This is a genomic window from Aquamicrobium sp. LC103 (assembly GCF_001014615.2).
Lineage (GTDB): Bacteria > Pseudomonadota > Alphaproteobacteria > Rhizobiales > Rhizobiaceae > LBCQ02.
Genome location: NZ_LBCQ02000001.1, coordinates 112,656 through 169,111 on the forward strand (window position 1 = coordinate 112,656; position 56,456 = coordinate 169,111).

General features: G+C 64.7%; 54 protein-coding genes and 1 tRNA gene (2 of these 55 cut by a window edge). 37 read left to right on the forward strand and 18 right to left on the reverse strand.

Features of this window, described 5'->3' with window-relative positions; translation table 11 throughout:
• A protein-coding gene (locus XW59_RS00555; RefSeq protein WP_047147115.1) for an ABC transporter ATP-binding protein crosses the window boundary here: on the forward strand, positions 1–644 show its 3' portion. The gene continues 427 nt to the left of window position 1, outside the view; only the last 644 of its 1,071 coding nucleotides appear in the window; its start codon lies off the left edge, out of view; its stop codon occupies positions 642–644.
• 80 nt (positions 645–724) lie between these two features.
• On the opposite strand, the gene XW59_RS00560 is transcribed toward XW59_RS00555, so the two are convergent.
• Both XW59_RS00560 and XW59_RS00565 read right to left on the reverse strand, forming a co-directional pair.
• The gene (locus tag XW59_RS00560; RefSeq protein ID WP_246665966.1) at positions 725–1,645 is read right to left on the reverse strand and encodes a dihydrodipicolinate synthase family protein; all 921 of its coding nucleotides are present in this window, start codon (positions 1,643–1,645) and stop codon (positions 725–727) included.
• On the reverse strand, positions 1,645–2,334 hold the full coding sequence (locus XW59_RS00565) for a GntR family transcriptional regulator (protein WP_052958286.1): 690 nt from the start codon (positions 2,332–2,334) through the stop codon (positions 1,645–1,647). The genes XW59_RS00560 and XW59_RS00565 overlap by 1 nt, the downstream gene beginning before the upstream one ends.
• A gap of 119 nt (positions 2,335–2,453) precedes the next feature.
• On the opposite strand from XW59_RS00565, the gene XW59_RS00570 reads away from it, so the two are divergent.
• From XW59_RS00570 to XW59_RS00610, 9 genes are all read left to right on the forward strand, one after another.
• Positions 2,454–4,049, forward strand: a complete 1,596-nt coding sequence (locus XW59_RS00570; RefSeq protein WP_137326951.1) for an ABC transporter substrate-binding protein — start codon at positions 2,454–2,456, stop codon at positions 4,047–4,049.
• 105 nt (positions 4,050–4,154) lie between these two features.
• The gene (locus XW59_RS00575; RefSeq protein WP_082137699.1) at positions 4,155–5,135 is read left to right on the forward strand and encodes an ABC transporter permease; all 981 of its coding nucleotides are present in this window, start codon (positions 4,155–4,157) and stop codon (positions 5,133–5,135) included.
• A 1-nt stretch (position 5,136) separates the two neighbouring features.
• Positions 5,137–6,051, forward strand: a complete 915-nt coding sequence (locus XW59_RS00580) for an ABC transporter permease (RefSeq protein ID WP_047147112.1) — start codon at positions 5,137–5,139, stop codon at positions 6,049–6,051.
• A complete protein-coding gene (locus tag XW59_RS00585; RefSeq protein WP_047147111.1) occupies positions 6,044–6,892 on the forward strand; it encodes an ABC transporter ATP-binding protein in 849 nt (282 codons plus the stop codon). The genes XW59_RS00580 and XW59_RS00585 overlap by 8 nt, the downstream gene beginning before the upstream one ends.
• Before the next feature lie 17 nt (positions 6,893–6,909).
• Entirely contained in the window at positions 6,910–7,680 is a 771-nt protein-coding gene (locus XW59_RS00590) for an ABC transporter ATP-binding protein (RefSeq protein WP_206077687.1), read from the forward strand.
• Positions 7,681–7,748: 68 nt separating this feature from the next.
• On the forward strand, positions 7,749–8,936 hold the full coding sequence (locus XW59_RS00595; protein ID WP_047147109.1) for a galactarate dehydratase: 1,188 nt from the start codon (positions 7,749–7,751) through the stop codon (positions 8,934–8,936).
• Between the two features lie 195 nt (positions 8,937–9,131).
• On the forward strand, positions 9,132–9,620 hold the full coding sequence (locus XW59_RS00600) for a MarR family transcriptional regulator (protein WP_052958266.1): 489 nt from the start codon (positions 9,132–9,134) through the stop codon (positions 9,618–9,620).
• 68 nt (positions 9,621–9,688) lie between these two features.
• Positions 9,689–10,858 (forward strand): efflux RND transporter periplasmic adaptor subunit, encoded by a 1,170-nt coding sequence (locus XW59_RS00605; protein ID WP_047147108.1) that lies wholly within the window; start codon positions 9,689–9,691, stop codon positions 10,856–10,858.
• A gap of 1 nt (position 10,859) precedes the next feature.
• Positions 10,860–14,063, forward strand: coding sequence for an efflux RND transporter permease subunit (locus XW59_RS00610; RefSeq protein WP_047147107.1), 3,204 nt, complete (start codon positions 10,860–10,862; stop codon positions 14,061–14,063).
• A 53-nt stretch (positions 14,064–14,116) separates the two neighbouring features.
• Here the strand turns inward: XW59_RS00610 and XW59_RS00615 are convergent, their stop codons facing one another.
• The 8 genes from XW59_RS00615 to ureC all read right to left on the reverse strand — a co-directional run bounded on the left by XW59_RS00615 (position 14,117) and on the right by ureC (position 24,422).
• Positions 14,117–17,176: a hypothetical protein gene (locus tag XW59_RS00615; protein WP_047147106.1), complete on the reverse strand. Its 3,060-nt coding sequence runs from the start codon at positions 17,174–17,176 to the stop codon at positions 14,117–14,119.
• A 5-nt stretch (positions 17,177–17,181) separates the two neighbouring features.
• On the reverse strand, positions 17,182–17,562 hold the full coding sequence (locus tag XW59_RS00620; protein ID WP_047147105.1) for a GtrA family protein: 381 nt from the start codon (positions 17,560–17,562) through the stop codon (positions 17,182–17,184).
• A complete protein-coding gene (locus XW59_RS00625; protein WP_047147104.1) occupies positions 17,552–18,700 on the reverse strand; it encodes an FAD-binding oxidoreductase in 1,149 nt (382 codons plus the stop codon). Before XW59_RS00625 ends, XW59_RS00620 begins: the two co-directional genes overlap by 11 nt.
• Positions 18,697–19,518, reverse strand: a complete 822-nt coding sequence (locus tag XW59_RS00630; protein ID WP_246665967.1) for a glycosyltransferase family 2 protein — start codon at positions 19,516–19,518, stop codon at positions 18,697–18,699. Before XW59_RS00630 ends, XW59_RS00625 begins: the two co-directional genes overlap by 4 nt.
• Positions 19,505–20,542 (reverse strand): hypothetical protein, encoded by a 1,038-nt coding sequence (locus XW59_RS00635; RefSeq protein ID WP_047147102.1) that lies wholly within the window; start codon positions 20,540–20,542, stop codon positions 19,505–19,507. The genes XW59_RS00630 and XW59_RS00635 overlap by 14 nt, the downstream gene beginning before the upstream one ends.
• A gap of 2 nt (positions 20,543–20,544) precedes the next feature.
• Positions 20,545–21,375 carry a sugar phosphate isomerase/epimerase family protein gene (locus tag XW59_RS00640; RefSeq protein WP_047147101.1) on the reverse strand — a complete coding sequence of 277 codons (831 nt, stop codon included), beginning with the start codon at positions 21,373–21,375 and terminating at the stop codon, positions 20,545–20,547.
• Entirely contained in the window at positions 21,372–22,121 is a 750-nt protein-coding gene (locus tag XW59_RS00645; RefSeq protein ID WP_206077685.1) for an NAD(P)-dependent oxidoreductase, read from the reverse strand. Before XW59_RS00645 ends, XW59_RS00640 begins: the two co-directional genes overlap by 4 nt.
• A 588-nt stretch (positions 22,122–22,709) precedes the next feature.
• Positions 22,710–24,422, reverse strand: a complete 1,713-nt coding sequence (ureC, locus tag XW59_RS00650; protein ID WP_047147100.1) for an urease subunit alpha — start codon at positions 24,420–24,422, stop codon at positions 22,710–22,712.
• A 230-nt stretch (positions 24,423–24,652) separates the two neighbouring features.
• Between ureC and XW59_RS00655 the strand changes: the two genes are divergently transcribed.
• The 3 genes from XW59_RS00655 to XW59_RS00665 all read left to right on the forward strand — a co-directional run bounded on the left by XW59_RS00655 (position 24,653) and on the right by XW59_RS00665 (position 26,533).
• A complete protein-coding gene (locus XW59_RS00655) occupies positions 24,653–25,141 on the forward strand; it encodes a hypothetical protein (RefSeq protein ID WP_047147099.1) in 489 nt (162 codons plus the stop codon).
• 156 nt (positions 25,142–25,297) lie between these two features.
• Positions 25,298–25,801: a hypothetical protein gene (locus XW59_RS00660; RefSeq protein WP_246665968.1), complete on the forward strand. Its 504-nt coding sequence runs from the start codon at positions 25,298–25,300 to the stop codon at positions 25,799–25,801.
• Between the two features lie 312 nt (positions 25,802–26,113).
• Positions 26,114–26,533, forward strand: a complete 420-nt coding sequence (locus XW59_RS00665; RefSeq protein WP_047147097.1) for a hypothetical protein — start codon at positions 26,114–26,116, stop codon at positions 26,531–26,533.
• A 104-nt stretch (positions 26,534–26,637) separates the two neighbouring features.
• Here XW59_RS00665 and XW59_RS00670 read toward each other — a convergent pair whose 3' ends face one another.
• Genes XW59_RS00670 through XW59_RS00690 form a run of 5 tightly spaced genes read right to left on the reverse strand, consistent with a single transcriptional unit; the run spans position 26,638 to position 28,994 of the window.
• Positions 26,638–26,943 carry an urease subunit beta gene (locus XW59_RS00670; protein ID WP_047147096.1) on the reverse strand — a complete coding sequence of 102 codons (306 nt, stop codon included), beginning with the start codon at positions 26,941–26,943 and terminating at the stop codon, positions 26,638–26,640.
• A gap of 10 nt (positions 26,944–26,953) precedes the next feature.
• Positions 26,954–27,547 carry a HupE/UreJ family protein gene (locus XW59_RS00675; protein WP_137326952.1) on the reverse strand — a complete coding sequence of 198 codons (594 nt, stop codon included), beginning with the start codon at positions 27,545–27,547 and terminating at the stop codon, positions 26,954–26,956.
• Positions 27,548–27,576: 29 nt separating this feature from the next.
• A complete protein-coding gene (locus XW59_RS00680; RefSeq protein ID WP_047147095.1) occupies positions 27,577–27,828 on the reverse strand; it encodes a DUF1272 domain-containing protein in 252 nt (83 codons plus the stop codon).
• A 10-nt stretch (positions 27,829–27,838) separates the two neighbouring features.
• On the reverse strand, positions 27,839–28,141 hold the full coding sequence (locus XW59_RS00685; protein ID WP_047147094.1) for an urease subunit gamma: 303 nt from the start codon (positions 28,139–28,141) through the stop codon (positions 27,839–27,841).
• A 13-nt stretch (positions 28,142–28,154) separates the two neighbouring features.
• On the reverse strand, positions 28,155–28,994 hold the full coding sequence (locus tag XW59_RS00690) for an urease accessory protein UreD (RefSeq protein ID WP_137326953.1): 840 nt from the start codon (positions 28,992–28,994) through the stop codon (positions 28,155–28,157).
• 191 nt (positions 28,995–29,185) lie between these two features.
• Here XW59_RS00690 and XW59_RS00695 point away from each other — a divergent pair, with 191 nt between their 5' ends.
• From XW59_RS00695 to XW59_RS00770, 16 genes are all read left to right on the forward strand, one after another.
• A complete protein-coding gene (locus XW59_RS00695; protein WP_047147093.1) occupies positions 29,186–29,440 on the forward strand; it encodes an acyl carrier protein in 255 nt (84 codons plus the stop codon).
• Positions 29,441–29,452: 12 nt separating this feature from the next.
• Complete coding sequence (locus tag XW59_RS00700; RefSeq protein ID WP_047147092.1) at positions 29,453–30,670, forward strand: beta-ketoacyl-[acyl-carrier-protein] synthase family protein; 1,218 nt, start codon at positions 29,453–29,455, stop codon at positions 30,668–30,670.
• 132 nt (positions 30,671–30,802) lie between these two features.
• Positions 30,803–31,507, forward strand: coding sequence for a glutathione binding-like protein (locus XW59_RS00705; protein ID WP_047147091.1), 705 nt, complete (start codon positions 30,803–30,805; stop codon positions 31,505–31,507).
• Between the two features lie 225 nt (positions 31,508–31,732).
• Complete coding sequence (locus XW59_RS00710; RefSeq protein ID WP_047147220.1) at positions 31,733–32,704, forward strand: TRAP transporter substrate-binding protein; 972 nt, start codon at positions 31,733–31,735, stop codon at positions 32,702–32,704.
• Positions 32,705–32,767: 63 nt separating this feature from the next.
• Complete coding sequence (locus XW59_RS00715; RefSeq protein WP_047147090.1) at positions 32,768–33,301, forward strand: TRAP transporter small permease; 534 nt, start codon at positions 32,768–32,770, stop codon at positions 33,299–33,301.
• On the forward strand, positions 33,302–34,609 hold the full coding sequence (locus XW59_RS00720; RefSeq protein WP_047147089.1) for a TRAP transporter large permease subunit: 1,308 nt from the start codon (positions 33,302–33,304) through the stop codon (positions 34,607–34,609).
• 17 nt (positions 34,610–34,626) lie between these two features.
• Positions 34,627–35,559 carry a hypothetical protein gene (locus XW59_RS00725; RefSeq protein ID WP_047147088.1) on the forward strand — a complete coding sequence of 311 codons (933 nt, stop codon included), beginning with the start codon at positions 34,627–34,629 and terminating at the stop codon, positions 35,557–35,559.
• 377 nt (positions 35,560–35,936) lie between these two features.
• Positions 35,937–38,237: a hydrogen gas-evolving membrane-bound hydrogenase subunit E gene (gene mbhE / locus XW59_RS00730; protein ID WP_137326973.1), complete on the forward strand. Its 2,301-nt coding sequence runs from the start codon at positions 35,937–35,939 to the stop codon at positions 38,235–38,237.
• Positions 38,234–38,632 carry an MnhB domain-containing protein gene (locus XW59_RS00735; protein ID WP_047147086.1) on the forward strand — a complete coding sequence of 133 codons (399 nt, stop codon included), beginning with the start codon at positions 38,234–38,236 and terminating at the stop codon, positions 38,630–38,632. Before mbhE ends, XW59_RS00735 begins: the two co-directional genes overlap by 4 nt.
• A 1-nt stretch (position 38,633) precedes the next feature.
• Positions 38,634–39,035: an NADH-quinone oxidoreductase subunit K gene (locus XW59_RS00740; RefSeq protein ID WP_047147085.1), complete on the forward strand. Its 402-nt coding sequence runs from the start codon at positions 38,634–38,636 to the stop codon at positions 39,033–39,035.
• Positions 39,035–40,567: a Na+/H+ antiporter subunit D gene (locus XW59_RS00745; RefSeq protein ID WP_047147084.1), complete on the forward strand. Its 1,533-nt coding sequence runs from the start codon at positions 39,035–39,037 to the stop codon at positions 40,565–40,567. Before XW59_RS00740 ends, XW59_RS00745 begins: the two co-directional genes overlap by 1 nt.
• Positions 40,564–40,896 carry a Na+/H+ antiporter subunit E gene (locus tag XW59_RS00750; RefSeq protein ID WP_082137696.1) on the forward strand — a complete coding sequence of 111 codons (333 nt, stop codon included), beginning with the start codon at positions 40,564–40,566 and terminating at the stop codon, positions 40,894–40,896. The genes XW59_RS00745 and XW59_RS00750 overlap by 4 nt, the downstream gene beginning before the upstream one ends.
• The gene (locus XW59_RS00755; RefSeq protein WP_047147083.1) at positions 40,893–41,192 is read left to right on the forward strand and encodes a monovalent cation/H+ antiporter complex subunit F; all 300 of its coding nucleotides are present in this window, start codon (positions 40,893–40,895) and stop codon (positions 41,190–41,192) included. Before XW59_RS00750 ends, XW59_RS00755 begins: the two co-directional genes overlap by 4 nt.
• Positions 41,189–42,382: a monovalent cation/H(+) antiporter subunit G gene (mnhG, locus tag XW59_RS00760; protein ID WP_052958265.1), complete on the forward strand. Its 1,194-nt coding sequence runs from the start codon at positions 41,189–41,191 to the stop codon at positions 42,380–42,382. The genes XW59_RS00755 and mnhG overlap by 4 nt, the downstream gene beginning before the upstream one ends.
• Before the next feature lie 55 nt (positions 42,383–42,437).
• Positions 42,438–43,853 (forward strand): HAMP domain-containing sensor histidine kinase, encoded by a 1,416-nt coding sequence (locus XW59_RS00765; RefSeq protein WP_052958264.1) that lies wholly within the window; start codon positions 42,438–42,440, stop codon positions 43,851–43,853.
• On the forward strand, positions 43,850–45,163 hold the full coding sequence (locus tag XW59_RS00770; RefSeq protein ID WP_047147082.1) for a sigma-54 dependent transcriptional regulator: 1,314 nt from the start codon (positions 43,850–43,852) through the stop codon (positions 45,161–45,163). The genes XW59_RS00765 and XW59_RS00770 overlap by 4 nt, the downstream gene beginning before the upstream one ends.
• Before the next feature lie 7 nt (positions 45,164–45,170).
• Here the strand turns inward: XW59_RS00770 and XW59_RS00775 are convergent.
• Both XW59_RS00775 and XW59_RS00780 read right to left on the reverse strand, forming a co-directional pair.
• Positions 45,171–45,246 (reverse strand) — tRNA-Ala (locus tag XW59_RS00775).
• A gap of 170 nt (positions 45,247–45,416) precedes the next feature.
• Positions 45,417–45,800: a TIGR02300 family protein gene (locus tag XW59_RS00780; protein WP_047147081.1), complete on the reverse strand. Its 384-nt coding sequence runs from the start codon at positions 45,798–45,800 to the stop codon at positions 45,417–45,419.
• Positions 45,801–46,110: 310 nt separating this feature from the next.
• Here XW59_RS00780 and aroA point away from each other — a divergent pair, with 310 nt between their 5' ends.
• From aroA to rpsA, 5 genes are all read left to right on the forward strand, one after another.
• Positions 46,111–47,454: a 3-phosphoshikimate 1-carboxyvinyltransferase gene (gene aroA, locus XW59_RS00785; RefSeq protein ID WP_047147080.1), complete on the forward strand. Its 1,344-nt coding sequence runs from the start codon at positions 46,111–46,113 to the stop codon at positions 47,452–47,454.
• A gap of 112 nt (positions 47,455–47,566) precedes the next feature.
• A complete protein-coding gene (locus XW59_RS00790; protein WP_136068347.1) occupies positions 47,567–47,863 on the forward strand; it encodes a hypothetical protein in 297 nt (98 codons plus the stop codon).
• Between the two features lie 813 nt (positions 47,864–48,676).
• Positions 48,677–49,381 (forward strand): SDR family oxidoreductase, encoded by a 705-nt coding sequence (locus XW59_RS00795; RefSeq protein ID WP_047147079.1) that lies wholly within the window; start codon positions 48,677–48,679, stop codon positions 49,379–49,381.
• Positions 49,381–50,031 (forward strand): (d)CMP kinase, encoded by a 651-nt coding sequence (gene cmk / locus XW59_RS00800; protein ID WP_047147078.1) that lies wholly within the window; start codon positions 49,381–49,383, stop codon positions 50,029–50,031. The genes XW59_RS00795 and cmk overlap by 1 nt, the downstream gene beginning before the upstream one ends.
• 214 nt (positions 50,032–50,245) lie before the next feature.
• The gene (gene rpsA, locus XW59_RS00805; protein WP_047147077.1) at positions 50,246–51,949 is read left to right on the forward strand and encodes a 30S ribosomal protein S1; all 1,704 of its coding nucleotides are present in this window, start codon (positions 50,246–50,248) and stop codon (positions 51,947–51,949) included.
• Positions 51,950–52,056: 107 nt separating this feature from the next.
• Here rpsA and XW59_RS00810 read toward each other — a convergent pair whose 3' ends face one another.
• A complete protein-coding gene (locus XW59_RS00810; RefSeq protein ID WP_137326954.1) occupies positions 52,057–52,968 on the reverse strand; it encodes a LysR family transcriptional regulator in 912 nt (303 codons plus the stop codon).
• 212 nt (positions 52,969–53,180) lie between these two features.
• Between XW59_RS00810 and XW59_RS00815 the strand changes: the two genes are divergently transcribed.
• The 3 genes in view from XW59_RS00815 to XW59_RS00825 are tightly spaced (at most 4 nt apart) and all read left to right on the forward strand, a layout consistent with a single transcriptional unit that may run on beyond the window.
• Entirely contained in the window at positions 53,181–53,984 is an 804-nt protein-coding gene (locus XW59_RS00815) for an ABC transporter ATP-binding protein (protein ID WP_246665969.1), read from the forward strand.
• On the forward strand, positions 53,974–55,941 hold the full coding sequence (locus XW59_RS00820) for an AMP-binding protein (RefSeq protein WP_047147075.1): 1,968 nt from the start codon (positions 53,974–53,976) through the stop codon (positions 55,939–55,941). Before XW59_RS00815 ends, XW59_RS00820 begins: the two co-directional genes overlap by 11 nt.
• 4 nt (positions 55,942–55,945) lie before the next feature.
• Positions 55,946–56,456 carry the 5' portion of a branched-chain amino acid ABC transporter permease gene (locus tag XW59_RS00825; RefSeq protein WP_047147074.1) on the forward strand. 368 nt of this gene lie beyond the right edge of the window, so only the first 511 of its 879 coding nucleotides appear in the window; its start codon is at positions 55,946–55,948; its stop codon lies beyond the right edge, outside the window.

Consider the following 56,456-nt stretch of genomic DNA (forward strand, 5'->3'; position numbering starts at 1 on the left):
AGCAGCGCATCGCGCTGGCGCGAGCGATCGTTGTTCGACCGGCACTTCTGTTGCTCGACGAACCCCTTTCCAACCTGGATGCCAATCTTCGCGAAGAGATGCGTTTCGAGATCAAGCGCATGCATGACGAGTTCAAAATTACCTCGGTCTACGTGACGCATGACCAGTCGGAGGCCATGGTGACCTCGGATCGTATCGCGGTGATGAACAAGGGACTGCTTGAGCAAATCGATACTCCGTACGCGCTATACACACGCCCCCGGACACGTTTCGTCGCCAGTTTCATCGGCCGTACGAACTTCATAGCTGGTCATCGGAGCGGTGATCTGATCGACTTCACCGGGTTCAGCGTGCCAATGGCGGCGATTAACGGCCCCGTCGCATCGAGCGGAGAACTCACGGCATCGATTCGCCCGGAGGCCATGCGCCTGACGACGGAGCCATCGTCCGATGAAAATGCGATCAAGCTCGAGGGCACGATCACGCGGTCGGCTTTCCTGGGAGAGGCTTGGGACTATGTGTTCCGTTCACGCAACTCCGACGTCGAATTCAAGGTAGCGGCTCCGCCGTCCGAAAAATTCGAGGTCGGCGGCTCGGCGTGGCTGCAAATCGATCCTCGTCAAGTGGTTCCGATAACCGATTGACACCCGGTCGTTTGACGAACGGTGAGACGCGGCACGGTTCGGCCGACTGGTTCTTGACCGGCGGCCAAGCCGCTACCCGCTCATGCAACCTGAGCGGCGATGATCGACCGCAAGACGGTGCGCTCGCCTTCGGAGAGATGCGGCACGCCGGGCAAGCGCACGGCGCCGACCTCGGTGCCCATGATCGTCAAGGCCTCCTTCACGACGGTCACGTTCGAGCCGTTGCGATAATGGGTTCGTAGTTCCTCGAACCGGGAGAAGCCGTTGATGAGCTTGCGCGCGGCGGCGAAATCGCCCGCGGCAAGCGCGGCATGCACCTTGAGCGATATCTCGGGGAAGACATTGACGAACCCGGAAGTGAACCCCTCCGCCCCGACGGCGTAGAACGCCGGCGCCCACGCCTCGGCGAGACCGCAAACCCAGATGGCGGGCAGGTCCTCGGTGGAGCGGATCACCTCGGCCAGCAACATCAGATTGGTCGAGGCGAACTTGATCCCGGCGATGTTCCCATGGGACGCCAGCCGTCGGAAATCATCCACCGAAAACGTGTCGGTCCTGACATAGGCGATCACCGGCACGGTCGACGCGTCGGCCAGGGCGAGGAAGTAGTCGGCCTGCGCGGCCGGCCCCGCAAAGGGATCCATCGGATGATGCCCCATGATGGCTCCCGCCCCGGCGGCGATCGCATCGCGGGCCAGCGCTTTCGCTTCGATGAGCGAACGGCCCACTGCCGCGCTGACGAGGCATTTTCCGTTCGCGGCCTCCGCCGTCACCGCGTGAACCCTGCGGATTTCCTCGATGGAGAGGGAGAAGAACTCGCCGGTATTGCCCGCCGCCATGAGGTTGTGGATACCCGCATCGGCCAGCCGGACGATCACGCCGGCCAACAGGGTTTCGTCGATCTGCCCGTTCGCGTCGTAGGGCGTTACCGGAACCCCCGAGATTCCCTTGAGAGCCGTGCGTACAAAAACCATCCGGTCAGTCACTTCGGTAGTCCTCATCATTTCCTGAAAACGAGATTGAGATAGCTTTCGCCGGCGCGCAGGACGTGCTCGCGCATTTCGGTTTCGGCGGAAACCGCGTCGCGGGCGATGATCGCCTCGCCGATCGCGACGTGCTCGGCAAGCGCACGCTGACGCTCTTCGGGGTTCATGTGAATCACGCGGCGGGCGCCCGAATCGTAGACCTGCTGCCGATCCGTCAACTGGCCCAGATACCGGGTGCGGGCAAGAACATGGATGCGGTCGTGAAAGGCCTCGTTGAGCACGATGAGCTCCTCGGGCCCTCCCGCCTCGGTCGCGCGGCGCATATCGTCCAGAATGGCGCGCAGACCGGCCCGTTCCTCATCGGCGATCCGCTGCGCCGCGAGCCGGGCGATGGTCGATTCCAGGGACGCACGGGCGAGAATCATCTCCTCGGCCCACGCATAGTCGAACCTGACGATCACGCCGCTGCGCGGCTTGGTCTCCACAAGGCCGTCGGCCTCCAGCTGGCGAAGCGCCTCCTTTACCGGGGTGGTGCTCACGCCGAGTTGCTCCGCCAGCCTGCGCTCGTTGATGCGGGATCCGGCCTGGAATTTGCCTGACAGGATCGCCTGCCGCAGTGCGCGATGCACATGCTCCCGCAGGCTGGCGACGGCAAGAGGACCAAGAGGCTCGACCTCGGCGGCCTGGTCAACGGCCGTTTCCATCATTCGCGATTCTCCGGTTGACGGGTCATTCATCCTGTGAGATTTGATATACCAGATCTGAAACGGTGTCGACTAAAAAAGGGGGCGCCGCGAAGGACGAGATCGGGAGGAAAGTGAAAATGGACAGACGTCAGTTCTTGGGCGGCGTTGCGCTGGGCGCGTTCGCGGCCGCGATGCCAGGTTCAGCCGCGCTCGCGGCCACCCCGCAGGACCAGCTCGTGATCGCGGTCAACATGGGATCGATGCGCGGGCTCGACCCCCATGAAGCCAACCAGATCGAATCCGCGGAAATTCTGGCCAATCTCTACGACCGCCTCGTCTATTTCGAGCCCGACGCTCTCGACGCTCCAAAACCGCAACTGGCCGAATCCTGGACCGTTTCCGAAGATGGACGCACCTTCACGTTCACGATCCGCGAGGGCGTAACCTTCCATTCCGGCAATCCGCTGACCGCGGAAGACGCCGCATGGTCTCTCGCCCGGCTGGTCAAGCTCGGCCTCGCCCCGGCCATCGATCTTCGGCAGTGGGGATATGAGGAAAGCAATGTCGAAACGCTGATCCGGGCCACCGACGAGCGCACGCTGGTTCTGGAAACTCCGGAAGCCTGGAGCCCGGGATTGATCCTGGCCTCATTGGCCAGTTCCGCCTGCTCGATCGTCGATCGCGCGTTCCTTGCCGACAAGGAGCAGAACGGCGACCTGGGCCGCGCCCATCTCCAGGCCGCGGACGCGGGCAGCGGCCCGTTCTCGCTGCGGACATGGCGCGCCAACGACGTCATGATGGCCGATGCCTATGCGGATTACTGGAACGGCGCGCCCGCCATGCGTCGGGTCATCATGCGCCACATGCCCGAATCCTCGGTGCAGCGCCTGCAACTGGAAACCGGCGATCTGGACGTGGCGACACGCCTGTCGTCCACCGATCTGGACGTGTTCGAGAAGGCAGGGACCATCGATATCCAGAAGGTGCAGGGCTTCGGCTTCTACTATGTGGCGCTCAACCAGAAGGACGAAATCCTCTCGAGCCCGCAGGTGCGCGAGGCGTTCCGCTATCTGATCGACTATGACGGGCTGGCAAGCACCGTGATGCGATATTACGGGATCAAGAGCCAGACCGTCATTCCCAACGGATTGCCGGGCTTCCTCGACGAGATGCCGTATTCGCTCGACATCGAGAAGGCCAAGGCGCTCCTCGCCGAGGCGGGATATCCCGACGGCTTCTCGAAAACGCTCTATATCGGGCCGGGCACGCCCTATTTCGAGTTCGCGCAGTCGCTGCAGGCCAACGCCGCACGGGCCGGAATCAAGCTCGACCTTCAAATGGGCGACTATCTCAGCCGGTTCCGCGAGCGCAAGTTCGACATATTCATGGGCCGCAGCGGCGAGCGGCTGCCCGATCCGCATTCAATTCTCCAGTCCTATGCCACCAACGCCGACAACAGCGACGATGCTCCGCTGAGCGGGCTGATGGCCTGGCGTTCGGCCTGGGATGTGCCGCGCGAGCTGCAGGACCTGGTGATGGCGGGCGCGCGCGAAACCGACCCCTCGCGCCGCGCCGAAATCTACACCAAGGTGAACGCGCTCTATCTGGAAGCCTCTCCAGCCCTCATTACCTCGTTCGAGCGTTTCGACGTCAAGGCCGTGAGCAAGCGGGTCAGCGGCTATGTCGGCCATCCGACCTGGCTGACCCGCTGGGACGGGGTCGCCAAAAGCTGAACCCGGCTGCAGGAGAACGACGTGAGCAGTCCTGAACTGACCACAACGGAAGGACGGGCCGGAGACGGACGGCTTGCCGAAGCCCTCCGCAAGGTTGCTTCCTCGATGGTCGCGATCCTGACGACCCTCTTCGGTCTCCTGCTGCTGACCTTCATCATCGGCAGGATGATTCCCGCCGATCCGGTGATTTCCATTCTGGGCGACAATTTCGACCAGGCCGCCTATGACCGGGTCTACCGGGAGCTCGGTCTCGACAGGCCGGTGCCCGAGCAATTCCTCACCTATGTCCAGAACATCCTGCATCTGGATTTCGGCCAGTCCAACGTGACCCGCAATCCGGTGGCGGCGGATCTGGCGCGGGTGTTTCCCGCCACCCTGGAGCTGGCCGTCCTCGCCATATTCATCGGCACCCTGCTGGGCGTGCCGCTCGGCATCGCATCGGCGGTGCGCCGCGGAACCTGGGTCGATCATCTGGGCAGGGTCGTCGGGCTCCTTGGCTATTCCACGCCGATCTTCTGGCTCGGGACCATGGTGATACTCATCTTCTATGCCCGGCTGGGATGGATTCCCGGAGGAGGCCGCATCGACCTCTACAATGACGGCCTCGTCGAAGGTCCCACGGGGATGCTGATCCTCGATGCGCTGATGGCCCGCGAATGGGAAGTCCTGCGAAGCGCGCTGCATCACATCGCCGCTCCGGCCCTGCTGCTGGGCTACGCCGCCATGGCCTATCTCAGCCGGATGAGCCGCAGCTTCATGCTCGAACAGTTGAATCAGGAATACATCCTCACCGCTCGCGCCAAGGGGCTCGGACAAAGACCGATCGTCTGGAAGCATGCGTTCCGCAACATAAGGGTCCAACTTCTCACCGTCGTCACATTGGCCTTTTGCGGACTTCTGGACGGCGCGGTGCTGATCGAGACCGTGTTCGGCTGGCCCGGCCTCGGCCAGTATCTGACCGCCGCCCTGTTCTATGCCGACATGAACGCCGTGCTCGGCTCGGTGCTGCTGATCGGGCTGATCTCCATCCTCATCAACCTGCTCACCGACGTCGTCTACCGTTTCGTGGACCCGAGGACCCGCTGACATGAGCGTGCCGCCTAAATCCGAAGGCCTTCGGGCATGGCTCCTCAACGAGGACTTTTCGTCGCCCGCGCAGGCGAGAGCCCATCAGGCCTATGTGACCTGGCTGCGCTTCAGCGCAAATCCGCTGGCGCTCGGCGGCTTGATCGTGGTGGTGCTCCTGGTGCTGGCGGCGTGGTTCGCTCCGTGGATCGCCACCCATGATCCGCTGGAGCAGGATCTTGCCCGCGCCCTGCTGCCGCTCTCGTCCGCCCATTGGTTCGGCACCGACGAACTCGGCCGCGACGTCTATTCGCGGCTGGTCTACGGCGCTCGCACGACCCTCTATATCGCCATCCTCGTCACCGTCATCGTCGGGCCCATCGGCTTCGTCGTCGGCGCGGCGGCCGGCTATGTCGGAGGATGGGTCGATACGGTGCTGATGCGCATCACCGACATATTCCTTGCCTTTCCGAGCCTCGTTCTCGCGCTCGCCTTCTCGGCGGCGCTCGGACCGGGCATCGAGAACGCCGTCATCGCGATCGCGCTGACCGTCTGGCCGCCGGTCGCAAGGCTGGTGCGGGCCGAGACGCTGACCTTCCGCAAGGCCGATTTCGTCGTCGCCGCCGAACTGCAGGGCGCGGGCGTCGCCCGCATCATGTTCCTCTACATCGTGCCGCTCTGCGCTCCCTCGGTCGTCATTCGCCTGACGCTGAACATGGCCTCGATCATCCTCACGGCCGCCGGCCTGGGCTTCCTCGGGCTGGGCGCGCAGCCGCCAGCGCCGGAATGGGGTGCTATGGCGGCGCAAGGCCGGCAATATCTGCTCGATGCCTGGTGGCTGACCGCCATACCGGGAATGGCCATCCTGCTCGTCAGCCTTGCCTTCAACCTGCTCGGCGACGGCCTGCGCGATATTCTGGACCCGAAAAATGCCTGAACAGCCGCAGCCCCTGCTTTCGGTGCGCAACCTCACCGTCGCCTTCCCTTCGCTCCATGCCGTGCCGCCGGCCGTCAGAGGCGTCAGTTTCGATGTGGGACGGGAAAAGGTCGGCATCATCGGCGAGTCCGGCTCGGGCAAGAGCACGACCGGGCGCGCGGTGATGCGGCTGCATCCGTCGGCCACCCGCATCACCGCCGACCGCATGGAGTTTCAGGGAGAGAACCTTCTCGCCGTGTCGGAGCGACGCATGCAGGCGATACGCGGGCACAGCATGGCGATGATCCTGCAAGACCCGAAATATTCGCTCAATCCGGTGATGACGGTGGGCGAGCAGATCGCCGAGACGGCGATCCTGCATGAGAAGCTTTCCCGGCGCGCGGCAAGGCGGCGGACCCTCGACATGCTCGAGAAGGTGCACATCCGCGACCCCGAACGGGTCATGGGGCTCTACCCGCACGAGGTTTCGGGAGGAATGGGGCAGCGCATCATGATCTCGATGATGCTGATCGCCCGTCCCGCGCTCATCATTGCCGACGAGCCGACGTCGGCGCTCGATGTTTCGGTACGCCAGCAAGTGCTCACGATCCTCGACGAGCTGGTCGGGGCCAACAGCATGGGGCTGCTCTTCATCTCCCACGACCTCAATCTGGTCCGCAGTTTCTGCGACAGGGTACTCATCATGTATTCGGGCCGCATCGTCGAGGAGCTGCCGGCCAACGCGCTCGACAAGGCGACCCACCCCTATACGCGCGGTTTGCTCGAGGCCCTGCCGAGCCTGCTCCATCCGAAGGATCGCCTCGCCGTCCTGCGCCGCGACCCCGCCTGGGCGAAAACGTGACCATGCCCGAGCGCAAAATGATCGAAGTCGAGAACCTCACCGTTGCCTTCGGCCACGGACCAAGGGCCAACCGTGTCGTGCGCGGCATCGACATGACCGTCGGCGCGGGTGAGTGCTTCGGCCTCGTCGGGGAATCCGGCTGCGGGAAATCCACCCTGCTCGGCGCCATCGCGGGCCGGGTCAAGCACTGGCAGGGCGCCATAACCATCGCGGGCGAAAAGGTAGGGCCCGTGAAGCGCCCCCTGGCGCAATTGCGACGCCAGCAGATGGTTTTTCAGGATCCCTTCGGTTCACTTCATCCGCGCCACACCATCGACCGAACGCTGATGGAGCCGCTTCGCATACACGGGATCGCGGATCGGGAAGCGCGGGTGGAAAAGGCACTGGAGCAAGTCGGCCTGCCAGGCCGGTTCCGTTTTCGCTACCCTCACCAGCTTTCCGGCGGTCAGCGCCAGCGCGTCGCGATCGCGCGGGCACTGATCCTGGAACCCTCGATCCTGCTGCTCGACGAACCGACCTCCGCGCTCGACGTCTCGATCCAGGCCGAGATCCTCAACCTGCTCAAGGACCTGCGCGAGCGTTCCGGCCTGACCTATGTTCTGGTCAGCCACGACATGGCGGTCGTCGCCCATCTGTGCGACCGGATCGCGGTCATGCAGGACGGGGTGTTCGTGGAGATTTCGAGCCGCGACGCCATGATCCGCGACGAGGTGCATCATCCCTACACCCGCATGCTGCGCGAGGGCAGCCTGGGCTATCGCCCCGCCGCCGCTGTTCCTCCCGGCTGACGCCGTTCCTTGCATCCAGTTTTCGCCCGGCCCCAGGCCGGCTTCCTTGACCAGAAGAGAGAAGTTCCATGAAAATCGACCGCATGCGGGTGTTCATGACCCGCGACAAGGACCGTCCCCGCGTGATCGTCGCGCTCGACACCGACGACGGGCTGACCGGCTGGGGCGAGTGCTACAATCATGGCCCCGATCTCGCTCTGCCGCCCCTGCTCGACTATCTCTACAACTTCATTGCGGGGGAGGATCCGACACGGGTCGACTATCTCGTCAACCTGATGATCCAGCAGTGCCGCTTTCCCCCGGGAGCGCTGGGACTGGCCGCGATCTCCGGACTGGACCATTGCCTGTGGGATCTGGCGGCCAAGGCGCGGGGCGTGCCGGTCTACAAGATGCTCGGCGGCGAGGTGCGCGACAGGATCAAGGTCTATGCCGGCGTCTATACCGCTCCGGACGTTCCGCACGCCAAGGAGGAACTCGATCGGCTGAACCGGGAATGGGGCTTCACCGCCTTCAAGCTCAGCCCCTGGCGGCTGGAGCCCAACAGCCACCGCTGGGGCGAGGTGGTGCGCAGCTCGGCCGAGTATTTCCGCCAGTTGCGCGAAGCGGTGGACCCGTCCTACGAAATCGCCTTCGACGCCCATGCCAAGATTTTCGAGGCCAACGCGGCACGCCAGCTCGGCAACGCGCTCGCGCCCTACGATCCTCTTTTCTACGAGGAGCCGCTGCGCCCGGAAAACATCGAGATCTACGGTGATCTGAAGCAAGGGCTGAACTGTACGCTCGCCACGGGTGAATCCCTCTACAACCGCAACGAATTCCTGCGGCTGCTGCAGGTGAAAGGCGCCGACCTCATCCAGCCCGACATCTGCGTGGTGGGCGGGATTTCGGAAATGCGTCGCATCGCGACGCTGGCGGAAGCGCATTTCGTCGGCGTCGCACCGCACAATCCGATGGGCCCCCTCGCCACGGCCGTGAACGTCCATTTCGCCGCGGCCCAGCAGAACTTCAAGATCCTCGAATACCGCCTGCCGGTCGGCCAGTGCTATGTCTATGGCGGCACGGAGGTCGAGAACCGAGAGGACGAAACGCGTTATGTGGCGGACCCTTATCTGCCTCGCGACGGTTATCTCGAACTGCGCCCCGACCGCCCCGGCTGGGGGGTCGAAATGGATGAAAAGGCGATGGCGGAGGACGGCTACGTCCACTGGCAACGCAGGGTGCCGAAGCGGCCCGACGGGTCCTACGCCTTCGCGTGAGGCCCGGGCTGCGGCGCTGACCGCGTTTGCGCGAAGCCGTCGGTCAGACCGCCGAACTCCCGCCGCCGCGAGGTAACCGCCGCGCGGTGGCAAGCTGGCGACGCCAGGTGGAGCGACGGCGCGCGAGCTTTCACTCGCCCGCAATCTGTTTGTTCAGTATTGACAAAACAAACAGACAGATCCATATGTGCTTCCATGAGCGACGATAGCGACGATCCGGTTACGGATTTCATCGAGATGATGGGCGTGCGGTTCCAGGAGCAGAACATGCCCCGGATCGCCGGGCGCCTGTTCGGGCTCATCCTGATAGAGCCCGGGCCGCTGAGTTTTGCGGAGCTGGCCGAGCGGCTTCAGGTCAGCCGCGGCAGTGTCAGCACGAATGCGCGCATGCTCGTCGATCTGGGATATATCGAGCGGATCGGCAAGCCTGGCGATCGCCACGACCACTACCATCTGGCGCCAGGGGGGCTGGCGAGCGTATTCAGGAAGCAGGTGAAAAGGTTGCGCTGGGCGGACGGTTTCTATCGTTCGATCGAGGCGCGCCTGCCCGCGCATCGGCACCAGTCTAAGCAGAGGCTCATGGAGATCGCAACCTTCACCTTGAAGGCGGCCGAGGCATTGGAACGCAGCCTTGCCGAAGCCGAGGAACTTCTGACGCAAGCGGAAAAGTCGGACGCGTCATAGGACTGACAGCGAATTGCCATTTTTGTGTCAAAATGTTCAATTCATACTGAATAAACAGGAATAATCATATGACCTCGAGATGGATGAAGCGGCTTGCGGTGGCCGCAGTGGCGGTCGGTTGTGCCTATGCCGGCGCGGTGTATTTCGGCGTAGTCTCCTCGACGTCCGACGCGAGAACGCGGCAGGGGCCCGCCGAGGTGGCTACCGTGGTGCCGTCCCAGCTCGCTCAACTGCCTCTTCCGCTGGAGCTCGCTCCGGTGGAGATAACCCGGGTCGAACCATCGTCCATGGTCGAGCATCTGCGGGTGAGCGGCGAACTGCGCCCGGTAAACCGGGTCGTGCTCAAAGCCAAGGTTGGCGGCACCGTGAACGAGGTGAACGTGCGTGCCGGCCAGGCCGTGAAGGCGGGCGACGTGCTCGTTCGCTTCGAGACGAACGATCTCCAATCGGCGCTGGTGCAGCGTGAAGCCAACCTCGAGGCTTCGCGCGCGCAATCGCAACTGGCCCGCCAGACGCTGGAAAAGACACAGGAGCTGTCGCGGCGCGGCTTTGCGACGCGGGCGGCGCTCGAAAAGGCGCAGAGCGACCTCGCCGCCGCCGAGGCCAATGCGCAGGCGCTTGCCGCGCAGAGCGACACCGCGCGCACCGCCTTGCGCGACGCCGAGATCATCGCGCCGTTCGACGGGATGGTCGCCAACCGGGCAATAGAGCCCGGCGCGCCGGCGGCGGCCAATGCCGAGCTGCTCACCATCGTCGATACCTCCATCCTCGAGGCGGAAGTTCTCGTCTCGACTCGCGACATCATGAAGCTGGAAGTCGGCCTGCGTGCCGAACTCAAGATCGACGGCCTGGACGGCCAGACCGTGACGGGCATCGTCGACCGGATCAACCCCGTCGCCAACGAAGGGTCGCGCTTCGTGCCTGTCCACATCCGCCTCGAGAACCCCGACGGCCGGCTTTGGGGCGGCATGTTCGCCACCGGAACGATCGTCGTGCGCGAGAGCAAGGATGCCGTCGTCCTTCCCGCCACCTCGCTGCGCGAGGACGGGGAAGGAACCTTCGTGTTCAAGCTGGCGGACGGACGTCTCAAGCGCCAGCCGGTCACGACCGGGGCCAAGTGGAACGGCGGCAACAGCGTCGAGATCACCGATGGCGTGAGGGACGGCGACACCATCGTCGTCGCGCCGCTTTCCGAACTGCGGCCGGAGATGGCCGCCACCGTATCCGAGGCTGGCTGACATGTTCCTCACGCGCATATCCGTCAACCATCCCGTCTTCGCCACCATGATGATGGTGGCGCTGGTGGTGTTCGGGCTGTTCTCGTTCCAGAAGCTGGGGCTGGATCAGTATCCCAACGTCGATGTACCGGTGGTCGTGGTGATGACCACCTATCCGGGCGCAACCCCGGAGACGGTCGAAACCGAGATCACGCGCCCCGTCGAGGAGGCGCTCAATACCATCAGCGGTCTCGACAAGGTCACCTCCACATCCTACGAGGGCCGCTCGGTCGTGGTGGCCAGCTTCAAGCTGGAGGTCGAGGGAACCGCGGCCGCGCAGGACGTCCGCGACAAGGTGGCACCGCTCGAGGCCGAGTTTCCCAGCGCCGTCGACAAGCCGATGGTCTCGCGCTTCAACCCGTCGGACCAGCCGATCCTGTCGGTGGCCGTAAGTTCGCCCTCGCTTGGCGTGCCCGAGCTCACCACGATCGCGGACCAGCGGGTGGTGCGGCAACTCACGACCGTTTCCGGCGTCGGACAGGCCACGCTCGTCGGCGGGCAGAAGCGGCAGATCGACATCGGCATCGACGAGACGCGCATGCGCGCGCTCGGGGTGGGTGTCGACGAGGTGCTGAGCGCTTTGCGCACGGGCAATCAGAACCGGCCGGCGGGCAGCGTCCTGAGCAATTTCAGCGAGCGCACCATCCAGGTCCAGGGCCGCGTCGAAAAGCCCGAGGATTTCCTCGACATGATCGTCGCGCGGCGCGGCGGCGGCCCGGTCTATCTCAGCGACGTGGCCACGGTGGCGGATGGCGCCGCGGATGCCGAAAGCCTCGCCGTCTACAATGGCGAGCCGGCGCTCGCGATCGACATCGTCAAGGTGCAGGACGCGAACACCGTGCAGGTGGTCGCCGACGTGAAGCAGCGGCTCGAGCAGCTCAACACCGAACTGGCGTCCCAGGGCATCCAGCTTCGCGTCGTCACCGACGCGTCGACCGCGATCCAGGAATCGGTCGAACAGGTACAGGCGACGCTGATCGAGGGCGCGATCCTCGCCGTCGCCATCGTCTTCCTGTTCCTCAACTCCTGGCGCAGTACCGTCATCACCGGCCTGACATTGCCGATCGCCATGATCGGCACGATCGCCGTCATCGGCTTCCTCGGCTTCACGCTGAACACGCTGAGCCTGCTGGCGCTGACGCTTTCGATCGGCATTCTCGTCGACGACGCCATCGTGGTGCGCGAGAACATCACGCGCCATCTCCACATGGGCAAGTCGCACCTGCGGGCCGCGCTCGACGGCACCAACGAGATCGGCCTCGCCGTCATGGCAACGACGGCGACCATCGTCGCCGTGTTCCTGCCGGTGGCCTTCATGGACGGCATCATCGGCCGGTTCTTCTACGAGTTCGGCGTCACCGTGGCCGCCGCCGTCCTGATCTCGCTGTTCGTCGCCTTCACGCTCGATCCGATGCTGTCGAGCGTGTGGTACGATCCGGACTCGCAGCCCGAAGCCAAGCGAGGACCCATCGGTCGGCTGATCGCCCGTTTCGAGCACGGTTTCGAATGGCTGGCGGGCCAGTACCGCCACCTGATCGGCTGGACGCTGCGGCATCGGTTCATCACGCTCGCGGCGACGATCGGCATCTTCATCGGCAGCATCTTCATGATTCCGCTGGTCGGCGTCGAGTTCGTGCCGAACGCGGACGAGGGCCGGTTCCAGATCAACGTGACGGCGCCGGTCGGCTCCTCGCTGGACTATACCGCGGCCAAGGTGCGACAGGTCGAGGGCGCCCTGCGCGAATTCCCCGAGGTGTCGGCCGTCTATTCGACGATCAACACGGGCGGCGCCGCGGGCAAGCACAAGGCCGCGGTGCTGGTCAGGCTCGTGCCGCACGAGGAGCGTACCCGGACGCCCGCCACGCTGGCCGATCCGATCCGCGAGCGGCTTTCGGCGATACCGGGGATCGAGATCGCGATCGTCCAGGAGGGGCTCGGCGGTGGGCAGAGCCCGATCCAGTTGAGCGTGCTCGGCGACGACCGCAGCGTGCTCGAACAGATCTCAAACGATCTCGCCGGGAAGATGCGTGCCATTTCCGGCATGGTGGACGTCTCGTCGAGCGCGGAAGAAACGAGCGCGATCGTCTCCGTGCGCCTCAAGCGCGAGGCGGCGAGCGATCTGGGCATCGGCGTCCAGCAATTGGGCGACATGCTGTCGCCTCTGGTCGGCGGCGAGGAAGTCACCAACTGGACGGATTCGCTTGGCGAAACATACGAGGTCGTGGTGCGCCTGCCGCAGGATCAGCGCGCCGACACGACGGCCATCGGAGAGCTGATGATGACGACCGGCGGCACCGATGCCGAGGGCGCGCCAGTCATGGTCCGGCTCGACCAGGTAGCCGACATCGGAACCGTCCGCACCGCATCCGAAATCCGTCGCATGGACATGTCGCGCGAAGTGCTGGTCTCGGCGGACGTCTCGGGCCGCACCATCGGCGAGGCGACGGCCGATCTCCAGGCGGTCATCGCCGGGATGGAGCTGCCGTCCGGCTATCGCATCCAGTTCGGCGGGCAGTCGGAGAGCATGGAGGAGACGATGGGCAACATGCTCACCGCCCTCGCCATGGCGGTGATCTTCATCTACATCGTGCTCGCCTCGCAGTTCGGCAGCTTCACCCAGCCGATCGCGATCATGGCGGCACTGCCCTTGTCGCTGGTCGGCGTGCTGCTCGGCCTGATGGCGAGCGGCAGCACGATCAACATGTTCTCGCTGATCGGCTTCATCATGCTGATGGGCCTCGTCACCAAGAACGGCATCCTGCTGGTCGACTTCGCCAACCAGGAGCGCCGGCGCGGGCTGTCCTTGAACGACGCGCTGATCAGCGCCGGCGCGATCCGCTTCCGGCCGATCATCATGACGACGCTGGCGATGATCTTCGGCATGATCCCGCTCGCCCTGGCGGTCGGCGGCGGCGGGGCGCAGCGGGCGCCGATGGCGCACGCGGTCATCGGCGGGCTCATCAGCTCGACCATCCTGACGCTCGTCGTGGTGCCGGTGATCCTGTCCTACATCGAGGGCATCACGCGCCGGCTCTCCCGCTTCCTGCCGAAGGCGCCCGACGATCATGGTGCCACGGATGCATCCGCTGCCGAGGACCTTCAATCTCCGCCCGAGCCCAGCGCTTCGGCGCTGACCCTTCCCGGCGTTCCTCACAGACCGGCGTGAGGTCCAAAAGGAACGCGCAGGGGATTTTTCAGGCGCGACGCGGCCTCGCCTTGTCAGCGTCGGGCGGTATCGGCGACATCGCCGATCGGGCTTCTGCGCAAGAGCCGCACGTCGTCGAGCACGACCGCGCCGCATTGATCCGGATTGGCAATATCGATCCGGATTTCGGCGATGTCCCTGGCCTGGCTCCACAGTGGAGAGCTATCCAGCGGAACGATGTTGAACGGAAACGAAGCTTCGAACACGAGGCTGACGTGTTCCGAAAAACCCTGGTCCGACGGACGCCAGAAAACCTGCACCTTGGGCAGTGCTTCGGGATCGAGGCAGGCGACCGAAAAGGCCAGCAACCCGGCCTGCTCGGGGTCCAGCGGCGCCTGCGGACGATAGATCCACCGCGGATCGACGCCGGTGATTTCGTAGAGACCCTTCCGCCCGTCAAGCGATCCCGCATCCGCCATCCGCACCAATTCGAGGCCGGCGGATGAAGGCTGCAATGCATCGGCCAAGCGCGACGAGGAGCGTCCCCAAGCGGACGGTATCCGGTGCAGGTTGCGTTTATGGAAAACCCGAGCCCAGAGGTCCGTTTCCGAAAGCGGATCAAGTGTCCGGTTGACGATGGTGAAGGAAAGTCTCGCGGCGTCATCGTTCCGCGGAGGCGGGATCGGGAGATTGGAGGCGACATTGATGCCCTTGGCCTCCATCACATGCCGCTCCACGCCATCAGAGAACAGCAAGCGATCGCCGGCTCGCAGGCGATCAGCCATTCCCGGTTCCACCGCGAACGACCAGCGTTTGGCGTTCGCGCCGATGGCGACGCCGTTTCTCCAATTGGCATCCGAAGCGCGATGAAGGAGATGCGGCTCCTCCGGCAGCCGCTCGATACGCGCGGCAAGGTCGCGCCTCATGGCGAAGACATATCCCTCGCGCTGGAACGGCACGTAGCGACCGAGCACATAGTCGTAGATCGCGTGCGAGCGCAACGGAAGGCTGATGCCGTCATGTTCCATATTGCCGACGCCGACGAGCGCGAGTGGAGGCGGGCTGTCGCCAAGCGCTGCGATGAACGCTTTCTGGAATTCCTCCGGAGCCGCATTGTAGGTGCTGGAGATCGGCACGGGGCTGGCTCGGTTCAGATAGAAATGGAGCGCGTTGCGGTTGGTGAGATTGAGAAAGGTCTCGCCCGGCTCCAAGAGCGCGTCGACGATCCCCGCGACCGTCTCGACACGCTGGACGTGAGCCGGATCGTGCCGGCCGGCACCGAGCCTGGGGAGCGAAGCGGAAATCGCGGCCGGTTGCGGCATAGGCGAAGGCGGCATGAGGGCTCTCCCCTGCAGAAGGGGGGATCCGACGGGAGCGATCGCAACAAGCAGCATGGCGCAGACAACAGCGTCCGCGGGTGCGTCTAAGAGTCCGCTCTTCTGGAAACCGCTCAGCCAAACGGGCAGAAAGACAAGCAGAACGCACGATGTCATAAGCGCCCTGAGCGCCGTATCGTCGATACGCCCCATGGCATAGATGTTGAAAAGGAGGGTGAACGAGGCGACAGGCACAAGCGCGCCCGCCCATAGAGGAAGTCGCCGCATCCGCGAGGCATCGCTGCTCCTCGCCAGGACAAAGGCGAGCAGCGGCGCTCCGGCAAAAAGAAAAGACAGGAAATAGATCGGCTTCAGGCGCGGAATGTCGCCGTTGCCGTAGATAGCCAGATTCGCCCTGGCCGATATGCGCAGGAAGTCGAACTGGCCTTTCGCCTGAGGCCAGACCAGAGCCAGGACCACCGCGCTCGTCGCCGCGGTGGCGCCAAGAAAGTGGAGCGCGGCACGTCTGCCGCGCATCGCCTGCAAGACGAATCCGGCCATTCCGCCCGTGAGCGACGCAGCCACACCTGTGCCGGCGTTGAAGAATATGCCGGCGACACCCAGCAACGTGCCGAGAACTCCGGCAAGCACGGGGCGACGCAACGATGCCGCTTCCAGGACCAGGATCAGATTCAAGGCGACGAGCGGTATACTTTGGATGAGCAGAATATCCTGGCTGTAGGGCAGCGCCAGGGCCAGGCAGAGGCCTCCGATCACGCCGAGCCTCGCGATCAACCGCCACGAAACGAGAAAAAAGACGATCTGCAAGCCGATCCCGGATCCTATTTGGATGCCCACCGCGCTGTCATCGCCTGCCAGGCGCGCCAAGATACCACTCACCGCATCGGAAAAGCCGTGCGGGGAGAGGAAGGTAGTGAACCAGCCCTGCCCGGCGGACAACGCCTGATAGGCAAGGAGGCGCTCGCCAAAATGATAGTCGTCGGCGGAAAGACTGGCAAAATTGGCGGCGGGAAGCGATAGCAGGGCGGCCGCGAGTGCCAGACTGAAGGCGCCGGGAGCCGCAAGCGCATCTGTTTCCTCGGCCTTGAAAACGATCCGAAGGCTCATAAATCCCTGCCCTACCACGACCAGGGCTGCGGCAGCGAACACGCCGTCGATCGGCGTCACCCCTACGGAGACCCTGGGCCACCAGAAAAGGGGCGCGCAAGAGAGCGCCGCGACGGCGAGCATCGCCGTACCCAGTGCCGCGGCCACGACGAGCGTGCGCCTGCCGAAGCGATGCGAAACGAGGGCCAGAAGCGGAGCCAGACACGCAAAGATCCACAGCGGGTTCAGGCCGACGAGATGGTGGACGAGCAGCGTCACGGCGCTGACGACAAGGAAGAGATATCCCGACGCCTGCTGCCAATCCGCCTTCCAGAAAAATCGTTGAAGCCAGAACGTCGTCGCTAGGGAGGCGATGGCGGCGAGGAAATGGCCGCGATCGAACCAGACGAGTATCGCGACGTAGATGCCGGCCAAGACCCATACCCACCACCTGCCTCCTTCCTTTTGTCCAGCCTGCGGCAGAAGCACATAACCGGCGATCAGGATCAGTTGCAGGAGGATGGCAAGGGGAACCAAGGCCACGTCGCGCAGCTTGTCCGTGTCGCGCAGAATGCCGCCGGAAACGGTAAGCTGGTTGACGTAGCCGATATGCGGAAAGCTCCGCACGAAGAGGCAGATCAGCGCCAAGACCGTGATGGCGGCGACGGTGACGAAGGTGCCCTGCGTCCAGTGCGGCGTTGCGAGTCGCATGTGACCTACCGAAAGACAGCGAGGCGCAGCAGCGCGTAGTTGACGAGGAAGGAGAAGCCGGCTGCAGCGATCAGCATGGCGTATTGCGCATATTCGGTCATGACTAGAGAACCGAGCGCGGCGAGAAAGCCGACTCTGAGTGCGAGGGCCAACAGTGCGGCGCCGAGCGATTGCACGAACCGCAGGAGCGAAAGCCCGCTGTGGTCGCGTCGAAACGTCCAGAATTCGTGAAGAACGTAGTTCAGGAGGAAGGCGAGGAGGAAACCCGTTGCCGAGGCTGCAGGAAGCGAGAATGACAGGTTGCGGATGGCGAAGATCGACATGAGAAGGTCGATCCCGTAGCCGATCACGACGACTGTCGCGTATCTGAGCTTCTCACCCTGCATTCTTCCCCTCGAGGATGCCCTCCAGGCGGGCGGAGGCGAAACGCGCATCGATCGCGGGAAGAATGGAGAACAGGTCGTATATATTGTCGATCTTGCCGCCCAGCACCGACAGAAGTCGCGGAGCGTCCGCATGCCGATGCAGCAGGATCGGCCGGCCGTCGTTCAGCTCGTTCCGGATGGGAACGGTCTTGATGTCGAAAAGGCTTTCGCGCCAGGCCAGGCCATCGAGACAAGGCACGTATCGCCGCGCATCCTGCTTCATGTGACGCCAACGCGACTGGTGTGGCATATCGCCGAGGAACATGGACGCACCGCCTTCCGCGTCGCTCCAGCTCCAGTGCGGCGTGTAGCGGACATGAGTCAGCGAATAAGCACCGCCCGCCGCCGGATAGGGCATGAACGAGAAAAACGGACCGTCCATGACGGTGACTGCGAGCCCCTTCATCTCCTCGGGCGGCTCGACGAGGGCCAATTCCACGAACTCGTGTTTGAGCGGCAGCGGTGCAAGCCCGCTCGACAGGAGCAGGGCGTTGATGCCGGCATAAGTGACGTTGAACGCCATGCCTGCCTTGACATGGGTGCCGTCCGAAAGCTCAAGCCCGACACCCTCGGTCAGGGATTCGATGCGCTCCACCTTCGTTCCCAGGCGCAAGGGAATGCGCGCCGCATCCAGCCGCGCAAGCAATCCACGCCTGAGCGCCCGATAATCGAAGGCCCATTCACGAACACGGAAGACGCCCTCGATCAGGGTTTCGTCGAACAGCTTTGACAGATGACGCGGCGCGGGCTGAATCGGCGCCTCCAGATGCTCGTACATGCGCCGGAAGCGTCCGGCCGACACCTTGGATCGGCGGCTCGCGACAGCATAGAGCATGTCGAAATCATCGACGATGGCATCGGGAAAGTCTCTGGCGAAACGCTGGTGGAGGCTCAGCGAACGCATGGCTGTGACGAAGTTGCGCGGATAGTGAAAACCGGTGTGCACCCGCGCCTGATTGACCCGCGACGCACGGGAGAAAGCTTCTTCCTCCGCCTCGAAGACGACGACGCGATCGCTGATGCCGCGCAGGAACAATGCCAGGAATAGTCCGTAAAACCCGCCGCCGATGACTGCGAAATCGTAATCGTGGTCGCTCATGTCCCGCTCGCATGCGGGTGAAACTCGCCCTTGAGCGTCTTCCAAAGAACCGACACCAGATCGAGATGCGCCTTGAAACCGCCGATCTTGGTCGGTGCCGGCTCGTGGGCGGGATAGCTGCGCGTCGTGGGAATTTCGCGGACCCGATATCCGAGCTGACCGGCCCTTGCCGTCAGATAGGCGAGAAGTTCGTAGCGCATGAAGACGTCGCGGAAAGGCTGCACCCTTGCGTCGAGCAGGTAGCGCGCGGAATACGCCCGAAATCCTTGTGTGGTGTCCGTAAGCCAGCGCCTTCCGGCAAGGCTGAGCACGGGCGCGTGAAGAAGGCGGATGGCAAGGAGGCGCGACAACGGGGTGTTGATGCCTCGTCCGCCCCTGATGAAGCGCGAGGCTTGCGCATAGTCGATACCCTCGTCGAGAGCGGCGACGAATGCCGGGATGCTCTCCACGGAATCCTTGCCGTTGCCGTCGATGGTGATGATGCCTTGATAACCCTCTTCGAGGGCATAGGCGTAGGCGCAACGCAATTGGGCCGAAAGCTTCCCCGGACCCGTCTTGGTCAACAACGCGCGCACATTCACTGATTCAAGGAACTCGGAATCGAGCGAGCCGTCCGTGCTGCCGCCGTCGGCGACGAGCACGTCGCAGAGATCGGCATGGCCCTGCTTGAAGGTTTCGGCGAGCTGCCGGCGGATTCGATCGCCCTCGTTGATGACTGGGACGACGAGGGCATAACGGGATCTCCTGGGCGCGAGCGCCGATACCGACATGACGGGCACGTCCCAGCCACGCTTGGAATAAGGGCTATCCTGGATCAACTTCTTCCCTTCTCGCCGGCAAGGGCGCGGGATCGCCCGCGACGAAGTCCACGTTCATCGTTTTGATGCTTCCGATCAGATCGACCGAGATGACTTCATCGACGATCGCGTATCGCCCCTCATTGGAGAGGAGGTCGAACATCCTCACCAGCCCCACGGAGATGGCGGAGATCGAGATGCCCAGGAACAAGACCGTCAGCGACTGGAGCAGGGAAGTCGTCAGCCAGCCCGGAGCCACGTCCGCTTTCAACAGCCAGACCAGCGCCGCATAAAACGCGTAGAAAACGGCAATGCCGGCGACGGAAAGGGAGACGAACGCCACGATGCGCAGAATGCGCGGGCTGGCGCTGACCATCATGTCGCCCACGAGGCCGATCCGGTGCCGCCAGTCGTTCCAGCGGCGGCGCGGCGGCTCCTTGCCGCCGACCAGGGGAACACGATTGAACGTGAAAATTCCGGACAGCGGTTCGAAACGCAGCAGGATTTCAGCGTCGGGTCGCGCCAGAATGTTTTCCAGAGCGGAACGCGGAAAGCCGATGGTGAGCGCATCGCGATGATCGACACGGTACCCGCTGAGCGTTCCCAGAGCGGCGGCGAACGGTGCCAGCACGCGGGTTCCGCCTTGCTGTCTCGTCAGCGCGAATATCCCGTTGGACAGATAGACGTCCCGCGCCAGCCGAGCGACATCGATGGTGTCGATCTCGTCGAATGTGGAAAGGAGAACGACCTCGCCGATCGCCTCCGTAGCGCCGGCAAGGCGACGCCGATAGAAGCTGCCGGCCGCGCTGACACGCAATATGCGCAGGTTGGCGATGCCCTTGAGCGATGCCACCAGGGTCGAGGTCTCCTCCGCGCCGGCTTCCGGAACGGCGAGCAGGATCTCCCAGAACTGAAATGCCCGCCCCAGGCGTCGTGCAAGTTCCTGCAGAATTTCACGATAATGCGCGCCGTCGACGTCACCGGCCAGAACCACGGAGACGAGAAAATCGGGTGCGGCTTCCGAAGGAGGAGCGACAAACTGCATGCTCAGGCTCCGATCGCATCAAGGCAGGATCGGAGCGCCTGGCGCGCATGCGCCAGCCGATCGGTCGGCGCGGCGCGCATCTCGATCGAGACCCACCCCTGCCATCCCGCGTTCCTTACAGCAGCCAGGGTTTTGAGAAGCATCGACTGATCACCGGGCACCGGCGCGAGATGCGCCTCGCTGACATGAACGTGGGAGATGTGCGGGCGCGCCTGCGCGAAAAGCGCGCCGGCATTGTCGATCTCTCCGTTGAGATGCAGCGCGCCGGTGTCGAAGTTGAGCATCACCGCCGGATGGTCCACTTCGCGGACGAAGGCGACGGCCTCGGAAAGGCTCGTGAGGAAATTGGTGCCGTAGACGGCCGGATTGGGTTCCATCGCGAGACGGCAACCATTCGCTTTCGCATGGTCCGCTAGCAGCCTGAAGACGCTCATTGCCACCGACAGGGCTTCCCCGTCCTCCATGTGCGTCGGGATCACGCGATTGGCCGGAGAGCCGACGACGAGATTCGGAATCTCCAGCCGAGCGGCCAGATCGATGGCGCGAACGAGCCCGGCAACGAAACGCTCACATTGCTCCCCGCTTCCGAAGAGCGCGGCATCCTCGACGCCGAACAGCAGCGACTGCATGGAGACGAGTTCGAGACCTGCCCGCCTTATTCTCTCCAGTCGGTCGGCCACCGCCGCCTCAGACGGCCGGAACGGATCGCTTTCCCCCGCGAAAAAAAGTCCCGGCGCGATTTCAAGCCCGCCCACGCCCATTTCCTCGAGCAGCGCATAGGCGTCCTCCGCCTCCTCCGGCTTCCAGGCGATGTTGGAAATGGCGAGCTTCATGCGTCTTTCCTCGGTGCATGCGACTCGGATTGCGCATAGGCCCGGATCGCCAGGAGGCTTTCGCGGCGGCTGTACTGATAGTCTCCCGTTCCTCCGAAGAGAGCTGCGTGGCGGGTGCGCATGTCGTAGTTGAGGGGAGAGACATCGAGCCTGTTGGAAAAGGCTCGGCCAAAACCGCCGAGCGCCGCCTCCGCCACACCGAGGGGCTCGGCCGTCAGGTGAACGAGAGACAACCCCGCCTCCAGGGCCGTCTCGATGTCCCGCCACAGATTGACCATGGGGTAGAATTGAAAGACATGGCGGCTATCGATAGCCGCGACATTGTTGTCGTTGTGGAAGTCATACAGGATGTTCTTGCGCAGTCCGGGACCCACCAGACCAGGCAGCCGCACGATCATATGGCGCGGAAAATGCTCGGCGACGAATGTTTCGAGCTGCAGGCGATGAAGCCCGTATGGGTGCAGCCCGACCTCGTCTATTCTCGTATTCTCGTCCACACCTTCCGGAGATTTGAAGACGTCGACCGTGCTCACGAGCACGAAGGTTCGACACGAAATGGTACGCAGGCGGGAGACGAGCCGCCCGATCGCCTCCCTGTCTGCCTCAGGATCACGATTGGCGAGCCATTTCTGTGCCGGCGCACCGGCGCAGACCACCGTATCGAACGTCCGGCCATCGATTTCTCCGATGTTCGTGGAACGATAGAGGGCGTCGAACGAAGCCTGACGCAACAGCGTCGTCCCCACGAAGCCGGAATATCCGATCAGGGCCGTCGTGGACATGCTGGCGTTGCTCATTGGCAGGGTTCCATCGAGTTATTCGTGAGGCCGAACGAGTTTCGACGCGACATGACTGTTCAGCAGAGTGGGAGGACGTTGCCGCCGGCCGAGCGGCGGCGCCGCGCGCAACCGGCCACAGCTCCGTGATTCAGCGTCCGGACACGCGGTGGGCTATGCGCCCGCCCCTTCGCTCACGGTGCCAGAATCCGTTCCGCGCGCCACAAGCGCAGCACTCGCCGCGTGCAGACGATAAAAGAAATCGGCATGTGAAAATTACCCCGCCACCTATATAAGCCCCAATGCGCGATTATATAAACGAGCCGGCGCGAGCATCATACGTCAAATCGAGACTTGGCTCGGAATTTATTCAGCGAGAGTGCGTTTGTTGCATCATTGCGGTTTAATTCACGATATCAATAGATTTATCCATATAATAATTAAAATTTATCAATTAATTACTTGCGTATTATATAATAACTATATTTATATATAATATTTCTTAAGTTAATTTCGTAAGAAATACTCCTCTCATGCTTTTAAGTCTCAACGCTCCTTTCAAAACAGGAAATAGCGCTGTGCCATGGGAAGCACCGTCGCGGGCTCGCAGGTGATGAGTTCGCCGTCGGCGCGGACCTCATAGGTTTCCGGGTCGACCTCGATATGCGGCATGGCATCGTTCAGCACCATCGAACGCTTGCCGATGCCGCCGCGCGTGTTCTCCACGGCGACCATCGCCTTGTCGACGCCGAGCTTCGTCTTGAGCCCCGCATCGAGCGCCGCCTTCGAGACGAAGGTGACGGAGGAATTGGTGACCGCCTTGCCGTAGGCGCCGAACATCGGCCGGTAGTGCATGGGCTGCGGCGTGGGGATCGACGCGCCCGGATCGCCCATGGGGGCCGCCGCTATCATGCCGCCGAGCAACACCATGTCCGGCTTGACGCCGAAGAAGGCGGGATTCCACAGCACCAGGTCGGCGCGCTTGCCGACCTCGATCGAGCCGATCTCCTTCGATATCCCCTGGGCGATCGCCGGATTGATCGTGTATTTCGCAATATAGCGGCGGACCCGGAAATTATCGTTGTCGCCGGTCTCTTCGGCCAAGCGTCCGCGCTGACGCTTCATCTTGTCGGCGGTCTGCCAGGTGCGGATCAGCACCTCGCCGACCCGGCCCATCGCCTGACTGTCGGAGGAGATGATCGAGAAGGCGCCGAGATCGTGAAGAATGTCCTCGGCCGCGATCGTCTCCTTGCGGATGCGGCTCTCGGCGAAGGCCACGTCCTCCGGGATCGACGGCGACAGATGGTGGCACACCATCAGCATGTCGAGATGCTCGGCGATCGTGTTGACGGTGTAGGGCCGCGTCGGATTGGTCGAGGACGGGATGACGTTGGGCAGGCCGCAGACCTTGATGATGTCGGGCGCGTGGCCGCCGCCGGCGCCCTCGGTGTGGAAGGCATGGATCGTACGGTCCTTGAAGGCGGCGACGGTGTCCTCCACGAAGCCGCTCTCGTTGAGCGTGTCGGTGTGGATCATCACCTGCACGTCATGGTCGTCGGCGACCGACAGGCAGCAGTCGATCGCCGCCGGCGTCGTGCCCCAGTCCTCGTGCAGCTTCATGGCGCAGGCGCCGCCGAGCACCATCTCCTCGAGCGCGCCGGGCAGCGACGCGTTGCCCTTCGCGGAAAGGCCGATATTCATCGGGAAGGCGTCGAAGGACTGGATCATGCGGCCCAGATGCCACGGCCCCGGCGTGCAGGTGGTGGCGAGCGTGCCGTGCGCGGGACCGGTGCCGCCGCCGAGCATGGTGGTGACGCCGGACATCAGCGCCTCCTCGATCTGCTGCGGGCAGATGAAGTGGATATGCGCGTCGAAACCACCGGCGGTGAGGATCTTGCCCTCGCCCGCGATCGCTTCCGTGCCCGGCCCGACGATTATGGTGACGCCCGGCTGGGTGTCGGGGTTGCCGGCCTTGCCGATCGAATGGATGCGTCCGTCCTTCAGGCCGATGTCCGCCTTGTAGATGCCGGTCGAATCCACCACCAGCGCATTGGTGATGACCGTGTCGACCGCGCCGCCGGCGCGCGAGACCTGGCTCTGGCCCATGCCGTCGCGGATGACCTTGCCGCCGCCGAACTTCACCTCCTCGCCATAGACGGTGAAATCCTTTTCGACCTCGATGAAGAGCTCGGTATCGGCGAGCCGCACCTTGTCCCCGACGGTCGGGCCGAACATGCGGGCATAGGCGGGGCGGGAAATCCTGGCGGGCATCAGATGCTTCCTTCATTTGTCGGAGGTGTCGGCGACACGGCGCGGTAGCTCGGTTCGAACGTGTGAAAACGGGCCAGCCGGGGCGTCACATTGCGGCCTCTCAATGAGCACGAAATCGTCACTGCTTTTGATGCAACCGGCACGGCCTCCACGCATTCCCCTTTCGGCCGCCGCGATGCGGCCTTTGCGAAAGAAGGGACAACCCCAGACGCAAGCAAGAGGAAAAGATCATGAAACGCGTACTTGCTCTCACCACCGCCGCCTTGATGTCGGGATCGCTGCTGGCGGCCCCTGTCCTGGCTCAGGATTCCGACGCCACGCCGGGAACGATGGAGATGGAAAACGGTGCCACGTCTCCGGCCAACCCGGCCCCTGACGCGCCTGCGGCCGTCGATCCCGGTACCACCCAGGCCGTGGAAGCTCCGAGCTTCGACGGCGTCATGAGAGCGATCGAGGGCAACTCCGCCAGCGCCACGGCAATCGGCTCCATGTCCGAGATCAACGATGTGAACGTGGTGAGCGTCAGCGAGCTGTCGAATTTCGACACCTCCGAAGCCAATCAGGTCGTCTCGGCCAACAGCGCCGGCATCGAGGAGCTGAAGTCCTCGATCGAGGGCAATTCGGCGCTCTCGCAGGAGCTGCAGTCCCAGGGCGTAGACCTCTCGAAGGTCGTGGCGGCCGAAGTGACCGGCACCGGAGTGGTGCTCTACGTCATGTAGAATGCCCGCATTGCGAAGAACGGGCGGCGCGGATCCATCTCCGCGCCGTCTTCCTTTCGCGCTTGCGGGTGGAAAAAAACCGCCGATTGCACTATCTGCCCCCTCAGGCCGCGCAGCGGCATCGGGAGGCGAACTCAAGGACAAGGAGAGTCTAGGTTGACAGGTGCGATTGCGAGAGAAAATCCGATGTGGGTGCATGCATTGGCCGGAGCGGTGTTCCTCCTGGCCTCGACGCCCAACATGGCCCTTCTCGCGCAGGGGCTGAACAGCGGTGAAGCGATCGATACGATCATCGGCTCCGACGTGAAGACCGGCGAAGAGCAGGCGGCCGGCGACGAAAGCCGGATCATCTCCGCCATCGAGAACACGCCCGCCAATATTTCCGAGGTGCGCAAGAAGTTCTCGCTCGATTCGGTCGTCATCATCTTCCTGCCCGACATCGGCGGAGAGGAGTCCGAGGTCGACAGGAAAATCGCCGAGCGCCAGACCGAGATCGTCGAGTTGCGCGAAGCGATCGAAGGCAGCGCCATGTTCTACCACGCGGTCGATTCCAGATCGGTCCTCCTGCGCGACATCATCGCGCTCGAGTTCGACGACAAGAACGGCGTCACCATATTCGTCGCGGGCAACGAGCCGTCCGGCACCGGCTCGGTCAACTAGCGGACCGAGCCCGACCGCGCCGTTGCCGTCGATAGGGGAACCATCCGCGGGAGAGGATCCGGTGTCCGGCAGGAATTCCTCCGGACGTTTCGGCGCTGCGTCTCCCGGTGATCGCCCCATGGTAGAGGAATGCGTTCCTACACCCTTCATGGGCGCATCAAAAATAGTGACCCCCTGCAACAATGAGGTTCCTATTTTTTTATAAGATGCTGTTTTTACTGCATTAAATTTTCTGGCAAAAGTGGATTTGCGTTCCCACCTTAATGTCACCGCCGTAGTGCGGTGTTTGAAAAGACATAAAGGTAAATAGCCATGAAAAGCGCAATCGCTCTCAGCACATCCGCAGCTCTCGTCGCCCTGTCGCTCCTTTCCGTCCCCGCTTCGGCGGACGAGCGTGACGTGACGCCGGGAACCATCGAGGCAACGTCCGCTGCGTCGGTTCGTGGGATTGATACGCGTACCACGTCCTCCCTGGGCTACGCCGGCCGTCAGGCTTCCTTCGAGTCTGCAACCGGCGTAAAGGTGGTCAGCATCGGTGCGCTGACCAACTATGACTCGCGCCAGTCCCAACAGATTCTTTCCGTAAGCAGCGCCGCGCTGCCCGCGTTCAAGGCTTCCGCACAGAGCAACCCCGCTCTCGCCCGGGAACTTCAGGCGCAGGGCGTCAACCTCTCCCAGGTTGTCGGCGTCGAGACTGCCGGAAACGGCGTGATCACGCTCTACGTGATGTAATTTGCTTCCACTGGTACGAACTAATGGCGTGGCCGCGAGACCACGCCATTTTTTTTGGCCGCGAGCGCCACGTGCAACGGTAAAGTCGCGCAGTGCCGCAGCCACTAGAGCTCTCCCATCACCTTCCGCTGGAACCCGAACGCCTTTCGCGCCCCGCCGAGCGCCACGAGCGTGACGTCGCGCTCCTGTCCCGGCTCGAAACGGACGGCGGTACCGGCGGCGATGTCCAGTCTCATGCCGCGCGCCTTCTCGCGGTCGAAGCGCAGCGCCTCGTTGGTCTCGAAGAAATGGTAATGGCTGCCGACCTGGATCGGCCGGTCGCCGGTGTTGGCGACACGCAGGACGACCGTCTCGCTGCCCGCATTGAGTTCGATTTCGCCTTCGGCGGCGATGATCTCGCCCGGAATCATCACGTTCCCCCTAGCCCGCGATCGCCAGCCACAAACCTCCCGCGGCCGTCAGCGCGCCGGCGATCCTGGTGACCAGCCGCCCGGTTTCACCGCCGGCAGCGCGGCCGAGGGCGAGACCCGCCCCGACGCCGACCGCGTGGAGAAGGGCCGTGGCGATCGCAAAGCCGATGCCGAACGACAACGCGCCCGCCGAACCGAGCTCCTCGCCATGGGCATGGCCATGGAAGAGCGCGAAGAAGCCGACGAGGACCATTCCGGCCCAGGTGGGCACCCTGAGAGCGACGGCGGTGAGGAGGCCTATCACCACGACGGAAGAAAGGATCATCGGCTCGACCAGCGGCAGTTCCCAGCCCGAAAGAGCGGCGGCGAAGCCGATCGTCATGGTGCCTACGAAGGCCGCCGGCACCAGCCAGAGCGCCCGCCCGCCGAGCAGCGAGGCCCAAAGGCCGACCGCGACCATCGCAAGAATATGGTCGGTTCCGAACAGCGGATGCAGGAAGCCGGTCATGAACGATCCATGCCCGTGCACGTGGTCGGGATGCGCGAGGGCGGGCACGGCGCCCGCGCCGAAAAACAGGGCGGCGGCGAGAAGTTTCTTCAGCATCGGAATCGTTCCTTCATTCGAAATCATTGTCAGTCGGCCCTTGCCGGGCAGCCTTCGGCCTTGAAGACGCGGTGTGTGGACGCCGGATATTTCCGCAGCATTTCGGGAGATCTCGTCGGGCGGAGGAAGAGGTCGCCGCCGCAGTTCGGGCATCGGCCGCCGAGGACATCCGAGGCGCAATCGGCGCAGAAGGTGCATTCGAAACTGCATATCATCGCCCCGGCCGCGTCCGGCGGCAGGTCCCGGTCGCAGCACTCGCATCCCGGTCGCATCTCAAGCATGGCTTTCCTCCTACCTGATCGGTTCGTGCACGGTGACGAGCTTCACCCCGTCCGGGAAGGTGGCCTCCACCTGGACGTCGTGGATCATCTCGGCCACCCCTTCCATGACCTGCGCGCGGGAGACGACATGGGCGCCAGCTTCCATCAGATCGGCGACGGATCGCCCGTCGCGCGCGCCCTCCACCACGAAATCGGTGATCAGCGCGATCGCCTCGGGATGGTTGAGCCTGACCCCGCGCTCCAGGCGGCGCCGGGCGACCATCGCCGCCATGGCGATCAGCAGCTTGTCTTTCTCGCGCGGCGTCAGATTCATCGCGAATGCACTCCTAGATTGACCATGTTTTAGGCAGGCCTGCCCGTCCGTTGAGCAGATCGACGAGCGGTACGAGCCGCTTGCGCAGCCCATAGCCGTCGGGCGCGACCAGCCTCGCAAGAAGCTTGCCAGTCCGCCCCACCCGCCAAGCGGAAGCGCCGTCTGCGTCGCCGATCACGGCGCGCACCTCGTCGAGCCGGTCGGCCGCCCGCGGCGAGACCAGCAGCAGCGTCGCCATCGCGACGGCGCCGCCGGTCGCCGCCCTGCCGGCGAGCATCGCGGAAAGGTCGGGGCCGGCGGCGAAATCCTCGCCATGGATCAGCCTGCCCTCCTGGCGCACCCGCCAGCAATCGCGGAATTCCGCGCGTCCGACGCACTCGCCCATGGCGAGCCGGCCGAAGATCGTCGCCTCCAGGATCAGCGCTTCGGCACCCTCGGCGAGGTCGACGAAGAGGCGACGGCGGAAGGCGGAACGGTCGAAGACGATGCTCTCCTGCGGCAACCAGGCAACCCGCGCGCCGCTCGCCACGGAGAGGCGCACGCTCGCCTCGGCGCGGCCCGAAGCGGCGCGGTAGATCTTCTCGCAGGCCTGGGTGGTCAGCACGAGCGAGGTGCCCTCGCCCGCCTCGATCCGCCAATCGACGACGTCGCCGCCGGTCAGCCCGCCGGCCGTGTTGATGAGAACCGCCTCAGGCGTTCCGGTCTCGGTCAGCGGCATCCTGATCTTGGCGGCGCCTTCCTGATAGAGCGTCTCGACGGCGGTTCGCCCGTCCTTGCGGACGACCGCCAGCCGCCCGCTCGCGCAGACACGCTGAAGACCCGCTGGAGCAAGATCGGCAGGGCGAAAAGTCATGGGCAAATTTCCTTCGCCGCCGGACAAGCAACGGATGTGCCACAAGCCTAGTGACGAAATTCTTTTATGGATGCGGGCTTGTTGCGGCGGTTGGTTTAGGTTCTTATAGGCCAGTCCAGCGAAGCCAAGCCGCGACGCCGGTCACCAAGAAAGCGGGGCGGGACGCGCTTTGAACTTTTTGGGGAGGATACATGAACGACAAGATTGCGGCTGGCATCATAGACAAGATCAAGGCGCATGCCCGGCCGGGCATAGGTGAAATCACCACCAGCACCGAACTTACCGATCTCGGAATCCATTCTCTCGAACTCACCGAGATCATCTTCGACATCGAGGACGAATACGGCATCGAGATCGAGATGAACACGGTCGACGCCTGGTCTAATCTCTCCAATGTCGGAGACATCGTCGAAGCCGTGCGCGGCCTCGTTCAGCAAAGAGCCTAGAGCCGTTTGGGAATGAGCCGCACGCGCATCGTAATAACCGGGCTTGGCGGCATCTGCGCGCTCGGCACCGACGTTCCCGCCATCTGGGACGCCATGCGGAACGGCCGTTCCGGCATCGGGCCCATCACCACCGTTCCGCTGCACGACCTCAAGGTGACGGTGGGCGCGCAGATCAAGGAACTGCCCGACCACGGCATCGAGCACCGCCAGCTGATCACCATGGACCGGTTCAGCATTCTGGCCGTCATCGCCGCCCGGGAAGCGCTGAAGCAGGCGGGGCTTAAGGTCGACGAAAGCAACTCGCACCGCGTCGGCGCGGTGGTGGGCGCCGGCATATGCGGCTGGGAGCCCGTCGAGGAGAACTATCGCGGCATATTGCTCGAAGGAAAGTCACGCGCCGGAGTGTTCTCCGTCCCGCGCTCGATGACCGGCGCGCCGGCCGGGCAGATCAGCATGACCAACGGCCTGCGCGGGCCGGTCTTCGGTGTTTCCTCCGCCTGCTCGTCGGCAAATCACGCCTTTTCGTCGGCTGTCGACCAGCTTCTGCTGGGACGGGCCGACGTCATGCTTGCCGGCGGCACGGAAGCGCCGCTGATCTGGGGCATCCTCAAGGCATGGGAAGCGCTGCGCGTGCTGGCGCGTGAGACCTGCCGCCCGTTCTCGGCCGACCGCGAGGGCCTCGCCATCGGCGAAGGCGCCGGCATCGTCGTCCTGGAGACGCTGGAGCACGCGCAGGCACGCGGCGCGACCATACTCGCCGAATATGCCGGCAACGGAATGTCGGCCGACGCCTCCGACATCGTGGCGCCGACCGTCGAGGGACCAACCTCCTCGATGTCGGCCTGCCTCGCCGATGCCGGCCTGCGGCCCGAGGACATCGACTACGTCAACGCGCACGGCACCGGCACGAAGGCCAATGACGAGATCGAGACGCGGGCGATCCGCCGCGTCTTCGGCAGCCATGCCGACAGGCTTTCGGTCTCCTCCACCAAGTCGATGCATGCCCACTGCCTCGGCGCCTCGGCCGCACTGGAGATGATCGCCTGCGTCAAGGCGGTGAGCAACGGCATCGTGCCGCCGACCGCCAACTACCGCGAGAGCGACCCCGGCTGCGATCTCGACGTGACGCCCAATGTCGCGCGCAAGCGCGAGGTGCGTGCCGCGATCAGCAACGCCTTCGCGTTCGGCGGCACCAACTCCACAATCGCGGTGAAAGCCTTCCACGGATAGGCAGCGCCAATCCGACATGGCCGTTCGTCCGGCAATTTCGTTTTGCGGCTTGCGCTCGCGCCATTCATCTCTATCTGACTTCGGTCAAACCTCAATCCAGAGCCAGACGTCACGGCTCACAAGGGAATTTCCATGACCGAACTTTCCAGTTTTCCGATCACCCGGCGCTGGCCGGCCGCCGACCCGGGCAAGCTCCAGCTCTATTCCTTCCCGACGCCCAACGGCGTGAAGATATCGATAGCGCTCGAGGAACTGGGGCTTCCCTACGAGGCTCACGCGGTGGACATCGGCAAGGACGAGAGCTGGACGGAAGATTTCCTCTCGCTCAATCCGAACGGAAAGATACCCGCCATTCTCGACCCGAACGGTCCCGGCGGAAAGCCGCTGCCGCTCTTCGAGTCCGGCGCGATCCTGCTCTATCTCGCCGAGAAAGCCGGCAAGCTCCTGCCGTCCGATCCCGCGCTGCGCTACGAGACGATCCAGTGGGTGTTCTTCCAGATGGGCGGCATCGGGCCGATGTTCGGCCAGCTCGGCTTCTTCCACAAATTCGCCGGCAGCGAGTTCGAGGACAAGCGTCCGCGCGACCGCTACGCGAAGGAATCGAAGCGCCTGCTGGGCGTGCTGGAGAAGCGGCTCGAAAGCCGGCAATGGATCATGGGCGACGAATACACCATCGCCGACATCGCGATCTTCCCCTGGGTGCGCACGTTGAAGGTGTTCTACAATGCCGGCGAACTGCTGGGGATGGACGATTTCAAGAGCACCATGGCCTGGCTCGACCGCTGCCTGGAACGGCCGGCCGCGCAACGGGGCCTGAGCATCCCGCCCCGCGAGTAGCGGGCGGGCGGCGGCCCGGCTCTCGACACCGGGACGCCGCATACGGCTCCTCCACCGCCCGCGGTCTCTCCCGGTGATCGGATAAATTTGCCACCTCCAATGGCCTGGCACGGCGCCGGGCCATCTGGCGTTCCACAGCCGCCGAACTTAAGCCTTGCGCCGCATGCTCCTTCCCGCTTTCATGAGCGTGGGAACCTAACCGGCTATGACAATGGGAGCATGGAAATGAAGCAACTCGCAGCCCTCATGGCGGCGACGGCCTTATGCGCCGTCGCGGCAACCGCCGCCTCCGCGGAAAAATGGGACATGCCGATGGCCTATCCGGCCACCAATTTCCATTCGGAGAACGCGACCGCTTTCGCGCAATGCGTCAACGAAGGCACGGGCGGCAATCTCGAGATCGTCATCCACGCCGGCGGATCTCTGTTCGGTGGAAACGACATCAAGCGCGCTGTACAGACCGGACAGGCGCCGATCGGCGAACGCCTGCTCTCGGCGCATGCCAACGAGAACCCGCTCTTCGGCGTCGATTCCATTCCGTTCCTCGCGACCTCCTTCGACGCGTCCGAAAAGCTCTGGACGGCCGCGAAGGACGAGCTCACCAAGGTGCTGGACGAGCAGAACCTCGTCTATCTCTATGCCGTCGCCTGGCCCGCACAGGGCCTCTACATGAAGAAGGACGTGAACTCCGTCGCCGATCTTCAGGGCGTGAAGTTCAGGGCCTACAACACCGCGACGGCGCGCATCGCCGAGCTCGCCGGCATGGCTCCGGTGCAGATCGAGGCGGCCGAGCTCAGCCAGGCGCTGGCGACCGGCGTGGTGGAAAGCTTCATCTCCTCGGGCGCGACGGGCGTCGATTCCAAGGTCTGGGAACAACTCACCCATTTCTACAACGTGCAGGCCTGGCTGCCGCGCAACGTCGTGTTCGCCAACAAGGACGCCTGGGAGGCGCTCGACGAGGCCACCCGTGCGGCCGTGACCGACTGCGCCGACAAGGCCGCCGCCAGCGGCCTGGCCACGGCGCAGGACCTCTCCGGCACCTATCTGAAGACGCTGGAGGAGAATGGCATGAAGGTCGCGCCTCCGGGAGAGACGCTCGCCAAGGAACTCGAAGGCTTCGGCGAGACGATGACCAACGAATGGATCGAGAGTGCCGGCGATGCCGGCAAGAAGATCATCGAAGCCTACCGCCAGTAGTTTCGTGCATCCATGGCCCGGCCCCGCGCCGGGCCTTCTTTTTCGAGACGAAAGGAGCGCGGCATGGCCGATGCTGGGCGAATCGTTCGCCGTTTCCTCGACGCAATCTATGATTTGGCGGGTGCGCTCGCCGCATTCTGCCTCGTTGCGATACTCGTGGTGATAACGCTGCAGGTCGCCGCGCGCTGGCTCGGCATCCCCTTCCACGGCTCGTCGGAATATGCCGGCTACTTCATGGCGGCCGCCTCGTTCCTGGCGTTCGCCCACACGCTCAATCGCGGCGGCCACATAAGGGTCGGTCTCCTCCTCAACGCGCTCGGCGTGCGACGTTTCTGGGGCGAGCTGTGGTGCCTCGTCATCGCCTCCCTCGCGACCTCCTATCTCGCCTGGTACGCGGTGCGTACCGTCTACTGGTCGTGGCGGCTGAACGACGTCAGCCAGGGGCAGGACGCGACACCGCTGTGGATGGCGCAGGCGCCGATGGCGGCGGGCGCGGTCATCCTCGCCGTCTGTTTCGTGGACAATCTCGTGACCCTCGCGCTCACGCGCCGGGACAACATCCACGCCGAGCTCTCAGCCGAAACAAGGACGGAATAGATGGAATCCTTCTACGCGATCGGCATCTTCCTGTTCGTCCTGTTCCTGCTTCTCGGCTCCGGCGTATGGATCGGCCTTGCGCTGCTCGGCGTCGCCTATGTCGGCATGGAACTATTCACCAGCCGGCCGGCCGGCGACGCGATGATGACGGTGATCTGGCGTTCCGCCTCGTCCTGGACGCTGACGGCGCTGCCGATGTTCATCTGGATGGGGGAAATCCTCTATCGGACCCGGCTCTCCGAAGACATGTTCAAGGGGCTTGCTCCTTGGATGGCGCGGCTGCCCGGCGGGCTGATGCACACCAATATCGCCGGCTGCACCGTCTTTGCCGCCGTGTCCGGCTCGTCGGCCGCGACGCTCACCACCGTCGGCAAGATGACCATTCCGGAATTGCGCAAGCGCAAATACCCCGAACGGCAGGTGATCGGCACGCTCGCCGGCGCCGCGACGCTCGGGCTGATGATCCCGCCGTCGCTGACGCTCATCGTCTACGGCGTGGCGATCAACGAATCGATCACCAAGCTCTTCATCGCCGGCATTTTTCCGGGCCTGGTGCTCGCCGGCCTCTTCATGCTCTACGTGGTCCTCGTCTCGAAGCTCTCGAAGGATTTCAATCCGGTCGCCGAGCCGCCGATGTCGTTTGCCGAGAAGCTCAGGCGCTCGAGATTCCTCATACCGGTCTTCCTGCTCATCGCGCTCGTCATCGGCTCGATGTATCTCGGCATCGCCACCGCGACGGAAGCAGCCGCGATCGGCGTGATCGGCTCGCTGGTTCTCGCCGCCGCGCAAGGGTCGCTCACCCGCCAGACCTTCTTCGAGAGCCTGATGGGGGCGACGCGCACCTCCGCCATGATTGCGCTCATTCTCGCCGGCGCCGCCTTCCTGTCGCTGTCGATGGGCTTCACCGGCCTGCCGCGGGCGCTGGCGCAATGGATCGCGGCGATCGAGCTGACGCGGTTCGAGCTGATCATGGTGCTGATGATTTTCTACATCGTGCTCGGCTGCTTCCTCGACGGCATCTCCGTCGTCGTGCTGACCATCGCAATCGTCGAGCCGATGATCCGGCAAGCCGGCATCGACATCATCTGGTTCGGGATTTTCGTCGTCGTGGTCGTCGAGATGGCCCAGATCACGCCGCCGGTGGGCTTCAATTTGTTCGTGCTGCAGGGAATGACCGGCCATTCGATGGGCTTCATCGCGCGCGCCGCGTTTCCGATGTTCTGCATCATGGTTCTCATGGTCTTCATCCTCGTCGCATTCCCCGAATTGGCGACGTGGTTGCCGGAGAACATGCGCCAGGTGCGGTAGCTTCCGGGAAGGAAAACATGCGGCAGATTCTCGACGCCGCGGCCCGCCACGGCCGCCTGCTGCTGATCGTCGGCCTTGCCGCCGGCATAGCGGCGCCCGACCTCGCGCTGGCGGCGAAGCGGTGGATACCGGAGCTGATCGCGGCGATGCTTTTCCTCGCCGCGCTGCGCATCGGCCCGAAGCAGGCGCTCGGGGCCGCGCGCGATCTCGGCCGATCTGTCGGCGGGGTACTGGTGGGGCAGCTTGCCCTGCCCGTCGGCTTCGCCGCCCTCTGCCTGGCGATGGGATGGACGGGGCCGCTGCCGACCGCGCTGACGCTGATGCTCGCCGCCTGCTCGATCTCGGGCAGCCCGTCGCTCACCATCATGACCGGGCATGATCCGGCTCCGGCGTTGCGGCTGCTGATCGTCGGCACCGCATTGCTGCCTCTGACCGTCCTGCCGGTATTCCTCGTCAGCCCGGCGCTCGGCAGCGGCACGGAGATCGTCGGCGCGGCCGGTCGGCTGCTCGCGGTGATCCTCGCCGCAGTCGCGGGCGCCTTCATTTTCCGCGCGCTTCTTCCGAGGGAACCGTCTCCATCGGCGATCCGCTCGCTGGACGGGATGGCCGCGATCCTGATGGCGGTGGTGGTGATCGGCCTGATGTCGGCCGTGGGTCCGGCCATATACGGCGATCCCCGAGGCCTCGCCTTCAACCTGGCCGTCGCCTTCGCCGCGAATTTCGGCCTGCAGCTTCTGGGCGCGAGATTGGCGCGGCGCTTCGTCGGCAAGGACGCCGCTCCGGCCTTCGGCATCGTCGCGGGAAACCGCAACATCGCGCTGTTCCTCACCGCGCTGCCGCCGGCGACGACCGACCCGCTGCTGCTTTTCATCGGCTGCTACCAGATCCCGATGTATCTGACGCCGCTGCTGCTGGGGCGATATTATGCGCGGGTGTCGAGGGATGGATGAGACGGCCCCGGTTCCCCAAACCCTCGTGGTTCGACAAGCTCACCATGAGGGTTTGGGGCTGCCGCGCCAAGGCGAAAAGAATCGCCGTATCTCTTGCGTCGTCGTGAAGTACGCGCGCATCTCAGCAGCCCTCATGGTGAGCCTGTCGAACCACGCTTGGTGCGCGCCAAGTTCGTGATCAGGACACCGAATCCGGTTCACTTCCGGCAACATCCCCTGCCCGCGATGTTCACTTTCGTTAACACCGCCTCGATCGGACGACAGCGCCGGATGCGATCTAAGTCGCTGTAATAAAAAGAATTTCTCGCTTTTCGAAGCCGAACTGCCGAACTGGCACGAATCTTTCAACGAGGTTTCCGACAACGGAGCCCTGATTGATGATCCTATTCGCGCTCGTCGCATTCTCTTTCGCCCTCGCGCCGATCGCCGGATGGCTCGGCGGGCGGTCGTCGCCCCTCGTGGCGGCGATCCCGGCGCTGCTGTTCGCCGGCTTCGCGGCGATGCTTCCCGCGTTCGGCGGGCCGGGCGAGTTGGGCGAGACGCATCGGTGGATCCCGAGCCTCGGCATCGAGGCGTCGCTGCGGCTCGACGGGTTGTCGCTGCTCTTCGCGCTGCTGATCAGCGGCATCGGCACGGCCGTGTTTCTCTACGCCTCGTCCTATCTCAAGGGTTACGAACGGCTTGCCCGCTTCTACGTCGTGCTCACACTCTTCATGGGCTCGATGATCGGCGCGGTGCTCGCCGACGATCTCGTGCTGCTCGTCGTCTTCTGGGAACTGACCAGCCTCACCTCCTTCCTCCTGATCGGCTTTTCGCCGGAGGAGGCCGCCTCACGCCGCTCGGCGCAGCAGGGCTTCCTGGTCACGGTCGCGGGCGGGCTCGCCATGCTCGCGGGCGTCATCCTGCTCGGCAATGTGGCGGGAACCTATTCGATATCCGGCATCGTCGAGCGCGGCGAAATGGTCGCCGCCCACCCGCTGGCGCCCGCGATCGTCGCGCTGATCGCCGCCGGCGCCTTCGCGAAATCCGCACAGGCGCCACTTCATTCCTGGCTGGCCAACGCCATGGTCGCGCCGACGCCGGTCTCCGCCTTTCTGCATTCCGCCACCATGGTGAAGCTCGGCGTCTACCTGCTCGCCCGCCTCAGCCCGGTCTTCGAGGGCAGCGCGCTCTGGGTAACGCTGCTGACCGGTTTCGGGGCCGCGACCATGCTGGTGGGCGCGGTGCTCGCCCTGCGCGCGACCGACCTGAAGCGTGTGCTCGCCTACTCGACGATCGTTTCGCTCGGGACGCTGGTGCTGCTGATCGGCATTCCCGGCGAAACTTCGTCGATGGCGGTCGTCACCTTCCTGATCGTGCATGCGCTCTACAAGGCCTGCCTGTTCCTCGTCGCCGGCATCGTCGACCACGAGACCGGCACGCGCGACAGCTCCGCGCTCGGCGGCCTGCGCCACACCATGCCGGTCACCGCCGCCGTGGCGCTGCTGGGCGCGCTGTCGATGGCGGGGCTGCCGCCCTTCATCGGCTTCGCCGCCAAGGAGCTCGTCTATGAGACGAGCCTGACGGCCTCGGCCTCGTGGCTGGTCGTCGGCGTGGCGCTCATCGCCAACGCGGTCATGGTGGTGGTGGCCGGCATCGTCGCGATACGCTGCTTCACCGGCGACATGACATCGACACCGCGCACGCCGCACGATCCCGACGCAGCGATGCTTGGCGGTCCGATCGTCCTCGCCCTGCTTGGGGTGGTGTTCGGCGTCGCGCCATGGCTCGTCGGCGCGAACCTGATCCTGCCGGCGGCGAGCGCCATCGCCGGCGAGCCGGTCGACTACACGCTGTCGCTCTGGCACGGCTTCACGCCGATGCTGGCGCTCAGCCTCGCCACCTTCATCCTCGGCATCGCCGTGTTCAGGCGGTGGGACGGCGTGCGCGCCGCGCTCGGCCGTATCCGACAGATCGACGAATGGGGGCCGGACCGCTTCTACGACCGTATCATGGACGGCCTGCAAAGCCTCGCCCGCCGGCAGACCCGCCTCATCCAGTCGGGCAGCCTGCGCGGCTATGTCGGCTACACGCTGTCGGTGACGGCGATCGCCATCACGGCGTCCTTCCTCCTGCGCGGCGGCGTCGCGCTTCCCTCCTTCACCGAGATCCTGCAGCCCGATCTCGCCCTGGTCGTCCTGCTCGCGGTCTCCGCGCTGGCGGTCACCGGGGCGCGCAACTTCGTCTCCGGCATCGCGGCAGCCGGCATGGTCGGCTTCACCGTCGCGCTCGTCTTCCTCTTCCAGGGCGCGCCGGACCTCGCCTTCACGCAGTTCTCCGTCGAGGCGCTCGCCATCGTCATCCTGCTCGCCATCGTCGGGCGGCTGCCGTTCCGCGAGCGCGACTACCGCACCCGGCGCGAGCGCCTGCGCGACGGCATAATCGCCGCCGGCACCGGGCTTACGGCAACGCTGGTGCTGCTCAGCGTGCTGGCGCAACCCTTCGACGGAAGGCTTTCCGACTTCTTCCGCGAGGCGAGCGTTCCGGAGGCGCACGGGCGCAACCTCGTCAACGTCATCATCGTCGATTTCCGCGCGCTCGACACGCTGGGCGAGATCACGGTGCTGGCGCTCGCCGCGATCGCGGCGGCCGCCGTCATCTCGGGCCTGAGGCGCGCAACGAAAGGAACCCGCCCATGAACTCGCTCATCCTGCGCACCACCAGCCGGGCGGTACTTCCGGCAGCGCTTCTCTTCTCCGTCTACGTGCTGCTGCGCGGCCACAACGAGCCCGGCGGCGGCTTCGTCGGCGGGCTGATCGCGGCGGCGGGCATCGCCGTCCATGCGCTGCCGCGCGGGCGCGACGCACTGATGGCGCTGCTGCGCATGTCGCCGAAGACGATCATCGGGATCGGCCTCGTGCTCGGCCTCGCGGCCGGCCTGCCGGCGCTGCTGATGGCCGAGCCCTTCCTCACCCATCAATGGGCGTTTCCCGGAGGCGTGGCGCTCAGCACGACGTTGGTCTTCGACGTCGGCGTCTATCTCGCCGTGGTCGGCTCCGTGCTGACCTTCCTGTCCTATTATCTGGAGAACTGAGATGGAGCCTGCCTTCGCGCTCGCCTTCGGCGTCATGGTGGCGGTCGCCGCCTATCTGGTCATGTCGCGCAACGTGCTGCGCATCGTGCTCGGCCTGCTCGTGCTCAGCAACGCCGCCAACCTGTCGATATTGCTTGCCGGCCGGATCGGCGAGCGGACGCCGCCGCTGGTCGCCGACGGGGACACCTTCATCGCGACGAGCGCCAACCCGCTGCCGCAGGCGCTCATCCTGACGGCGATCGTCATCTCGTTCTCGCTGGTCGCCTTCACGGTGGTGCTGTTCGAAAGCGCGCACCGGCGCCTCGGCACGCTCGATACCGAAGCCATGCGCGAAGCCGAACCGCGCGACGACGAGCCGGCACAGGCGGCCAAGCGGCCGAAGCTGGTCGAGGAACCCGCATGATGAACGCGCATCTGCTGCTCACCCTTCCGATCGCCTTTCCACTCGCCGGCGTGGCGCTCTGCGCGATGCTGTGGGCCAAGCCCGGCGCACAGCGCATCGTCAGTCTCATCGCGAGCTTCGGACTGCTGCTCTCGTCGATCGCGCTTCTCGCCGCGGTTCACGACGGCACGGTGCTCGCCACCCAGTTCGGCGCATGGCCGGCTCCGTTCGGCATCAGCTTCGTCGCCGATATGTTCTCGGCGGCCATGGTGCTGATCACCGGGCTGATGGCGGTGGCCGTCGGCGTCTACGGGCTGGTGGGCGATGCAAAGGCGCGCGAGCAGGCCTTCTACCACCCGCTCTACCAGGGCCTGCTGCTCGGCGTTACCGGAGCCTTCCTGACCGGCGACATCTTCAACCTCTATGTCTGGTTCGAGGTGATGCTGATCTCGTCATTCGGGCTCCTGGTGCTCGGCGGCACGCGGGCACAGCTCGACGCCGGTATCAAATATGTGACGCTCAACCTCGTCGCCACGACGCTGTTCCTGATGGCCGTCGCCTTCACCTACGGGATGACCGGAACGCTCAACATGGCCGATCTCTCGCGCGTGCTCCCGACGCTCGAGAATCAGGGGCTGGTCACCACGGTCGCAATCCTCTTCCTGGTGGCGTTCGGCTCGAAGGCGGCGGTGTTCCCGCTGTTCTTCTGGCTGCCGGCGGCCTATCACACCGCCTCCGCGCCCGTCGTCGCGATCTTCGCCGCGCTGCTCACCAAGGTCGGCGTCTACGCGATCATCCGCTCCTTCACGCTGCTGTTTGACGGCGACGCCGGCTTCACCGGGCCGATCATCGGCGCGGTGGCCGCACTGACCATGGTGACCGGCGTGCTGGGCGCGGCGGCGCATTTCGACATCCGCCGCATCCTCTCCTTCCACATCATCAGCCAGATCGGCTACATGCTGCTCGGCGTCGCGATCGCCACGCCGCTCGCCATCGGCGGCGCGATCCTCTACGTGATCCACCACATCGTGGTGAAGGCGAACCTGTTCCTGATCGCCGGCGCGATCAAGGCGGCGGGCGGCTCGTTCGAGCTGAAGGAGGTCGGCGGCCTCTATCGCCAGCTCCCGTTCCTGAGCGTGCTCTTCCTCATCCCGGCGCTGTCGCTCGCCGGGCTGCCGCCACTCTCGGGCTTCTGGTCGAAATTCGTGGTGATCAAGGCGAGCCTCGACGCCGGCCATGTCGTCCTCGCGGCCACCGGCCTCGTCGTCGGCGTGCTCACGCTCTATTCGATGCTGAAGATCTGGAACGAGGCGTTCTGGAAGGCCGCGCCGGAAGGTGCCGAGGCGGCCCTGAAATCCTGGCGCAACGACGGCGCGACACGCGTCGCCATGCTCGTGCCGATCGTGACGCTGGCGGCGATCACGTTGACCATCGGCCTCTTCGCCGAACCGTTTGCCGACTATTCGATGCGGGCGGGCGAGCAATTGCTTGAAAAATCGGCCTACACCGACGCGGTGCTCGGGCCTCGTTCACTCGCGGAGGCACGGCCATGATCGAGCTGATGAGAAAGACGGGCGCCTGGGCGCGCCTCGTCGCACTGTTCTTCAAGGAGCTCGCGCTCTCGGTCAGGGACGTGACGATCACCGTGCTCAGGCCGCGCCGGCCGCTCCGCTCAGCGATCGTCGCGGTGCCGCTCGACCTGAAGAGCGGCGAGGGCATCACGCTGCTCGCCAACATGATCACGCTGACGCCGGGCACGACCAGCCTGCATGTCAGCGAGGACCGCTCGAAGCTCTACGTCCATGTCATGAATGTCTCCGAGGAGAGCGTACACCAGATCAAGGACGGTTTCGAACGAAGCGTGAAGGAGGTGCTGCGATGAGCGCGGAAGCCGTTCAACTTGCGGGAATCGCGATCGCCGGCGTGCTGCTGCTCGCCGCCATGATCTGCGCCGGCGCAAGGATCATCCGCGGCCCCGGCGGGCCCGATCGCGTGGTGGCGCTCGACATGCTGAGCCTGCTCGGCGTCGCCGCGACCGGCATAGCGGTGCTCGCCTCCGGCTCGACCGCCTTCATCGACATCGCGCTCGGGGTGGCACTTGTCGGTTTCCTGGCCACGGTCGCCTTTGCCGGCTTCATCGAACGCGGCTCGATCAACGAGGAAGGAGACGACGAATGACGACCGCCTGGCTTTCGGCATTCTTCCTGGTCGGTGGCGCCGCCATCTGCCTGATCGCGTCGGTGGGCGTCCTGCGCCTGCCGGACTTCTTCCTGCGCATGCATGCGGCGACCGAAGCGGGCGTCGCCGGCTGCGGGCTGGTGCTGATCGGCGTCGGCTTCGCCTATCCTTCCGTCGACATGTGGATCAAGATCGCGATCGCGGTCGTCTTTCTCCTCCTGACGACGCCGATCGCGGGGCATCTGCTTGCACGCGCGGGATATGTCGCCGGCGTGCCGCTGTGGGGCGGCACGGTCGACGATCAGTTGAAGGGTGAGCTGAGGCGCGGCGATTTCGACCTACCGGCGGCGATGTCGGCGACGGAAAACGCGGCTCGCCCCAAAGGCAGGCGCGAAAGGCGCGCGGTCGAGAAAATCGTGCTGGCGCTCGCCGAAGGGCCCGACGCGAACGCCGCCATCCACCGTGCGATCGAGTTCGCCGACAGCCACCGCGCCGAGCTGCTGGTGCTCGCCATCGTCGACACGAGGTCACTGGAGAATGTCGGGCCGGTGCCCATCGGCGGCAACTTTTACGCGGCGCGGCTGCGCGGCGCGCTGGTGGAGAAGGCGCGGCATGCCCTCGCGGACGCCGTCCAGCGCTTCGAGCAGGCGGCGAATGCCGCGGGCCTCGCTTTCTCCATCCGCATGGAGGAAGGCGATCCGGCAAGCGTCATCGCGGCGCATCAGGGTCCCGGCAGTCTGGTGATCCTGGGCCGCGGCGGCTGGTTCGACCAGGGTTTCGGCGAGAAGAGGATCGAGCCGCTTCCCCATCTGGCACGGCACGGCGTCCGGCCGGTGGTGGGCGTAGGCGGCGAGGGCCAGACGCTGCGCCGCATCACCTTCATCCATGACGGCTCGGAGCAAAGCGATCGCACCTGGGAATGGCTCGTCACGCTCGACCCGTGGCCGGAAGCCGCCTTGCGGCTGGCGGCTGACGACAGGGCGGGCGAAGGCGATCTCGACAGGGCTCGTGCCGCCGCACGAAAGTCCGGAAAGCGCTTCGAGGAGGACGCTTCGCTTTCGGCCGACGGCCGGATCGTCGAATCGCAGATCGTGATTTTCGGAAACGAGGGCCATGGCGGCTGGCTCGGCCGGAAGAAGGCGGCGAGCCACGCCCATCTCGATCAGGTTCCGATCATCGTTTTCGGTTGAGTTCGAACCGAAGGGCTGCGACTCTCCGCCGAAACGACAGTCGGAGAGCGCCATCTTGCAGGTCTTGCCCAGGGTTCCGGTGACGGTGCGGCTGCCGCTGGCGGCGGCGGCGATGATCTTCATCGCGGCGGTGGCCTCCACGCAGATCGCCATCTCCTTCATGGGACGGCAGGCGGACCGCCAGGTCGAGACGCTCGGGCAAGTCTATCTCGACGGGCTTTCGGCGGCACTGCTGCCGCATGTGAGCGAAAGCGACGAAGCCGGAATCCGCCAGACGCTGCAACAGGCGCTGGCGTTTCATCAGGGCGTCGTCGACCGCCGGCTGGCGTTTCTCGACGCGGCGGGCGACACGGTCGCGGACATAAGCCGGCAAGGGATCGAGACCCAGGCGGCGATGCCCGTGGAGGTCGAACAGACCGCCAACGGCATGCTCCGGACCGAGGGCGGCGATGTCTGGATATGGCGCGAACTCGCCGACGAAAACGGGAGCCTGGGGACCGTCGCGGCCAATCTCGACATGTCGTCCTTCGAGGACGGACGGGGAATGCTGCGCTGGCTGCTGCTGCTGTTCGATCTCCTCTTCAGCAGCGTTTGCGCCGTCATCGGTTTCTTCATGGTCAGGCGCATCCAGGCGCCGGTCACCACCATCGCGACCCATCTCTACGAAGCCGCGCTCGGCATGCTGCGCCCCATAGACGAGAAGGCGATACCGGCCGGCGACCGCCAGACCGAGAGGATGTTCCACGCCTTCAACGCCATGGCGCACGCCGCCCACGAGCGTGAAGCGCTTCTCTCCCACCTCGCCGGCCAGGAGCGCGAGGCCGTGCTCGGACGGCTCACCGCGACGATCGCGCACGAGGTGCGCAATCCCCTCGGCGGCATGCGAACGGCCGTGAGCACGCTGAAACGGTTCGGCGACCGACCGGACACGCGCGCGGAAGCGGTCGGCTTCCTCGAGCGCGGCGTGCAGACGCTCGAGGAGGTGGTGAACGCCACGCTGGAAAGCCATCGCGCGCGGCCCGAATGGCGGCCGCTCTCGCGCAAGGATTTCGATGATCTCCGGCTGTTGGTCGAGGCAGACGGCCGCTCGCGCGACGTCTCGGTGGAGCTCGACACCGACATCGCCGACGAAATCCCCGTCGCCGCCCTGGAGGTCCGGCAGGTGCTCCTGAACCTGCTGCTCAACGCGGTTCGCGCCTCCTCGCCCGGCAGCAGGGTGCGCCTTGCCGCAAGCACCGAAAAGGGCGAACTGGTCGTCAACGTGCGGGACGAGGGCGCCGGGCTCGATCCGAAGCTGGCGCATGCCATGGAATCGGGCGAGATGGTGGAGAACCCCGCCGGGCTGGGGGTTTCGGTCGTCATCCGCCTGGTCGAGCGATTGCAGGGCCGCGTGGCGATCGAATCGCGCAAGGGTCTCGGCACCAGCATCACCTTGCGCTTTCCCTTGCAGAAGGTAGGAAACCAATCATGAGCGAGCGGACGGCCCATCTGCTGATCGTGGAAGACGATGCCATCCTCGGCGGCGCGATCACCCAGCGGCTGAAGCTCGAGGGCTTCGAAGTCACCTGGGCGCGGAGCTGCGCGGAGGCGATCGCCGCGCTGAAACGCCGGCGGCCGGATTTCGTGCTGTCGGACATCGTGCTTCCCGACGGCTCCGGCGAAGAGCTCTACCGCGGGGCGCAGCCCTATCTCGGCGACACGCCGATCATGTTCGCGACCGCCTTCGGCGAGATCGATCAGGCCGTTCGGCTGGTCAAGGCGGGCGCCGACGATTACCTGACCAAGCCCTACGACGTGGACGAGCTGGTGGAGCGCATCCGCGCCCGCATCGCAACCAGGACGGCCTCACCGGAAGAAGGCGTGCCGGAGGGCTTCGCCCTATCGCCCGCGACCGAAGCGATCGCCGAGCAGTTGCGCCGCGTCGCCGACACCGACCTGCCGGTGCTGCTCACCGGCGAGACGGGAACTGGCAAGGAGGTCGCAGCGCGCTACCTGCACGATGTCTCGCAGCGCGCTTCCCGCCCCTTCGTCGCGGTCAATTGCGGGGCGACCCCGAAGGACCTGCTCGAAAGCCAGTTCTTCGGCCACGAGCGCGGGGCCTTCACCGGAGCCGCGCAGGCCCATATCGGCTTCTTCGAGGAGGCGGGCGAAGGCACGCTTTTCCTCGACGAGATCGGCGAGCTCGACACGCGGCTGCAGACCGCGCTTCTCAGGGTGTTGCAGGACGGCCGGTTCCGGCCGGTCGGTGCGCGCGGCGACAAGAGCTTCAAGGGCAGAATCGTCGCGGCGACCAATGCCGACCTCGAGCGGATGCGGGCCGGACAGAGATTTCGCGACGACCTCTACTACCGGCTGTCGGTGATAGAGATCGCCATTCCGCCGCTTCGCGAGCGCAGGGACGAGATCCTGCCGATCGCGGTCAAGCTCCTCGGCGACATAGCGGCGCGGCGCGGCGCGCCGCCGCGCGCACTCGCCGCGGACGCGCGCGAGGCGCTTCTCGGCCATGACTGGCCGGGCAATATCAGGGAGCTGCGCAACAGGCTGGAGCGCGCCAGCGTGCTTGCCAGCGGAAGGAGCCTGACGGCAGGCGACATCTTTCCGGAGGCCGTGCTCGATGCGCCCCGGGCCGAAACGCTGGCCGATGCCAGGGAACGCGCCGAACGCGAGCGAATCGAGAAGGCCCTCGCTCTGTCGGGCGGACGCATCGGCGAGGCGGCCAAACGACTCGGAATATCGAGAACGACGCTCTGGAAGCGCAGGAGCAGACAGGGAGGAGACTAGGGGAATTTGGTGGAGCCAAGCGGGATCGAACCGCTGACCTCCTGCATGCCATGCAGGCGCTCTCCCAGCTGAGCTATGGCCCCATTCCAGCCCTTGCGGGCATTTCCGTTTCCGGCTGAGACCGGCGCGCCACTGTGTCGTTCGCGCCGATATCGAGGCGGCTTCTAGCGCCGCCGCTCGCGAAGATCAAGCCCTCACGAGAACTACTTTTGCACGTCCCCCGACCAACCGCGCAAAAGCAGGCCTTTCCGGCTCAATGCTCCTCGTCGTCGTCGTCGACGCTGATGATGCCGGAGACGTCGTCCTCGTCTTCCTCGTCATCGGCAAGGAAAGTATCGTCGTCGTCGCCGAGATCGACGTCGTCGTCATCGTCGTCTTCCAGACCCGGCAGATCGTCGCCGCCCTTCGCTTCCTCGTCGGCCTCCTCGAGCGATACGACCTCCGCGCCTTCCTCGGCGTCGAGTTCCTTGTCCTCGAGTTCCTCTTCTTCCTCGATCCGCGAATTGCCACTTTCGAAATAGGACCGCGGATAGCTGACGCCCGTGTAGGGCGACACGATCGGGTCCTTGTTCAGGTCGTAGAATTTGCGGCCCGTTTCCGGGCATATGCGTTTGGTGCCGATATCGGGTTTAGCCACGGTGCTGCCTCATCATCCATACAGTCGGGAACCACCTGTTCCGGCGGTATCCGCAGGGACATTGCAAGGGGCGATAGCCCTGTCCTCGTGAAAAAAAGTCCGGTCCCCTTAAACACAAGTTGGCGTGCTGTCAAAGCCTATGTCAACAGGCTTCTTGTCAATGCGCGAACCTGCGCCAAATCGCCATTTTCCCGACATCTTTCGGCATTCGCACGAGGGGATGACCACGACGCGCCACCGTGATAGGAGAGCCCGCGACGATCCGCCACTTTCAAGCCATTGCCCGGCTTGCGCCTGCAAGGACCTTTCCATGAGCCACGCTTCCACCCCCCTTCCCGCCACGGCATCGAAATCGGAGGCGCTTTCCGGGCAGGTCAGGGTTCCCGGCGACAAGTCGATCTCGCACCGTTCGTTCATGTTCGGCGGACTTGCCTCCGGCGAGACCCGCATCACCGGGCTTCTCGAAGGCGAGGACGTGATGCGCACCGGCGACGCGATGAAGGCCATGGGTGCGCAGATCGCCAAATCCGGCGACGAGTGGATCATCCAGGGCGCCGGCAACGGCGCGCTGCTCGAGCCGCAGGGCCCGCTCGACTTCGGCAATGCCGGCACCGGCGCGCGCCTGACCATGGGCCTCGTCGGCACCTACGACATGACGACCACCTTCGTCGGCGACGCCTCGCTTTCCAAGCGCCCGATGGGCCGCGTGCTCGATCCGCTGCGCGAGATGGGCGTCCAGGTGGTCGAAGCCGCGTCCGGCGACCGGATGCCGCTCACCCTGCGCGGGCCGAAGCGCGCCGCGCCGATCTCCTACCGGGTGCCCATGGCCTCGGCGCAGGTGAAATCGGCCGTGCTGCTCGCCGGCCTCAACACGCCGGGCATCACAACCGTGATCGAGCCGGTGATGACGCGCGACCACACCGAGAAGATGCTCAAGGGCTTCGGCGCGAACATCGAGGTGGAGACCGACGGCGATGGCGTGCGCCATATCCGCATCGAAGGCGAGGGCAAGCTGACCGGCCAGACGATCGCCGTGCCGGGTGATCCCTCCTCGGCGGCGTTTCCGCTGGTGGCCGCGCTGATCGTGCCCGGCTCGGACGTCACCATCCGGAACGTGCTGATGAATCCGACCCGGACCGGCCTCATCACCACGCTCCTGGAAATGGGCGCCTCGATCGAGCTTCTGAACGAGCGTAAGGCGGGCGGCGAGGACGTCGCCGACCTCAGGGTGCGCGGTTCGGAGCTGCGCGGGGTGGTGGTGCCGCCGGAGCGCGCGCCGTCGATGATCGACGAATATCCGGTGCTGGCGGTGGCGGCCTCCTTCGCCGAAGGCGAGACGCTCATGGAAGGGCTCGACGAATTGCGCGTGAAGGAGAGCGACCGGCTGGCCGCGGTCGCGCGCGGGCTTGAAGCCAACGGGGTCGACTGCAGCGAGGGCGAGGCCTCGCTTTCCGTGCGCGGCAGGCCAGGCGGCAAGGGTCTCGGCGGCGGCACGGTCGCGACCCATCTCGACCACCGCATCGCGATGAGCTTCCTGGTCATGGGGCTAGCCTCGGAAAAGCCGGTGACGGTGGACGACCGCGCCATGATCGCCACGAGTTTTCCGGAGTTCATGGACCTGATGACGGGGCTGGGGGCGCGGATCTCTGTCTGACCGGTTCTGACCCGCAAGAGACTGGCTGAGACGCACCTCACCAGAAGCATTTCATTTATCCACGTAGGAATATCATCCTTCAGAATTGAAGCGTCCAAGAAAGGGTGCTTCAATGTCGAACTTCAATTCTTCCAACTTCCCGCAGAGACCCGAACTGCAGTTTCGGTTCGCCGCCTTGAAATTCAAGCTGATGCTGCTGGGGAAGGCCAACTTCAATCCCAATCAACCACGCGTTCCGGCTGGATCTCCGGAAGGCGGCAATGGACGAGCACCGACGGGAACTCGGCCAACTCTGTTCGAGCCGATCTTCCCGCGCAACGTACCGTGCGCGATAGAACAGGCGAACAGCCCTGGTCATCCTATGTCGACCACTTTCATCCAGATGGTTCCATCGCGTCTCGTACGGTGACAAACCGTAGCGGCAGCAAGATAATTTCGGAATATGCGTCACCTAGCATAGAGAAGAATACCGTTTCTCCGCCAAATGGATCGCGCATCACTTTCGAAAATGACAAAGATACCCAGCGGACCCTTGATGAAAATGGAAATCTTCTTAGCGAAACTGTAATAACGCTTGATGGATCTGCCCTGCAGTCCATTGCCTTACCAGCGTTCTTCGACTCACAAAGGCCACGGCGCTCGCCCAGTCCCCATACCTATCCCGCCGAGGTCATCCTTGATGCCGCTGTCGAACTATACAACTGGTGGCTGAGCACGAAGGAACCCAGTGAGGAGATTGTCTTTTCATTCAGGGCCGACAAGCTGGTGCCTAATCCAGGGGAGCCGCCACTTTGGATATCAGGGTTAAAGCGAGAAGAGGTGGAAGAATCATGCCCGAGATTTCCACTTGTGCAGACGCTAGCAAGCGAAGCTGCAAATTCACTTAATCCAACCACTTCAAAAATAAAGGCGAGTCGGAATACAAGGACTGGCTGAAACGATCCGGCTCGGCCTAGGCTGGACAACAGACCCTTGCCTTTTCATCGTGTCTCCGGTTGAAGCAGGACATGATTTACGTGTGTCCTTCGAGGCTCCCCTTCGACAAGCTCAGGATCGCTCCTCAGGATGAGGAAGGTCATTGTTTGCGATGCCAAGTTTTGAGACGTTCGCCTGTCACCCGTATGGTAAGGCCTTAGAATCTGGCATTTGGAAACGCACTACCTCCCTCATCCTGAGGAGCGAGCGTAGCGAGCCTCGAAGGACGCACAAAAGGAGATAGCGGATGACCCAAGGAAAAGTCGCGATGATCGTCGCCGGCGGCAGCGGCATGGGCGCCGACGCCGCGCGCAGGCTTGCCGCCGACGGCTTTTCCGTCGCCATCCTCTCCTCCTCCGGCAAGGGCGAGGCGCTGGCGCGGGAGCTGGGCGGCCTCGGTTTCACAGGCTCCAACCTCTCGGTCGACGACCTCACCCGCTTCCGCGACCTGACGCTCGAGCGCTTCGGGCGCATCGATGCGGTGGTCAACGGCGCGGGCCACGGGCCGAAGGGCGACATCCTCGACATCTCCGACGAGGACTGGCATCTCGGGATGGAATTCTACCTTCTCAACGTCGTGCGCATGGCGCGCCTCGTCACGCCCGCCATGCAGGCGCAGAAATCCGGCTCGATCGTCAACATCTCCACCTATGCCACCTTCGAGCCGGAAGCGGCGTTCCCGACATCGGGCGTGTTCCGCTCCGGCCTCGCGGCCTTCACCAAGCTCTTCGTCGACCGCTACGCCGCCGACAACATCCGCATGAACAACGTGCTGCCGGGCTTCATCGATTCCCTGCCCGAAAAGGAGGATCGCCGCCAGCGCATCCCGATGGGGCGCTACGGCCGCGCCGAGGAGGTCTCCGAACTGATCCTCTTCCTCGCCTCCGACAAGTCGAGCTACGTGACCGGCCAGAACATCCGCGTCGACGGCGGCATCACGCGGTCGGTGTGATGAAAAGACCCTTCGTCATCGCCATCGACGGTCCCGCCGCCTCCGGCAAGGGCACGCTCGCGCGCAGGCTGGCGGCCGCCTACGGCCTGACGCATCTCGACACCGGGCTCAGCTATCGCGCGGTCGCGCACGTCCTGCTGCGGCACGGGCTGCCGCTGGAAAACGCATCGGCGGCGGAGACGGCGGCGCGTCAGCTCGACCTTTCCGGGCTCGACCGCGCCACCCTTTCCACCCATGAGGTGGGCGAGGCGGCCTCGAAGATCGCCGTGATGCCGGGGGTGCGCCGCGCGCTCGTCGAAAAGCAGCGCGAATTCGCCAACACCCTGCCCGGAGCCGTGCTCGACGGGCGCGACATCGGCACGGTGGTCTGCCCGGATGCGGACGTGAAGCTATACGTGACGGCAGCCGCGCGGGTGCGGGCGGAGCGGCGCTTCCGCGAAATCCTCGCGGGCGGCGGCGAGGCGGAATATGCCGAAATCCTCGCCGACATAGAACGGCGCGACGCGCGCGACATGGGCCGCGCGGACTCGCCGCTGAAGCCGGCGGCCGACGCGCACTTGCTTGATACGTCGCAAATGGATATAGAGACCGCGTTTCTCGCGTCGAAAAAGCTGATAGACGAGGCTTTCGCAGCGAAAAACAAGACCTGAGACGACAAGCGGCGCCAGCTTCCCTTGCGGAAGGCCGATGCGCCGCTTATCTCTTTTTGGTCGAAACCGGTCCGCCGGCGTCCCTGTGCGCCGGAAATGCCGCTTATGCGGCCAATCGATCCCGGAAGGGATCGAGATGTCGGCGGGTCATACGCAACGCTAACCCACGGCGCAGCCCGTCTTTCCTGAAGGACACGGGCACCCAGGAGCACACATGTCCAACGCAAATCCCTCCCGCGACGATTTCGCCGCCCTTCTCGACGAGTCCTTTTCCGAAAGCCACTCCGCCGAAGGTTCGGTCGTCAAGGGCATCATCACGGCCATCGAAAAAGACATGGCCATCATCGACGTCGGCCTGAAGGTCGAGGGCCGCGTGCCGCTGAAGGAATTCGGCGCCAAGGCCAAGGACGGCCAGCTCAAGCCGGGCGACGAGGTCGAGGTCTATGTCGAGCGCATCGAGAACGCGCTGGGCGAGGCCATGCTGTCGCGCGAGAAGGCTCGCCGCGAAGAGAGCTGGGTCAAGCTCGAAGAGAAGTTCAACAAGGGTGAGCGCGTCGAAGGCGTCATCTTCAACCAGGTCAAGGGCGGCTTCACGGTCGATCTCGACGGCGCCGTCGCCTTCCTGCCGCGTTCGCAGGTCGACATCCGTCCGATCCGCGACGTCACCCCGCTGATGCACAATCCGCAGCCCTTCGAGATCCTCAAGATGGATCGCCGCCGCGGCAACATCGTCGTGTCGCGCCGCACGGTTCTCGAGGAGAGCCGCGCCGAGCAGCGCTCCGAGATCGTCCAGAACCTCGAAGAGGGCCAGGTGGTCGAGGGCGTGGTCAAGAACATCACCGACTACGGTGCGTTCGTCGACCTCGGTGGCATCGACGGCCTGCTGCACGTCACCGACATGGCATGGCGCCGCGTCAACCATCCGACCGAGATCCTCAACATCGGTCAGACGGTCAAGGTGCAGATCATCCGCATCAACCAGGAAACCCACCGCATCTCGCTCGGCATGAAGCAGCTCGAGAGCGATCCGTGGCAGGACATCGGCACCAAGTTCCCGATCGGCAAGAAGATCAAGGGCACGGTCACGAACATCACCGACTACGGCGCGTTCGTCGAGCTGGAGCCGGGCATCGAAGGCCTCATCCACGTCTCCGAGATGTCCTGGACCAAGAAGAACGTCCATCCCGGCAAGATCCTGTCGACCACGCAGGAAGTCGAGGTCGTCGTTCTCGAGGTCGATCCGGCCAAGCGCCGCATCTCCCTTGGCCTCAAGCAGACGCTCGAGAATCCGTGGGAAGTGTTCGCCCGCAACCACCCGACCGGTTCGGTCGTGGAGGGCGAGGTCAAGAACAAGACCGAATTCGGCCTGTTCATCGGCCTCGAAGGCGACGTGGACGGCATGGTCCACCTTTCCGACCTCGACTGGAGCCGTCCGGGCGAGCAGGTCATCGAGGAGTACAACCGCGGCGACGTGGTGAAGGCTCAGGTTCTCGACGTCGACATCGAGAAGGAGCGCATCTCGCTCGGCATCAAGCAGCTTTCGCGTGATTCCGTCGGCGAGGCCGCTGCTTCGGGCGAGCTGCGCAAGGGCGCGGTCGTCACGGCCGAGGTCACCGGCATCAAGGATGGCGGCATCGAGGTTCGCCTCGTCGACCACGACATCGATACCTTCATCAAGCGTTCGGACCTCTCGCGCGACCGCGACGAGCAGCGCCCCGAGCGTTTCGCGACCGGCCAGAAGGTCGACGCCCGCGTCATCGCCTTCGACAAGAAGACCCGCAAGCTGCAGGTCTCGATCAAGGCGCTGGAAATCGCGGAAGAGAAGGAAGCCGTCGCGCAGTACGGCTCGACCGACTCGGGCGCTTCGCTCGGCGACATTCTCGGCGCCGCGCTCAAGAAGGCCAACAAGGAAGACTGATCGGGTTGCGCGCCTTCCCGGCGCGCTTCCCCTCGCAAAGACCCCGCCGGAGCGATCCGGCGGGGTTTTTTCTTGCGCGATGGCAATTTGTGGGGGGATTGGGCGAGCTAGGCGCTCTTCAAAATCCCCTCCGGAGTCGCGGTTTCCGCTATCAGGTCGATCAGCTTGCGCCCCAGCGGGCCCGGCTGGCGGTCCACCGGCCATACGGCGCCCAGCGAGCGGGTCGGATGAAGCTGCGCGTCGATGCTGCGCAACAGGCGGACCGTGCCGGCGCGCAGTTCCTCCTCGAAGAAGAATTCGGTGGCGAAGCACCAGCCGAAGCCGTGGCGGATCATCAGCCGGATATGCTCCAGGTCGTTGGCGGTCCATACGTCGGAACTGAAGGTGCGGCCGCTGCGCTCCATGTCCACGGCATGAGAGCCGACATAGTAGATCTGCCGCTCGCCCTCGAAATCCGACATCGTAAGCGGTCCCGGCTGGCGGGCGAAGCGGTGGGACGAGGCCACCGCCGGGCTGAGGCTGACCTGCCGGAACGATCGCCCTTCCATGCCGATCGGAAGGGCGGCGAGCAGGGCGAGGGCGAAATCGACGTGCCCGTCGCGCAAATCGTCCCACAAGGTGTTGAGCGAGCTGGTGAAGAATTGCAGCCGCGCCCGCTCGTGCTCGCGCGTGAATTCCTTCAGCGCCTCGTGCAGGGCGGCGATCGGAAAGAGGACGTCGACCGCGATGCGGATGCGCGTCTCCTCGCCCTTCTCCAGCGTCGAGGCATGCGAGGAGAACCGCCGCGCCCGCTCCACCACAGCTCTCGCCTCGGCATAGAGCGCGCGGCCCCTTTCGGTGAGTTCGGCGCGACGGGCGCCGCGCTCGAGCAGCGGGAAGCCGCAATGGGCTTCGAGCTGCGCAAGCGAATAGCTCACCGAGGAAACGGCCCGCCCAAGCTCGCGCGCGGCGGCGGAGAAGCTGCCCCTGTCGGCAACCAGGATGAAAGCGGACAGGTGATCGACCAGGTTCGGGTGCATTCAAATTTTTCGAACAAAGTTTACGATACTTTCCATATTACCAGAAAGTCTATGTCCTGCTAGCGTCTTGTCAGCCTGATCGAATTCGGGTCATTCATGCAAGCTTTGGGAGGAGCACGCGTGGCGCGGAAACAAATCTCACTGCGAATCCGCCATCCATTCAGCGTCACCCGGCCTGTCTCGCCGAAGATCGAGCCGGGGCGTCTGACGGCATGATGGAAGGGCGCATCAGACCCGCGCACGAGCCCGTTCTCGTCTGCGAAAACGTCAGTCGCTGGTTCCAGGGCGTTCACGCGCTGAAGAACGTCTCCGTGACGATCGGCAAGGGCGAGATCTTCGGCCTCGTCGGGCCGAACGGCTCCGGCAAGACAACGCTCGTCAACGCCATCACCGGCTTCTATCCGCCGCAGCAGGGCAAGATCCTGTTCGAGGGCAAGCAGATCAACGGGCTGAAGCCCTATCGCATCGCCGAAGGCGGCATCGCGCGTACCTTCCAGAACGTCGCGCTCTTCCGCGGCATGAGCGTACTCGACAACATATTGATGGGCCGCCACATCTTCATGCGCCCCAACCCGCTCGCCTCGCTGTTCTACTGGTGGTGGGCGCAGAAGGAAGAGATCGCGCATCGCCGCAAGGTGGAGGAGGTGATCGACCTCCTGCAGCTCGAAAGCGTGCGCGACGAGCATGTCGACGTCATTCCGCTCGGCCTGCAGAAGCGCGTCGAGCTCGCCCGCGCACTGAGCGCCGAGCCGCGCATGCTGGTGCTCGACGAGCCGATGGCCGGCATGAACCAGGAAGAGAAGGAATACATGGTCCGCTTCATCCTCGACGCGCAGGACGCGCTGGGGCTGACGGTGCTGATCATCGAGCACCACATGGACGTCGTCACCGCCATCTGCGAGCGCGTGCTGGTGCTCAACAACGGTTCGGCGATCGCCGAGGGCCCGGCGCGCCAGGCGATCTCCGATCCGCAGGTGGTCGAGGCCTATATAGGAAAGACGCGCGATGCAGCTTGAGGAGACGAAGGCCGCCGACGCCGCCCGCCTGCACCCCGGCTGGAAACGGGACGACCATCTGCTCGCGCTGCTGGCGCGCAACGCCAGGGAGCGCCCAACCGAAGTCGCCATGCGCGAGCGCGACCACGGCATCTGGCAGGAATATAGCTGGGCGGAGTATCTCGACACCGTCGTCTCCTTCGCGGCGGGTCTGGAGGAGAAGGGCGTCGGCCCCGAGGACCTCGTGCTGGTGATCGGCGACAACCGGCCGAACCTCTATTTCTCGATGCTCGGCGCGATCTGCCTGCGCGCCATCCCCTCGCCCGCCTATCCGGACACGCCGCCGGAGGAGATCGTCGGGCAGCTCAAGCGCGAGGGTATCCGGGTGGCGATCGCCGAGGACCAGGAGCAGGTCGACAAGCTTCTGGGCGCGCGCGAAAGCCATGGCGAGCCGCGCCTCATCATCTATGACGACCCGCGCGGCCTTGCCGGCAAGGAGCCGGAAGGCGTCGTCGCCTTCACGAGCCTGCTGGCCAGCGGCCGTGAACGCTTGCAGCGCGAGCCGGGCCTGCGCGAAGCGCTGCTTGCGCGACCGAGCGTGCACGACGTGGCGATCCTCCTGCACTCCTCGGGCACGACCGGCGTGCCGAAGGGCATCCCGCTGAAACACGGCCACATGCTGTCGGGCGTCCGCAACGCCGCCGCGGCCGGCTATTTCCAGCAGGGCGAAGTCCACATGGCCTACCTGCCCATTGCCTGGGTGGGCGACTTCATCTTCTCGGTCGCCGCGGCGCTTGAGCTGCGTTTCACCGTCAACATTCCCGAGGCGCAGGAGACGGCGCTGCACGATCTGCGCGAGATCGCGCCGACGCTCTATTTCTCCTCGCCGCGCGCGTGGTCGGCGATGCTGACGCGCATCCAGGTCGGCATCGCCGAATCGACCCCCTTCAAGCGCTGGCTCTACGACCGCTTCATGCCCTTCGCGCTCGACCTCGAACGGGCACGGCTCGACGGCCGCAAGCCGGGGCTTCTCGACCGGCTGCGTCACGGGCTCGGCGAGCTGCTCGTCTACGGGCCGATCAAGGACCAGCTCGGCCTTTCGCGCGTCGAGCGGCCCTATACGGCCGGCGAGGCGATCGGCGAGGACGTGTTCCTGTTCTTCCGCGCGCTCGGCCTCAACCTGCGCCAGTTTTACGGGCAGACGGAAAACTGCGCTTTGGCCGTCGCCCAGGCGCCGGAGGACATCAGCCTCACCACAGTCGGGCGCCCCTTCCCCGGCGTCGAGGTCAGGATCGACGACAGCGGCGAGATTCTCGTTCGCGGCGACAACGTCTTCGACGGCTATTTCGAGGACGACGCGGCGAGCGCGAAGTCGCTGCGGGGCGGATGGCTGCATACGGGCGACGCCGGCCAATTCGACGAGGACGGCCAGCTCGTCGTGCTCGGTCGCGTCTCGGAGGTAGTGCACACCCGTGACGGTACGCGCTACATCCCGACCTATCTCGAAAACCGGCTGAAATTCAGCCAGTTCGTCAAGGATGTCTGCATCGTCGGAGCGGGCCGCGACTTCCTCTCGGCAATCGTCTGCATCGACCTCCATGCGGCCGGGCAGTGGGCGCAGGAGAACGGCGTTTCCTACACCTCCTATGCCGAGCTGTCGCAGAGCCCGGCGATCTACGACCTCGTCCAGGGCATCGTCGGCAAGCTAAACGCCATGCTGCCGGCGGGTCTTTCGATCAGCCGCTTCGTCAATCTCCACAAGGAGTTCGATCCGGACGACGGCGAGGTGACGCGCACGAGGAAGCTGCGGCGCGACGTGATCGACCAGCGCTACGCGAAGATCATCGAGGCCGTCTATGCCGGCGACGAGGAAATCGATTTCGAGGCGCAGATCACCTACGAGACCGGACAGACCGGCGTGATCGCGCGCAAATTGAGCATCCGGACACTGGAACCGGCCACGGGCGGGAGGGGCTGAAGCAATGGCGTATTTCGCCGAACTCGTCGTCAACGGCGCGCTGACCGGGCTGATGTACAGCCTAGCAGCCCTCGGCTTCGTGCTGATCTACAAATCGGCCGGCGTGCCAAACCTGGCGCAGGGCGCCGTCGTCATGATAGCCGGCTACGTGGTATGGCTGCTCTTCTCCCTCGGCCTGTCGCTGTTCCTCGCCGTCATCCTCGGCGCCGCCATCATGTTCGCGCTCGGCCTGCTGACGGAACGCTTCCTGCTTCGCCGCATGGTCGGCCAGCCGGTGATCATGATCGTCATGTTGACGCTCGGCCTCGAAATCCTGCTGCGCGGCATCGGGCCGGGTTTCCTCGGCGCCGCGCCCAAATCGCTCGATCTCGGCATCGGCCTTGCCCCGATCATCATCGGCGACGTCTTCATCAACCGCGCCTATCTGGTCGGCGGGGTGGTGGCGGTCGTGATGATCGCGGCGGCGCTGCTGTTCTTCCGCACCAGGCTCGGAACCAAGCTGCGCGCCGTCTCCG

Bases quoted from the DNA above. Each gene is read 5' to 3' on its own strand.
- XW59_RS00820 (WP_047147075.1), top strand. From the start codon at position 53,974: ATGCAGCTTGAGGAGACGAAGGCCGCCGACGCCGCCCGCCTGCACCCC.
- XW59_RS00680 (WP_047147095.1), bottom strand. From the start codon at position 27,828: ATGCTTGAGATGCGACCGGGATGCGAGTGCTGCGACCGGGACCTGCCG.
- XW59_RS00575 (WP_082137699.1), top strand. From the start codon at position 4,155: ATGGTCGCGATCCTGACGACCCTCTTCGGTCTCCTGCTGCTGACCTTC.
- XW59_RS00670 (WP_047147096.1), bottom strand. From the start codon at position 26,943: ATGATTCCGGGCGAGATCATCGCCGCCGAAGGCGAAATCGAACTCAAT.
- XW59_RS00565 (WP_052958286.1), bottom strand. From the start codon at position 2,334: ATGGAAACGGCCGTTGACCAGGCCGCCGAGGTCGAGCCTCTTGGTCCT.
- XW59_RS00615 (WP_047147106.1), bottom strand. From the start codon at position 17,176: ATGCGACTCGCAACGCCGCACTGGACGCAGGGCACCTTCGTCACCGTC.
- XW59_RS00595 (WP_047147109.1), top strand. From the start codon at position 7,749: ATGAAAATCGACCGCATGCGGGTGTTCATGACCCGCGACAAGGACCGT.
- XW59_RS00570 (WP_137326951.1), top strand. From the start codon at position 2,454: ATGGACAGACGTCAGTTCTTGGGCGGCGTTGCGCTGGGCGCGTTCGCG.
- XW59_RS00705 (WP_047147091.1), top strand. From the start codon at position 30,803: ATGACCGAACTTTCCAGTTTTCCGATCACCCGGCGCTGGCCGGCCGCC.
- XW59_RS00795 (WP_047147079.1), top strand. From the start codon at position 48,677: ATGACCCAAGGAAAAGTCGCGATGATCGTCGCCGGCGGCAGCGGCATG.
- XW59_RS00745 (WP_047147084.1), top strand. From the start codon at position 39,035: ATGAACGCGCATCTGCTGCTCACCCTTCCGATCGCCTTTCCACTCGCC.
- XW59_RS00675 (WP_137326952.1), bottom strand. From the start codon at position 27,547: ATGCTGAAGAAACTTCTCGCCGCCGCCCTGTTTTTCGGCGCGGGCGCC.
- XW59_RS00600 (WP_052958266.1), top strand. From the start codon at position 9,132: ATGAGCGACGATAGCGACGATCCGGTTACGGATTTCATCGAGATGATG.
- XW59_RS00725 (WP_047147088.1), top strand. From the start codon at position 34,627: ATGCGGCAGATTCTCGACGCCGCGGCCCGCCACGGCCGCCTGCTGCTG.
- mbhE (WP_137326973.1), top strand. From the start codon at position 35,937: ATGATCCTATTCGCGCTCGTCGCATTCTCTTTCGCCCTCGCGCCGATC.
- rpsA (WP_047147077.1), top strand. From the start codon at position 50,246: ATGTCCAACGCAAATCCCTCCCGCGACGATTTCGCCGCCCTTCTCGAC.
- XW59_RS00790 (WP_136068347.1), top strand. From the start codon at position 47,567: ATGTCGAACTTCAATTCTTCCAACTTCCCGCAGAGACCCGAACTGCAG.
- XW59_RS00605 (WP_047147108.1), top strand. From the start codon at position 9,689: ATGACCTCGAGATGGATGAAGCGGCTTGCGGTGGCCGCAGTGGCGGTC.
- XW59_RS00635 (WP_047147102.1), bottom strand. From the start codon at position 20,542: ATGCAGTTTGTCGCTCCTCCTTCGGAAGCCGCACCCGATTTTCTCGTC.
- XW59_RS00695 (WP_047147093.1), top strand. From the start codon at position 29,186: ATGAACGACAAGATTGCGGCTGGCATCATAGACAAGATCAAGGCGCAT.
- XW59_RS00815 (WP_246665969.1), top strand. From the start codon at position 53,181: ATGATGGAAGGGCGCATCAGACCCGCGCACGAGCCCGTTCTCGTCTGC.
- XW59_RS00715 (WP_047147090.1), top strand. From the start codon at position 32,768: ATGGCCGATGCTGGGCGAATCGTTCGCCGTTTCCTCGACGCAATCTAT.
- XW59_RS00610 (WP_047147107.1), top strand. From the start codon at position 10,860: ATGTTCCTCACGCGCATATCCGTCAACCATCCCGTCTTCGCCACCATG.
- XW59_RS00770 (WP_047147082.1), top strand. From the start codon at position 43,850: ATGAGCGAGCGGACGGCCCATCTGCTGATCGTGGAAGACGATGCCATC.
- XW59_RS00665 (WP_047147097.1), top strand. From the start codon at position 26,114: ATGAAAAGCGCAATCGCTCTCAGCACATCCGCAGCTCTCGTCGCCCTG.
- XW59_RS00590 (WP_206077687.1), top strand. From the start codon at position 6,910: ATGATCGAAGTCGAGAACCTCACCGTTGCCTTCGGCCACGGACCAAGG.
- mnhG (WP_052958265.1), top strand. From the start codon at position 41,189: ATGACGACCGCCTGGCTTTCGGCATTCTTCCTGGTCGGTGGCGCCGCC.
- XW59_RS00625 (WP_047147104.1), bottom strand. From the start codon at position 18,700: ATGAGCGACCACGATTACGATTTCGCAGTCATCGGCGGCGGGTTTTAC.
- XW59_RS00580 (WP_047147112.1), top strand. From the start codon at position 5,137: ATGAGCGTGCCGCCTAAATCCGAAGGCCTTCGGGCATGGCTCCTCAAC.
- XW59_RS00685 (WP_047147094.1), bottom strand. From the start codon at position 28,141: ATGAATCTGACGCCGCGCGAGAAAGACAAGCTGCTGATCGCCATGGCG.
- ureC (WP_047147100.1), bottom strand. From the start codon at position 24,422: ATGCCCGCCAGGATTTCCCGCCCCGCCTATGCCCGCATGTTCGGCCCG.
- XW59_RS00750 (WP_082137696.1), top strand. From the start codon at position 40,564: ATGATCGAGCTGATGAGAAAGACGGGCGCCTGGGCGCGCCTCGTCGCA.
- XW59_RS00755 (WP_047147083.1), top strand. From the start codon at position 40,893: ATGAGCGCGGAAGCCGTTCAACTTGCGGGAATCGCGATCGCCGGCGTG.
- cmk (WP_047147078.1), top strand. From the start codon at position 49,381: ATGAAAAGACCCTTCGTCATCGCCATCGACGGTCCCGCCGCCTCCGGC.
- XW59_RS00700 (WP_047147092.1), top strand. From the start codon at position 29,453: ATGAGCCGCACGCGCATCGTAATAACCGGGCTTGGCGGCATCTGCGCG.
- XW59_RS00585 (WP_047147111.1), top strand. From the start codon at position 6,044: ATGCCTGAACAGCCGCAGCCCCTGCTTTCGGTGCGCAACCTCACCGTC.
- XW59_RS00740 (WP_047147085.1), top strand. From the start codon at position 38,634: ATGGAGCCTGCCTTCGCGCTCGCCTTCGGCGTCATGGTGGCGGTCGCC.
- XW59_RS00720 (WP_047147089.1), top strand. From the start codon at position 33,302: ATGGAATCCTTCTACGCGATCGGCATCTTCCTGTTCGTCCTGTTCCTG.
- XW59_RS00640 (WP_047147101.1), bottom strand. From the start codon at position 21,375: ATGAAGCTCGCCATTTCCAACATCGCCTGGAAGCCGGAGGAGGCGGAG.
- aroA (WP_047147080.1), top strand. From the start codon at position 46,111: ATGAGCCACGCTTCCACCCCCCTTCCCGCCACGGCATCGAAATCGGAG.
- XW59_RS00655 (WP_047147099.1), top strand. From the start codon at position 24,653: ATGAAACGCGTACTTGCTCTCACCACCGCCGCCTTGATGTCGGGATCG.
- XW59_RS00710 (WP_047147220.1), top strand. From the start codon at position 31,733: ATGAAGCAACTCGCAGCCCTCATGGCGGCGACGGCCTTATGCGCCGTC.
- XW59_RS00690 (WP_137326953.1), bottom strand. From the start codon at position 28,994: ATGACTTTTCGCCCTGCCGATCTTGCTCCAGCGGGTCTTCAGCGTGTC.
- XW59_RS00735 (WP_047147086.1), top strand. From the start codon at position 38,234: ATGAACTCGCTCATCCTGCGCACCACCAGCCGGGCGGTACTTCCGGCA.
- XW59_RS00620 (WP_047147105.1), bottom strand. From the start codon at position 17,562: ATGCAGGGTGAGAAGCTCAGATACGCGACAGTCGTCGTGATCGGCTAC.
- XW59_RS00560 (WP_246665966.1), bottom strand. From the start codon at position 1,645: ATGAGGACTACCGAAGTGACTGACCGGATGGTTTTTGTACGCACGGCT.
- XW59_RS00810 (WP_137326954.1), bottom strand. From the start codon at position 52,968: ATGCACCCGAACCTGGTCGATCACCTGTCCGCTTTCATCCTGGTTGCC.